This window comes from Bradyrhizobium huanghuaihaiense, from assembly GCF_007830635.1.
In the GTDB taxonomy this organism is placed as follows: Bacteria; Pseudomonadota; Alphaproteobacteria; order Rhizobiales; family Xanthobacteraceae; genus Bradyrhizobium; species Bradyrhizobium huanghuaihaiense.
In genome coordinates this window covers 1-57,171 of sequence record NZ_VLLA01000035.1, presented here as the reverse complement: position 1 = coordinate 57,171, position 57,171 = coordinate 1, and the positions used below count along the sequence as shown (strand labels likewise).

Below are 57,171 nucleotides of genomic sequence, written 5' to 3'. Positions count from 1 at the left end.
GCAAGCTTCACGTCATCCTCGACAACCTCAACACCCATAAAAAGAACGAGGACTGGCTCAAGGCCCACCCCAACGTGCAATTTCATTTCACGCCGACAAGTGCGTCATGGCTCAATCAGGTCGAAGTATGGTTTTCCATCTTGCAGGGGCAGTCGCTCAGCGGCACCTCCTTCACGAGCCTCAAGCAGCTTCAGGAACACATCGATGCCTACGTCAACGCATACAACGACAGAGCCGAGCCCTTCGTCTGGACCAAGAAAAAGGTCCGTCAACGCCGTTTCAAAGGCCGCCGTATCACTCAGCTCTGATTCCGGGTACTAGAAGCGCAACGGCTAGGTTTGCGAGCCTATGGTTCGGACCTCAATCCTGTTGCCGTGCTAATCGGCAAGGCGCTGGTCGAAATTCCCCCGAGATTTGCCGGTTTGCCGCCCGTCAATCCGACGGCGCAGGAAGCACTCAAGCGTGGAGGTAGGTGGAATAGTCAAGGCGCCCAAGGTCTAGCTGAGGACCTCAGATACTATTCTCAATGGGTGCGCGAAGAAGCCGAAAGGCGCATCGGCCATTTGTATCCCAAGGCCCTGCTGCCTGATGGGACCGAAGCAACGGTAGTGGCGTGGATATGGGCACGCACGGTTCGTTCGCCGGATCCAGCCGCAAGGGGCGCAATGGTTCCGCTCGCTGGTTCTTTCATCCTTTCATCAAAGGAAGGAAAGAAGGCTTGGGCCCATCCAGTTCTCGATGACGCAGCCGAAGACGGCTGGCGTTTTGACGTGAGCACTGGGACTTTAGAAAAATCGCAAGAGGCTAAACTCAAACTAGGTACCAAAGCCGCAAAGGGGCAGGCCTTTGTCTGTGTTCTCACGGGAGCAGCAATTGACCGCGAGTACATTCAAACGGAAGGGAAGGCGGATCGGCTCGGTCAGCGATTGATGGCGATCGTAGCGGAAGGGAGCCGTCGACGAGTCTACCTAGCGCCGAACGCAGAACACGAGAACGTCGCAAATTCCGCAAAAGGCTCGTCAATGGTAGAAGAAGCCATGACGACGTTTTTGTCTGTCCCTACGCCAACTCGAGCCATGATAACCGGTGGAGTATGTTCTGCTTATGGTTTGCGAACTTATGGTCATCTTTTTAGCCCTCGACAATTGGTGGCATTGACCTCGTTTGCGGATCTTGTTTGTGAAGCTCGTGAACGAATACTTACGGACGCAGTATTAGCGGGACGATCCGATGATCGGTCGGCGCTCCACCTGGGAGGAAGTGGCGCGACAGCTTACGCTGACGCCGTCGCGACCTATTTGGCGTTTGCCGTGGACAAAAATGCGCAAACACTAAATTCGTTGGTTCGCTGGTTCCCAACAGGAGAGAAAGCACAGCCAGCCTTCGAGGGGCAAAACATGCCGATGCGCTGGGATTATGCAGAGGCGAACGCTCTTGGAGGTTCAACGGGCTCCATTCTCAATTGCACAAAATATGTTGCCTCTACTTTGGAAAAGTGGGGTGGACGAATCCCGGCAGAAATAAACTCGCGAGCTGCTCAGAGTATTTGCGAGGAAGACTGCTTCGTGATCTGCACGGATCCCCCATACTACGACAACATTGGATACGCGGTACTCTCTGACTTTTTCTATATCTGGTTGCGAAAGATGCTTGTTCAAATATGGCCTGAACTATTCCGCCGCCTCGCGGTACCCAAAGATGATGAGTTGGTTGCCACACCGTACCGCCATGGCGGAAAAGATGGTGCGGAGAAATACTTCATGGATGGTATGCAGGTTGCGCTGAGTGCCATGAGAAAGGCTTCTCGGTCAAATTCACCACTGACAATTTTTTATGCGTTCAAGCAGACCGAGATCAGTCAGGAAGGGGTAACCTCCGCGGGGTGGGCTACATTTCTCCAAGCCGTCCTCAATGCAGGACTCTACGTTGATGGTACTTGGCCTGTCCGCACCGAACATACCTCAAAGATGATCAGCCAAGGTGGAGCAAACCTGCTTGCTTCATCGATTGTACTTGTTTGCCGCAAACGCAATGCTGCGGCTGAGGTCATCACTCGCGCGGACTTTATCCGGGCGTTGAAACGAGAAATGCCCAACGCAATCGATGATATCCGCAAGGCCGGCGTTGGTCCGGTAGACATGCAGCAATCGATCATTGGTCCGGGCATGGGAGTCTTCTCACGCTATGCCAAGGTTTTGGAAGACGACGATACTGCTATGCCAGTGAAGACGGCGCTCTCGTTGATTAATCGTGTCTGGGAGGAAATCGAGAACGAACTCGACACCAATTTTGATGCCGAAACGCAGGTCGCCCTTGCCTGGTTCGCTACCTATGGCTTTGACGCGCGCGCCTCGGGCGAATTGATAACCCTCGCCAACGCCAAGAACATTGCATCGAGCGCGTTGTTCGAATCCGGGGTATTCAAAGACTTGAGAGGCAAGACTGCACTGACACCCCGTGCCGAGTTGCCAATTCATTGGACGCCTAAGGTCGATAAGATTGTCACGGTCTGGGAGTGTGTGCAGCACACGGCCCGCGTACTTAATGCTGAGGATGGTGGGGGCGCAGCGGCAGGTCGCCTTGTCGCGGAAATGGGGTCAAGGGCGCCTGAGGCCCGCGCTCTTGCTTACCGCCTTTTTGAAATTGCCACACAAAAAGGATGGACGGCAGAGGCGTTGGTCTACAACGAACTAGCTCAAGAATGGCCGAAGCTAGAGGAACTGGCTTCGAAGGCCGACGTGCGCGCTTCGACAAACGTTGCGCAAGCTGAACTGTTCTGAGTGGATAGGTGGATAGAATGTCAGCGGAAAAAGAAACCGTGCAGCGGGTTCAGGGCGGACTTTACCATCTCCAAAGAGGTCTCACTCCGTTCGTAGAAGCTCGCATGAAGTTGGCTCATGGTGCTAACTGGCTGAATTACGCGAGTCGGGCTTCCGGAGGAACACCGAACGCGCCACTCGATGCATACGGCTTGGTAAAGACGATGATTGATCGCTGGCGCGAGACATTTGACGATGCGTTTGGTCGCAGCGACAAGCACAAGGCGCGCAATTTTGCTTCGATGGCGCTCGAAGCCCGAAACGCTATTTCTCATCTTGCTATCGGTCTTCAAGATGACGAGGCGTTGCGATATATCGATGCGATGCATCAGCTTCTCAAGCTGGTGAAGGCGCCGGCTGCCGAAGTTGCCGAATTAAAGAAGCTGTATGACGCGCAGCGCCAGTCGGGAGTGGTAAGAGCGCCAGCCTCGGAAGCTGCCGCTACGCCTTCTTCGGCATCGAAGCCTGCCCAAGCAACTCTGACTTTGCCTCAATCGTCCTCAGCGGAGGAACATTCGGGCAAGGCCCTCAAACCGTGGATTGAGGTTGCGCTGCCTCATCCAGATGTGATCGCAAACCGATTCAAGGAGGCTGAGTTCGCGGCCGACCTTTTCGCCGTCGACACGGGCCATGCAAGTGACGCCTATGCGACGCCGACAAATTTCTTCGGAATCACTTTCTTAACTGAAGGACTGCGGAGGGTGCTGACCTCAGGGGTTCAGCGCCTGAGCGGCACAGGCGGCGATCCAGTGATCGGTCTTCAAACCTCATTCGGTGGAGGCAAGACCCACACTATGCTCGCGATCTATCATTTGGCACATCATCTGAGTGAAGGTGGCGATGCGAGCCGTTTGGCTGGCGTCGCAGAGATCGTCGAAAAGACCGGTGCGCGCAAACTGCCAAAGCCAAAGATTGCGGTGTTCGTTGGCTCCGCTGACGGGCCCGATGTAAGCCTGAAGATAGACAAGGGCCCCAAGGTTCACACAGTTTGGGGTTACATTGCGTGGCGGCTTGCCGGCGAAAAAGGACTTGCTCTCGTTGCCGAAGCTGAGGCGGCTCGAACGAGCCCGGGGTCTCGGGTGATGGTCGAGGTTTTCAAGCTGGCCGGCCCGAGCGTTATTCTTCTTGACGAGTTGACGATGTTTGCCCGCCAGCTCGATGATGACCGGTTCGAAGCGTTCCTGTCATTCGTTCAGTCGCTGACCGAAGCGGCAAAAATGGTGCCCGGCATCCTGATCATCGGTTCCTTACCAGAAAGCGACGCGGAGGCGGGAGGCGAACGAGGAAAGGCGGCGCTGCGGAGACTTGAGAAGGTCTTTGGCCGTGTGCAGTCACCCTGGCTGCCGGCTTCCGGCGATGAAACATACGAAATCATTCGCCGTCGTCTCTTTCAGGCGCTCGACTCCGATGGAGAAAAGGCGCGGGAAGAGACTGTGAAGGCCTTCCATGATCTGTACAAGAAGAACGCAGCCGAGTTTCCGCCAGAGGCAAAGGAGCAGAGATATCTGGAACTTTTGCGGCTTTCTTACCCAATTCACCCCGAGCTATTCGATCGGTTGTCGAAGGACTGGGCAAGCCTCGAAAAATTCCAGAGAACGAGAGGCGTGCTACGATTCATGGCCAACGTGGTCGGCGTGCTCTGGCATTCGCAAACGCACGATCCAATGATCACGCCAGCTCGCGTCCCCGTTGCCCATGAACGTGTTCGTGCCAGCGTCCTCTATCCCCTCGATCCCCAATTCGGCTCCGTGGTTGACAAGGAGGTCGATGGTGAGGGTTCGTTGCCCAGTCGGATGGAAGCGAATCCGTCACGAAGGATATCGCAGTTACGAGCCGCGACACGCTCCGCCCGTGCAGTCTTCTTGTGCTCAGCGCCGTTGGTCGGGCAGCCAAATGCGGGGCTTACCGGTCAAGGTCTCCGGCTTGCTTGTGCCGAGCCCGGGGACCAGCTTGCCATCTTTGGTGAGGCTCTTCGAGAGCTGACGGAGCGTGCCACCTATCTCTATGAAGAGGCGGGCCGTTATTGGTTTTCGACGCAACCAACGCTCAATCGGCTCGCGGATGATCGAGCGAAGGCATTGGCGGATCACGATGTTGACGACGCGATTGCCGATGTACTCCGCAGGGACGCGGCGACCAAGGGCGGATTTGATCGCGTCTATGCGGCACCAGATGATCCGGTGACGATTGATGAAGCTCAGGCATTGTCACTTGTCATGCTCTCCCCTGCGGCCACCCATGCTGGAAAAGGACCCTCGAAATCTGCTGCGACTGATGCGGCGAGCGATACCTTGATGCGATGTCGATCCTCCCAGCGGCGCTTCCGCAATACCCTCGTTTTTGTGGCGGCTGATGAGGCCGGCCTGGGAACGGCCCGAGATGTCATGCGCAAAGCAATGGCATGGAAGCAAATCGTCGATGACAAGCGTCTGCACGATGCTATGACGACTGCGCAGATTGCGGACGCAGAAGACAAGGCGAGGACAAATCGCGATTCCGCTCAGAAGGCTGTTCGTAGCGCGTGGAGCCACATTCTCTACGGGGTTAAGAGCGATACCGCGGGCAAGCCATTCGAATTAGAGCATAGCCTGATTTCATCGCGCGACCGCGCTGCTATTCCGGCAGTTGTCTACGACAAGGCTAGGGCTGACGGGATCGCTCTGGAGAAGCTGGGCACGGAACGCCTTTGGCACGCTCTGAAGCCGATCTGGCCAGAGGACAGAGAGCACTTGCCTGTATCGGAACTCACCGATTGGTTTTCGTCCTATGTCTATCTACCGAAGCTGCGGGATCGCGTCGTTCTGGAGACCTCGATCAGGGATGCCGTCGCGAAGCTCGACCCTCAGTTCGGTTACGCCGATAGTTATGACGAGACGAGTGGAATATATCGCGGCTTGATCTGGGCAAAAGATCCGCCTCAGCCATTCCCCGCTAATGCGGTGCTCGTCAGCGACGCCGCGGCGAAGCGGCAGCTTGCTGAGAAGGCAATTGCGGGGCCTGCAGTGCCCTCTGGATCGCCTGTGATGCCGGGGGCCCCGCCAAGCACAACCGACGGCAAACCCGCGCCAGCGCAGCCCCGTAAGACCCGTCGGTTCTATGGATCGGTCGATCTCGATATGGTGCGTCCGGTGAAGGCCTTTGACGCGATCCTAAATGCCGTTGTCATGGAGCTTCAGCGAACCCAAGGAGCCAAGGTGAAGCTGACGCTGGAGATCGAGGCGGTGGCTGAGGAGGGCTTTGCTGACAACGACGTGAGCGTGGTGAGGGACAACGCCCGGCAACTTAAGTTCAAGCCGGAATCGACGGGGTTTGAAGACTGAAGCGATCTTGGCGCGACAGAATAAATCGGCGAAATTTTACGCCCTCCATAAAGGGCAATTCTTATTCTCGACAGCCATAGGAAATTCTGATGTCAAATCAATCATTTGGTCCAGAAAATAATTCTATGAAAAATTCCGAAAAATTCCTTTTTGAGCAGATTATCGACTGGCGGAGCGATCCTCTTTGAGCACGAGACGCCGATCTGGTGGTTCAAAGTCCGATAACAGAGATAACCGCCGTAACTAATCAGGGCACGAAGTTATCACGGTTAGTCCAGTTATCGAGGGGCAAGCGGGAGTTTAGATGGAGCCACCAAACATGCCCATCGGCGGGGTATCCACAGCCACGATCGGTCGCATCGCTGCAACTCGGTACCCGCCTGTAGAGCCTGGCCACGCATCTGCAATTTTGTCCGGGAGAGATGCCGAGTTCGTCTGGACTCCTGAAAGGAGAGCCTTCATCCTTGTTGTGGTTCGCTGAGAAGACAACCAGCGGCTGAGAGATGGTTGACGAGGGGGCGCTCTTTGCAGTTCAGCGTGAAAGGTGGAGGGGCCGGGATTGCTGGGCTCGATCGGTATACTCTGTACGCGCGCGTCTTTCCTGTCACCGTTGTATCCTTCCCTCTACTGTTTGCAGTAAGTGCCTGGATTCCGTTTGCACAATGGCCCTTGCGATTGGCCGGAGGTGGCCTCGCCATGGTGATCGCTGCTTTCGCATTGGCACAGCTCGCGAGAGATGCGGGCAAAGCTCTAGAAGCGCCGCTATGGGAGCGTTGGGGCGGCCCACCGACGGCGCGCATGCTGCGCCACGCAGACCCTACGTTCGCACCGAATGTTAAAGCTACCATCCACCGGCAACTGGAGAAGCTATCTGCGTGTGAGCGAATGCCGTCCTCAGCCGAGGAGACCGCTGATCCAGAAGCAGCGGAAGGTACTTACAGGCTTTGCTCAGACTGGCTTCGTCGCAAGGCACTGCAGCTGAAGGGTGTGTCGCCCTTCGACGTAGTTCATCAAGAAAACATCAGCTACGGCTACCACCGAAACATCCTGGGTATCCGGACCACAGGCATCTGGATCGCACTGATCTGTATGGTCGTGATCGCGGCGGCTTTCGGCTTTCAGCGGTTTCCCATCATCGAGCTTGCGCTAGTGTTGGCCATTGCTGCCTACCTGATCTTTGCGGTCAGCGAAAACAGGCTCAAAAGTTGCGCGGACAACTACTCGCATCGATTACTTAGTGCAGTTGACGCGGTTCCAGCAGGCAAGGCCGCCCCGGGCCGAAAACCAAAGGTCGAGAAATAGTGGGCATCTAGCCAAACGTTTGGTACGACGGGAGACACACTTGAACGATTTTTTTGAGATAGATTTTTTAGATGTCGAAGCCAAGAAAAGCGGAGACGCGATTTGCATACGCTATCGCAGGAGCGGCACCACATTTATTCACGTCGTCGACGGTGGATATCAACAGTCCGGCGGCATGGTCGTTGACCACATTCGCAAGTATTTCGACAACCCGCCCCGCATCGACCATGTGATCTCGACACACCAAGATGGTGACCACGCCGGCGGACTCGTCAACGTGCTGGAAGAGTTCGAGGTCGGCAAGCTCTGGATGCTCCGACCTTGGACCTACGCCGAAGAGTTACTTCCAAGGTTCACTCGGTTCACCACCGCGGACGGTTTGCGCAGAGCGCTGCGAGAGTCCTATCCCAATTTGGCGACTTTAGAGGAGGCGGCACTGAGGCAGGACGTCTCAATCGGGGAGCCAACTCAGGGTAGGGCGATCGGCGATTTCATCGTGATGGGGCCGACGAAAGACCGCTATCTGGACCTCGTCGTCTCCTCCGAGAAAACTCCTCAAGCAGTCAAATCAATCGGGGAAGTCATCGCCGATGCGGCAGGTTATCTCACGGAGGCAGTCGAGAAGGCGCTCAGAAAGAGGGTTTGGGGCGTTGAGTTCTTCCCACCGATGGGAACAAGCAACGAGAACGAAATGAGCGTCACGCAATTCGCGTACTTGAACGAGAAGAAGATTTTGCTTACAGCCGACACGGGGCGGGACGGACTACAAGAGATTATCGACTTCGCACCGTATATCGGTTTACAGCTCCCGGGGATTGATCGATTTCAGGCCCCGCACCATGGTGGCAGACACAACGTTACCTCCGAGCTGCTCGACAAGATCCTGGGCCCTAAGCTCGAGGCGAAACCGGAGAAATTTAAGTTTACAGCAGTTGTAAGTGCGTCGGATGAGGATCCAGATCATCCGCGCAAATCGGTTCTGCGAGCACTGTGGCATCGAGGAGCAAAAGTTATAACGACGGAGTACGGCCACAAGACATCGTTTGCCGGTGACGTGCCGGATCGCGGTTGGACTACTGCAGAGGCGGTCACATATCCGGAAGAGCAGGAAGAGTGGGACTGAAGCGGCTCAAGGCTCCAATGTATCGTATTTGCCGCGTCGAACAGAGATCATGCCAAGCTCTGCGCCCGGCTGGCAGCTGTACGATGAGCCGACCATGCTCCTTTGCTTTGTCCGACAGCAGCAATCGCTTCCCGGGTCTACGTTAATCCGAGTAGTGAACGGCGTGGCCGAGCCGGCAGTATCCACTCGCGACCGCATGGGACGACCTGCTCCAAACCTAGCTGACTTTTTTCAGAACTACCTTCAAGTCGTCCGGGACCGACGAATGAGGAGCTAACTCGTGAAGTGAAGGAGGTAGTCAGAACAGCGCTGACAGCTCATCGTGAGCGATTTCAACGAGGCGAGATGGCTGCGGGTGTGCGGGCGTAGCACGCGCCGTTGATGTTCTACATGCGCCCGAAATAGCTGAAGATGTAATGCGCCAGGCAGTGTGGGTAGGAGCCGGGTAGCCAGAGGATGAGGCGTTCAAGTCGGCCCTCGATGTTTCTGTCGACCGTTTAATCAGACGCAAGAAGCTGGCAGGCATCTCGTTCCTCCACATCAAGAGGGCCTTCCCAGATCTATTCGCCGTAGAGTCCAGACCAGAAGGTATCACGATCGAGTACAACACAGCTCTTGAGGGGCAAGCAATCCGCAAAGAAACAACGGAAGATGGAAGTACGCGCTTCATAGTTACCACAAGGGATTACAGCGATGGCGTTATCTCCGATCGAGCTGGGCGCGCTGCTAGATAGGTGGGTGGAAGCTGATCAAGCAAATATCGTTGGGACGGTCACAGCGATTACAGTTTCCAACATCGACGTTCAGCGAGTGCCCATGGGGGCATGCTGACGTCTTTAGCCCTGCTATAGGGTTAGTTGCAATTAGATCAACCTCAACAGCCGATCCTCGTGCACTGTCGGCTGTTCCTGGCGTAGTAGCGCTATATCTTGTCGCCGTTACTTTTTCAGGCTGGCAATACCTTTGGCTCCTCAGAAAAATGAGAGCCCAATGGCGCCAGCGGCTTTATAGATTCGTTCCAGCGGAGATTACGATGCGATGGTCGCCATTCCGGCTACTCAGGCCGAGAAGCCGTATCACTTCATCGGCATCGTTGGACTTGCCATCGCCGCAGCTCTCCTTTGGCTCTCATATCTAGGGTTTATCGCTCCGGGAGCTGTGGTAAATCAGGCAGCAAGTCAGCAAATTCCAGCGTCAGACGTGCCGACCACGCAGAGGCAGGCGGCGCCCGAGCGCAATCGCGGAGATTTAGGTACGAAGTAAGAACTACACGCCGCCTAAAATCCGTTCGCGTAAATGTTAAACCAGCGTTAATGCTTGACGGGGTGCTTGGTACCTAGCCTTCTCGGGCCAATGACCCTCTACAAGCGCTTCAAAAACCATGTTCAAGGAGTTCGCTTCGAAGTGCGTCGTTCGATTGCTAGCCCGTGTTTGCGCCGTCAATCAAAACACCTGGTCCCCGCCATTGCGTCTATGGAATGAGAAATCATCTAGCCTCGCATTTACCGCTCGGCCAAAAATCGTGACACAGCTTTAATAAATCTGAACTTCTCAAATCGATGGTTCCGGTGGCTATCATCCCCAACTCACCATCCCCTTGATCGTAAAAATGAGCTTCCCGGAGTTGAGTAAAGTTTCTAATCTCATCTGGTAGAGCGAACGACATCATGGCTGGATCCAAACCTGTGTCGAGTAACCCCTGCGCCCTATCTTTCAAATTGATCCTAAGCAAATTTACAACGCTCTGCCCGAAGCCATCTAGATGTACGTCAGTTACTACAGAAGACAATCTGATTTCCTTTTGACCAGCAATATACGGACGAAACGAAACAGTCACGGATCCGCCTTGTTGCAAGACCACATTCTTGCTGGTGCGTGTTGTAACCATCCTCGTGGTACAATCCGGAACGTCGGTACATGCTTGACCGCCGCCGCGGAGCTCGCATTGAGGCACGTCCGTACACATCCCTAAAAAGCATTGTTGTCCGGTCCAGCAGACAGTTTCAGGAGGCTTATTGATGCATTCTTGGTGGGAGCCGCAGGTGGTCTGAGGAAGGTCCATAGAAGTGCACAGCCATCTCGCATAGCTCGCATTCGCGGTCATCTCAGCGTTATTGCCGGCAGAGCGAAGCTTAACAGTATTGACTGAGAATCTGTCTCCACACTCTTCATCGATCTTGAACCCACTTTGAGCAATAGCGCCGAAGTTCTTCTGGACGCTGCCCCAGTCGATGAGAAGCTTTGCGGTACCTTTGACCTTTTGATTCGCTTCATCGAGTTCTAGATCAAAGATTCCCGTCACAGGGACGGAAAACGACCGATCAGCGAAGTTGGTAGGGATAACTTGGTAAGCCGTTATCCGCCGAGTAGCCTTGTCGTATTTATACTTGGGAAGTTTGCACTCGGGGCAAGTAAGATTTTGCGTGTAGTCGTCGGTAACTTGGCCGGCGCCGGTGTCTATGCGAAAGAACGTACGTGTCGTGCAGTTACCCGTTTGCGAAAGGTTGAACGCCTTGCCGAGGTCGACGCAAAATTGCGGGTCGTCCCCCCACACCCAGAAATTCGAGCTGGAGTGAGCGTGAGCGTAATAATAGCGCTGGGCAACCTTACCTCGAGTGACATATGCGCACTCGTCTGGCCAGATCTTCCACCATCCTTCAGATGTCCACGCGCCGTTGTCGCTGTAAGCGCTGGCAGTGTAAAGCGGAACAGGGGCTTTGTTACATAAGCGAACACCTGCCTCAGCTGTTTTGCTCCAGACAACTAGCGCGTTTAGAGTGACGCTGAAACTCAATATCAGCGTCACTATGCGTTTGCGGCGCCTGCACGCGAAGCCCAGCCACTTCCACTCCATAGACGCTCCTTATGCTTCATCTCAGCTTGAAACTTAAGCAGCTCTTCTCGCCAACGGAGAATCCAATATCATTATTCGAGCCGAACACGGATTTGATATCGCCACCCCAATCAGCGTTGACATATTTGTCAGAAAACGACAGCTTTGGTCGTCTGTCTCGGTCCTCAAATTCAAGGAGAGCAACTCCAACTCCGTTGAGCTGATACTTCCCCTCGAGGCTGGAAGGAATTTGGATACGTCCCGTAATGTTCAACGCAGGGATTTCTCCTTCTAGCGTGCAGACATCTCCAGCGTTACTTAGAATGCCCTTCGAAATAGCCGTATCGCCTCGAGCACATGGGTCGGACTTGAGAGAGAACATTCCCATCAAGTCTCCTGCCGAAATTGCCTGAGGGTTTTTCAAAAGATACTTGTGGAGTTGACGTAACCCACTGGCTTCAATTCCAGACAACTCTTTTCGAAAACAATAAGGGCTACCGGCTTCACATGCTGCGGTGCAACCCGGATAGTCGTTCGTGAAAGCGGCCGGTGTCATGAGGCGACGAAGGTGATTCAATCTAATAACAGCAAACTTCGAAGCGGGAATAAGTTGCGGAGCAGGCTCAAGTGAAGAACGGTCGACCAGTTTCCCGAACACACTCCACGACGAACGACCGCTAACGAAATTGTCAGTCTTATTCCAACTCTGTGGAGCGAGATTCATCTTTCCAGTAAGAACTGTATAAGAATCTCCGCCAGTATCTGTCTTTGTTAGCTCGCATACCGTCAAGTCGACGCAAGTTGATGCGGAGATGCTCAACGTCGTCATTTTCTTATATACACTTGGTTCGTAGTTGAACCACGCGCCAACTACTCCATTCGAGTATTGGCAGACGCATTGAGCGTACGCCGCATTATTTGCGTTGTTTGAATTGTTGGAATTACCCGAGCCAGTATTGCCGCTCGAAGCGGATGGGCGCTGGTTCGGATCAAAGCAATCGCAAAAAAAGTCTCTTGAGTGAGATGGATTGGGGCAGGGCGACCGACAGGTAATCGGGTTGTCGCAGCCAGCCAAGGCTAGCGCACCGATGAACAAAATCGCTTGCGGACTGAACCTGATGCGCCCCGAATGCATTCGATCGCTTTCTGGTAGTCAAATACAATTAGACAAGTTAACATGAGCATAAGCGCGCCTCAATCTAAACGGGAACGCAAAAATTGCAAGTTCTGCCTGGCTTCGCGATTTCTGGTAGCGTCGGCGATGCTCATCGAAGACGCTGGCTGTTCGTGGCGCCACAGATGCCGGTCGTACTTGCGTTGCTGCTACTAGCCAAGCCAGCATCAGCAAAGCTTTGCGAGCTGAGCTCTGTTTCGTTGCCTGAAAAATCAATTCAGCTGAATGTTGCTGATGTGAAATGGCCGGTAGTGGCAAGTGGTCGACTGGACTTCTCAGCCGAGCAAGATCTTTACGGTGTAACGGAGACTGTGGCCGGGAAGATCAACAATGCTTCGTCCTTAATCTCGCAGATAATATCGAAAGAAGTCTCTGATCTTCCCAACGACAATTGTGGATCAATTGCGATTATTCACAATAGCCAGGTCGCTGCATCGTCAGGGAATCTACAAATCGCAACACCCGTCACGGCGCAGCAGTGGGGATGCCTAATTGGTGTTGCGGCTCTGATTGCTGAGGGTCGGTTGACCTATACGATCACGATCTCCCCTGTCGTACAGGACGGTAAATTGGGCCTTCGTTCGCTTCCGCTGCAGCAGCGCGGCGATTTACAAACAACAGTTCCGGACTTTGACAGCGAGTTGACCAACACTGTTCAGAAGCAGTTGAAGGCAGCTTCCACCCAAATGTCCGATACGGTCCAGTCTGCCGTCGCCAAACTTCAATCGAAACTAAAAGATGGGCTGGCTGAAGTGAAAGACCCCACAGAGCCGTTGCAGCCGCTCTACGCTCCTAAGCTCTCAAATGCTGTCTTTCGACAGCAAGCAGATTCAATCGTACTAATTCAAACGAGACGTGGATTAGTGAGGGAGGGGACGGCCTGCAAGATCCATGAAATAGCTCTACAGAAATGGACAGAGTTTTAACATGAATTGGCGGGCTGCCTGCAATCAACGCCCTCAAGGCGAAGCCCATAGCAAGCGGTGAAACGTGGATGCAGACCCTCGTGCCGACCGCCTCATAGGCTTGATAGCGTTGCCGTCATTTTTGAGCACAGTCGTTGGAGATGTAGACGGCTCGTCTGGACAGGAGGACAGGAAACGGCGCGTAACTTTCTTTCACATGGGAGACCAAGATGAGGGCTCAAGATTGCCGGAATAGCAGCGCTGCTGGGTTCAGCCGAATACAATTGTCGTCCACATCAAAGCTATTCGGGAGGAGATCCAAAAGATTTCTCCTGAGTTTTCAGCCATAAAATCCGAACGCGCACGCGGCTATCGCTGGGTTGATGATCTGCTGTGAACACAAGCAGAAATTGGTTCGCCCGTTTCGAGCAAGGGCCCGACCTACATTCATGAGATAGCGATTTGGCTGGTCAAGGCGCGAACTCTTGGAGCAGCCTGTTACGAGCGATGCAAAACTGCGCGTTCCTCTGTTTCTGGCCGACTGCGTTGAAAAGGTTCATTTCATCCTCGGGACCAATTGGCTAAACCGTCGGTGCGGCTAAGCTTTGGGACGCGGGGCGCCACCCGAATCCGAGCGGAGCCAACTAGCGCCCCTTCTATGCTCATAAGAGGCCAGCCGAGGCCCGAGATCGGTCAGCTGTTGCGAGAAGTTTGCTTGCCTAGAGCAAGCCCATTTCCAAGATTCCATACAGCATTTAGATTGGATCCGTTGCTTCCACATGGACGGTTTGATGGTTTGCGCCAATGAACACTGCTAAATCTGATGAAGCGACATTCGGCCGAATCCCCGTTGTTTTTTTCGGAAATGGCTTAGGCGATAACTTGCTTGCGCTACCTGCAGTACGGGCCCTCTGCGCCGGTTTTGAAGGTCGCGCTAGGCTAGTTTTGCAGAGCGGCCCGCATCAATTTTTGTTCGATGGACTACCCGTAGCAAGCTCAGTGTTTTTGAAGATGTGGACGATAACTCGTAACGGGCTGGAATTTGACACCCGACCCGCTCTGAAAACCTTAGAGGGTTGCGATACCTTTATCTCTTTGGCCGAATGGAAGTCGTCTTCCCTGAACAGACTAAGATCCGCCTGCCAAGCAAAGGTCACCATCGGATTCATGAACGACTCAGATGTCCAATTGCCAAACCTCCATGTCGATCATCAGTTCGACTTTATGTTTTCAATACCACGGCATATTTTCCCGCACCTGACCATTGATCAATTTTCCGGTCCAATACGATTCCCTTGGAACGTTTGTGGTGCTGGAGAAGAAATTGTGCGCTGCTTTGAGAATAAAGTTATTGTCGGACTCCATCCCGAAAGTTCGGAACCGAACAAGTCTTGTGCCCCCGAATTGACCGAAAGACTAGTTCGAGATTTGCTTAAGCTTCGGGCTGATTTAGCCGTTTGCGTTTTTGCGCAGGGGCCGGAATATTCCACACTTAAAGCGATCTCCGAGAGGCTGGTTGTCTTTAATTACTTGCCGTTTGATTTAGCTGCTTACCTCGTCTCTAGAATGAATCTATTCATTGGCGTTGACTCGTGCTTTCTGCACGTTTGCGATCTTTGTCGCGTCCCGGGAGTTGGCCTTTTTGGCCCCACGGAGAGCAAACTTTGGGGGTTTCGCTTTTCAACACACGTCCACATCTGTTCGCGATCACTTGCGCAGATGGAAGCCGGGCATGTAATCGAAGCAGCTTCCGGATTAATCCGGAGATAGCTCAGTTGTTGTTGGCTGGCGCTATTTGGTGAAGTTGGGAAGATCTTGATCCCACAGCGACCGAACAGCACATGCTATCGTATCACCCGTAGTATCGTTCAGCCCGTTTCGGAAGTGAATGTTTCGCGCAAACCTGAAACCAAAGAGATCAGGACTAGTAGGGCCAAATAGGCCTATGCCTGGCACTCTGGAGATGTCGGCTACGTGCAGGAAGCACGAGTCCACACCAATGAATAGGGACATTTGTGAAACGAGATATGCTGCGAGCTTGAGAGGAACTCTATTGAAGACCAACAAGCGGTTCGATAGATGCTCCAATTCTGTATAGCGTTCAGCCAGTCCAAATAGGCAGAGCACAACATTGGAATCGAGTTTCAGGATCGCCTCGATAACATCCTTAACGACTGAATCGGAACAAGACTTGCCAGGCAAACTGCTCTCAGGATGGAAGCCTATAAGCGTTCTTCCGTATAGAGTACCTAGGATCTCCAGCCCGGCGCCGACGACTTCGTGGGAAAATGTCAATGGCTCGGAAAACTGATTAAGATCAAGCTCAGGAAAAATCCGCTTGACTACTTCAAATATCAGATCGAACGAATGTTGTTGAATGTCCAGCGAGTCTAATAGGTTCTCCTCGGCGGAATGATTTGGAAGTGATTGGGACATCGAGTTAAAGATCAGGTTATCAAGTGACGCCGAGCGCCATTCAACAAACGATAAAAACAGATCACACCCGCTCAAGAGTTTTGTAGTTGCTTCCGTTTGGAACTCGGCACCCAGACCGGAGGCACTTTGCCACATGTCTAAAAAAAGAAGCTTACGCGCATTCAACCCCTCAAACAGAAACTTATCCGGGCCATTTTTTAGGACGACATAGGCTCTCCCTTCAAAGCCATAGCAAAGAGCACGAAGAGCGGGTAGGGCGAGCACGCCGTCGCCAATCCCGCTGGAAAAAAAAATTACCGGCTTTCGGCTATCCCGACGCCAGCCCATCTGCGTCACTGCAAGAGCTCGATTTCGCCGCGAATGGTGAAATTCACATCTGCGGTTTTTTCTCCTTCCGAAGAGGCGTCATGTATGAGGTTTTCAGTCGGCGCAATGTAAGCCTCTCCCGGCGATAATCGACAGCGGATCACAGGCACATTTGCGTATCTTTCCATGAAGGTTTGTTCAAAGGACTTCATTGGGCTCTCGTCTAACCCGGCATTTACGATTTGAACTATCTCGGTGAGTAGATACGGCAGAAACAGAAAAAAGCGGTCCGACTCACCAATGTTCAAGCAAAGGCGGTTTGTTGCTCTTCTCCGCGCGCAGAGATCAATACCGTCCCAGCTATCAACGTGAAGACCAACTCGTTTCCCAGTCCGATGATCGGTCGTCAACGTTCTTGCATTGGGGGGACGAATGCCGACTCCAATGACGTGCAGAGGTTCGCCGAAATGGCATAGAGAACTTAGCGGCCTCACAATTTGATCGCGAATTGTCCCTTCGTCGTTCCGAGCGATGAGGTCTCTCTGAGAGTCCAAGATGGGTGGCAACTTGAAAACGTTGATAAAATTGTCACTGAATTGAGGCCTCGTCTTTGAAGCAAGCAATACGTGCTCTTCACGAGTAATGGGCCTCCACGGTTCGAGAGGCAGCCGAGCGTCGGAAGTGTATCCAAGTTCATCTATTTCATCTTGTTCGACCGTCCGAGTGCCCGCACTTAACGCTAGGCGGTCGCAATCATTTCGACAATCGCCGCTGACATGAATTCGAACATTTGGATGCTTGACGAGCGTGTTGTCTAGCCACGCAATCTTTCGCCGGGTCTTTACGATTTTAGCGACCGTAGCCAGGCTTAGCATTAAGCCGATCCTCCGCATGCGGATTGAGAAATCTGCTTAAAAGGCCAGCGCTCTCAAACCTCTTCAGTAACTCTTCGATCGCGAAGCGGACCGGACAGCCAGAATTATCCAGAAGTGCCTCATCCACAGACGAGGCATCTCCAACAAAGAACCCTGGGCACGCTCCATAGTAGGGACACTTCGCGCAATAACGGCCCATACGTTCGTTTGCTTGGTCACACCTGCGTCTTCTGGATTCGGAGGCAAGTAAGGTGGCTAGGCTCTCCTCGAAAAGATTTCCATAAACGAACTCGGGGATGTATGTGTCCCCGGCGCCCCAAACCTGACCATCCAGATTCACCACAAAGACTGATTCATCTGCAAGTCTGTCGTAAAAATAGCGAGACTTCCCTCCTACATAGTCGAGCGAAAAGTCGATGTATTCGTCTAAGGGGTCCCAAGAGAGTGCCTTGGATGACGCAAACCAACAATCGATGATCGTCCTGAGTGAACTTGTCAGCTCGTGGTACGACATGGCATGCCGGTCGATTTGCTGTTTCGAGATAGTCTCTTCTGATGCGCTGAGATAGAACGGGAGAAAACGTACCGCAACGCCCAAATCATCAAAGAACCGACAGATATCAGGAATATGCGGCAGGGTGCTGCGTGCGACGACTACGATCGCCCCAAATGAGATATTCGCGTCGACCAGACGCTGCAGATTCGCCGCAACCCTTGTTTCAGTCTGAGCGCCCTTTTTGTCGACGCGATGATCACCGTAGGGGTCAATCGACACACCAAGTCCAGAGAAAAAGCGTCCCGCTTTTAGATGCTCAAGATGCCCCTCGGTCAGTATTGTCAGGTTGGTCTGCACACCATTTGAGACCTGCATTTCCGTACCAAAAACATCCTTCTGCAATCTGTAGATTTCATCGTAGTAGTTGAATGGCACTAGGAAGGGCTCACCTCCGTGCCAAACAAATTCGATCTCGTCATAGCGATTGGGTATGACGAAGTCTGCGATATTTACAAAGAGAGCGCGGATCTCGTCGAGCGACATCCGATGCTTTTTGTGGAGTTCTGCGAACTCGTAGCAGTATGTGCACCGCAAGTTGCAATATTTTGAGATTTTGACGACGAACTGCGCACTTCGGCCAGCTCCTCGACGTATGCTCATTTAGCTCTCGACCTTAGATGTACACATTAACCAGATGTACTGAACATCTTGCCCACAGCGCACAGATTGCACTGTGCGCGATGAACCACGCCGCGAAGGCTTAAGCGATGGTGAGATCTATTTTTTACTTTGAATGAACTGCGGTCTAAACGAGACGAATTGCTGCGCGATCTTGTCTCCGCGCTCCTTTGCCTCGTCCTGGCGTTCGTTTGCCACGCTCCACTTTGCCATAATTGCCTTGACGGCCGCTTCGGAGGTCTGCCCTCCCGCTCGCAAATCAGTTGGTGGAGCTTGTTTTGCGTCAGCGTCCCGATGTCCCCAAGGGAGAGCCGACAACAGCGTAGATAGTATGCTGCCGACAAGAAGCTTAGCGCGACTGAGTTGGGGCATGGCGATTTCCTCGTTGACTTGAACGTCATGGAAATTACTCACATTGCAACTCTAGGTGAGGCGCTAGGTAGTGTCAAGTTGTCAAGTCAATCTTTCAAGGCGGGTGCGTCACAACACCGGAGAAAAACCCTTCTTTGTCGGGTCGACCGACAAAGCAGCCGCTTCTTCGGCGGGATCGCGCATTGATATCCGGCTGAGGGAATTCATCCTTCTCGTGGTGCGGCATGCAGTTAGCGATACGGAAGGCGAGAAAGTCCTTGCGGAATTAGTTGAGCAACGAATAGCACGCTTACGTGAGGTGCCGGAGCAATTCTTCCAAAATTCCTTCGATTGCAAGTAAATCAGAATCAAAGCGAATGTGGCGCAATTTAAGTACAGGGCGACTGGCCAACGACCGGAGATTCTCGGGCAAGTCGTTCACTGCCGGCATTGCAGCGCCGTCAACTAGCACCGGAATCACCGGAATTCCCCGCCTAAGGGCCAAGACGATTTCCCTTCGAACGTAGTCTTTGTCGCTAAAGAGGCGCGGTCGGCCATCGTGGTCTTTTGTATCGATCCAACGTGGACCGATGATTGCAAGCATCAGACAGCAACGCGAGGCTGTAAGGTCATGTACGGCAACGGCTTCTTCAGACCATGCATCGGAATCGATGAAGAGGTCGCGTTTTGAATATTTCTTCAACAGACGATCAAAAATAAGACCCGCGACGCCAGGACCATCCTCACGACGATAACTGATAAAGATCTTTGTCATTTGTGCAATGCGATGACGCGCGCGTTGTCGTACCTCCTCGCGAGCATACGGCGGCTCGCAGGTGCGGGATAGTCCTCGGTCAATTCAGTAGTTTGCTCGAGGTGAAAAATTGAGCCAGCGGTTCTGATCTGAGTTGAGCGAAAGATCAGGCCAGATGAACTACACGCAGCAATGCGCGATCAATTTGACTCTCTTTCAATAACCTTAGAAAGCCTTAGGCTTTTTCGCAGTATCTGTAGAGTTGTCGTAGGCGACGGATTGCTAGTTCTTGGCGCGATATTTTCATTTAGTTCGGCGAGGGCCTTCGCGTAAAATTCCGGCCGCTTCAATCTTGAGTGGACAATGCGAATTCTTCCGCTAAATGCTTGAGGTACCATGATGCGGGCGTTGAACTCGGGAGGGAGCAGCAGAAAACTTGCTTCACTGTTGTAGACCGCTCTGGTGAAGGAGGGCTGATTGGGCCATGAATGAATTCCAATGGAAGCCCGTTCATTCTTGTAAAAGTTGTCCCATTGAGTGAGTAACTTATCTACTGCGTCATTTCTCTTATAGAGGATTACGCCGCTGTTGAGTTCTGGGAAAGCAGTGGGCACTCCAGTCATTGAGTAAAGGTACCGCACCGGTTCGGCGGCGGCGGCGATATCAAACCGATCTAGTAATTCGAAGAGTTCTTCCAGCGGCTCCATCGCAAACGTATCAGTATCTAAGAAGAGCGTCCTACTGAATGGGCTGCGGCTCAACGCGCTGACCTTGTCGAAGAGCGAGCGCTCGGGATTTTCAAAACTAAGGCCGACGTCGAATGATCCACAGGTCGAAGGCGAATCGGAGACAATTGCAATCGGGATTTCTGGAGATACTCGTTTCACCGACTTCGCGGAATGTTCTGCCTCAGCCAAATGCTTCGAGCCCGTAGCAACATACAGTATCCCGCTCTGTGGCATGTGAATTATCCCTATCAGTATCCAACGTCAGTTCTATCCTTGTTAGTCTCTGCGACTCAAGCGCGCGTTCTCTCCTCGATGTCGACCTATCGAGAAACATCTTCTTGGTGTGCGCGCAAGGACAGCAGTTCGGTAAGAGTCTTACCCGCTCCCTGAAAGCCTTTCGGCCAATCGCTGCAACAGGACGCTGCGAGGCGACTTATCCTCGAGCCCGGGGCGGTCCATAGCTCTCCGATCGGGCGGCCCGCGATCCGCGCTCACGGGGCTGGGCGATCTCGGCGCTTCAGGAGCCGGAGCCATCCGAGAATGCGAGGAGCAAGGCTGGATGCAGGACCGTGCGGATCAGCACGGCCGAGCCACCGACGCCGTTGGCCAGGATCCGCCGGCGACGTCTCTCCAAGGCCAGACGGTCGCCCCCTCTAAGATTCACTTGATCGGGCGATACCTGCCCCGCATGTCCGCCGGAGAGCAGTTAGGTAGCCTCTTGAGCGCGTCTATCGCCGGGATCACACGCGAGCTTTTGACAAGCCACCGCAATGTTCTCTTCCGCCTCCTCCGCACTCTCGGTCGAGGCGCGAGCTTCATGGTCGTTCTTAATCGGATTGTACTGGCTCTCGATCGAATGAATGTAATTGCAGCTGTAAACGATGGCGCGAACAAAGGACCAAGTCTGTCACCTCATTCGGCAACGCTGAGCGAGCCGTGAGAAACAGACCTAAATTCTATGGCAATCTCCTCCCAAGCGTAACCGGAATCCCAGACGACCCGCGACAAGGAAAACGATATCCTGCTATTTTGTTGAGTTGCCTGAATTAGATTTCGGGCCAGGCAAACAAAGCCATTTGATATCGAAGGTGGGCTGCGGCGGATCGCCTACCGCAAAGCGCGTACCTGTCGTAGACCGGAGGACAGTAGCTGCCCCTGCACACTCCTCCTTTGACGAATAGCCCGCGATAGTTGCTATCGCGGGTGCTGTTTGAGAAGAAAGAACCAACACTAGTACCCACGTTTCCATTTTACGTGCTCCAAATGCGCCCATCTATCTCGGATGATTAGTCAGATCATTTCGTTCCTTGTCGCCCCCAACAGATCGCTTCGACGTAGCAACACTAACACTTGCCTCCTTGGCCCAGCGGTCGTAATTGCTCAGCCTGTCCGCCGCCAATTGTAGAGATACGACCACCCGAGACAACCTCGGTGTGAGCTTTCAGGAGGTTGTCCATCCGGTCCTGAACGAGGAAGCTGAAGTTGTCGAGGCTTTAGCCGATCCCCGGAGGACCGAATGGACACCCATAAGAATGCGCCTCTGACGCCGAAAGGTCGAGAGGCCATGGTGCGGAGCGTGATCGAGGGCGGCTTGACGAAGGCCGCAGTGGCACTCCAATTCAATGTTTCAGCCAAGACCGTCGCCAAGTGGGTCAAGCGCTTCCGCGCGGAAGGCGTCAATGGCTTGCGCGATCGCTCCTCCAGACCCATTCATTGCCGAACCAAACCCCGGCAGCCACATGCACGGTCATCGAGACCTTGCGCCGGCAGCGCCATACAGGCAAACAGATCGCCACCGAGGTTGGCATCTCGCCGGCGACCGTCAGTCGTATCTTGCGGCGGGCTGGGATTGAACCGGTTGCGCAACCTGGAACCGGCCGAACCGGTGCGGCGCTACGAGCGCGAACATCCCGGCGAGCTGATCCACATCGACATCAAAAAGCTCGGCAAGTTCAACCGTGTAGGCCATCGCATCACTGGTGACCGGACTGGACAGAGCAGCCTGCGTGCTCGCGGCGAAGGACCCGGCTGGGAAACCGAAGTGGCGCGCTCGCTTCTTCGGGCGACAATGAAAAGTATGCCAGCAAGGACGAAGTTGCGCGCCGCTGGCCGCGCTGGAAGTGGTTAGCTAGCGTAGATTAGTTTGCCCTTGGCTGGGGAAGCGCTTCGCCTGCGCCAGGTGGCGCCGTTCCTACCTAGGCCGGCCGCCGGCGGACGCATTTCGCCCACGAAAGAAGCAAAGCCTCATTGGGCGGGACTACGAAGGAAGCGCGAGCGAGAAAGGGAAGGTATTCTCGCCCGCGCTCGCAGGTCGGATTACGAAAAGTTATTATAGCTATTGTCGTTATCCCGATCCGAAGCGTCCGAATAGCTCGGGAGCGCGTACTGACCCCGCCGCGGCGTGATCAGCTCCCCGGCGTGCTTCATGTTATGCAGCAGCTGCTTTACATTGTTCCTTTCCATCCCTGTGCGATCGGAAATTTCGCTGATCGTCATTGATTGATTCAAATAACTCTCCAACAATCCGATTATTACTTTTCGGGGCTCCGACCTCCGGACATCCTCTCGATCTCCCAGAGCGATCCAACGGCCGGTCTTCCGGTCGAAATCCACTGCGGTGCCGATCTCCTCAACATCGCGGCCACGAGCGTACAGAGATACTCCGTCCTCGTCCGATGCGAGGACCATCGCGGCATCGGCAGCTCCGGTGAAACCCGTCGTACCGGAGATGGTGTCAAATGGGTCTTGCGCGCTCATCTTTCGCGTGTGGTGCAAGATCAGCACCGCAACACCGCGAGAGTCTGCGTAGGCTTTGAGAGGGCCGAGCGCGCGGTAGTCAGCTTCGTAAGGCGACTCCTTGCCGATTGCGGCGGGCCGAACCTTATTGAAGACATCGATGATGATGAGGCGGGGGTTCTCCTGGCTATCAACCCACCGATCAAGTTGCTCGTAAGCGCCCTCGTCAAGCCGAGGACACTCCGTGGCAAAATAGAGGTCGTCGGGTAACTCGTCGTCGCCCAAGACCTGCTTCAGCCGGCTCTGTAACCGGCGCTGCGTGTCTTCCAAGGCCAGATACAGGACGCTTCCCGCCTCCACTTGCAACGACCCGAGAACGACCCCGCCCGCCGCCACCGCGACCGCGATGTTGAGTGCGAGCCACGACTTTCCGATCTTGGGCCGCCCGGCCAGGATCGTGAGGCCCTCGCCGATGTAGCCGGGCACAATGAACTTCGGCTCTGGGAAATCCTTTGCGAGCAGGTCAGGCGCGCTAAAGGGCTGCAGGTCCGTTCCCGACTTCTTCCGCCTCTTCGAGCGCTTGTCCTCATGGGCTTCTTCGTCATACGCAGCCTCATCGTGGACGTCGTAGGGCGGAACTTCATCGTAGGGCGGGACATCGAAGGACTCGAAGTCCTCCGTGCCTTGATACTGGTTTGAGTTGGCCCTCACAGCCTCATCGAACGCTTCACGGAGGGCCGTTTCCCCCGCGTTCATCCTCATAGCGTTTGCATCCATGTGTTTCATTTCGTTGTTCGGTCCCTGAGGTTGGCCACGATCACCTCGAAGCCGCGGTGCTTAAGCAGTTTCTCTAATTGTCTCGACTGGTGTCGTCCGACCTCGTCGGGGTCGGCGACGATCGTGAGGCAGTCGATGTGATCGGGGACGGCGTCAGCGAGTGCGGGCAGCCGATTTGCGGCGCCGGCGGCCCAGGCACCCAGCCCGGTTGCTTCATGCACCGACAACGCATCCTCGATCCCCTCGGTGATCGCTACCCCCAACAGATCGTTCGGCGGAGCGAGCACGATTGGCGAGCCGGCGCTGCTGCCAATCATGATCTTGTCGCTCTGGGTGCCTGCTTTGCCGGTGCCATCATTGCGGATGCGCGTCAGGTGGATCCCGGCGATTTCATCCGAGGCGATTGAAAGCACCCCGGGCTCGTTCTCCCGAGCCACTCCGAAGGCGGCGACCATGGCCCCGGGGTATTGATCCCTCGGCTTCAGGTAGCGCAGCGTCGACGGAAGGTCGCCCGCATAGTGCCGAGCAACCCGCAGGTATGTCTCGGCCGGTGTGCCCGCGATTGAGGCGGCCTGCTTCCAGAGGTGCCGAGCTTTCGACAACTGCCTTGCTGAGCGGTTCTCGGTGGGCACATGCCGTTGTCTTTCAACGCGGCCCCGCACCGAGTTGATCTGTGGCCGGCGGCGGCTGTGCCTAGCAGGACTGAATGCCGGTAAGCCGAGGGCTTGCCGGACATGGTCCTTGCAGGCGATCGGGTCATCACCCGCGAACGAATGGACCAGGAAGCCGTCTGGCGCGTTCGGCTCAAGTCTGACGCTGAGAGACCGATCTTTCGCGGAATGGCCGGGTCCCGGGGCTTGCACCCGGTCGCGGCCTGTTGCCTCGCCCCCGAGAGCGCGAGCCACGGCATGGGCGTCCAACAGTGCCCGTTGGCTTCCAAAGTGACGCCGCTCAGACATTGTACGACACCCTGGCCGACGTGGAGGTTCGTGCGTTGCTGTCGAGCCACTGGTCCACGTCGCTGCGACGGTAAAGGACCCGCCTGCCTGCTTTGAGGTAGGCTGGCCCGCATCCCTCGACGCGCCACCGTTCCAGTGTGCGTTCCGAGACGGCCAGGATCTGGGCCAGTTGCTGTTGGGGAAGTAAGTCTGCTGTCATCTGTGCCTCTTGCAGTGAAATTCTGCGAGGCTTCTCTCACGGGCGAGAACGTGTGTCGGCCGGTAATGGTCGGTAACTAGTTTCCGACCTCCTTCTTGAATCTGTCCAGAAATCGGCGGATGCGTCCCTTCAGCTCCGTGTCACCAGGTTCGGTGTCCCAGTTGTTCTGACACCATTGAGCCATTGCCTTCACCATGTCCGCCTGGGTCTTTGGAATGCCGCTTTCATAGATCCAAGCGGCAGCTGCAGCATAGAAATCAGGCCAATCGTATTTTGCGGGTCGGCCGACATTTGGTCTGACAGCCGCACCGGAGACGGGGCTGTTGAGAGCAGGGAGGGCCGACAAGACCTCCTCGGTCGCGAGCATTACCGGTTGGAAGAAGGCCCGATTTCCCCATGCAAGGAAATCGCCGGAGAAGTTGAGGGTATGAAACAGTTCAGGCGGTAGATCGAAGCCTTCCCTGATCTCTAATGCAGACGCATTCCATCGAATTTCGCCTGTAAACCAGGTCGAGGCTGGCACTTCGAACGGGCCTATCTGGGCAACGGGAGTGGGAGCCAAAGGGTCCTCACCCTCGTAAACCACGCTTATGCGGGCGGTGGCGGTTAGCTCTCCATCGGCAAGTAGCGCGAGGAGACGGCGCAGATTTTCGCTGGATCCAAGCTCATTCTCGTCCAAGCGCGCCTTGGTACCCGCAAACAACCGTTCGGGTACTGGTCTGATTCCCCGCGTGATCCAGAGCGCCACCTGCGCGAGCGAAATCTGATCGGGTAGCTCGGAAGACATATTCACTTCCTTGTATTCGACTCAAGCTGCAAATACTTCTGGCGCTTATCCCGAGCAGCTATTGCGTCCGTGATGCCCTTCCTCATCTCGGTTTCGCCGGCCTTTTCTTGAAGCGGTTGGTCCACAAGCTGCGAGGCGATGATTTGAAGGACGCCCTTTTTGATTGCCGATTCCGCCTCGTGGCGATCGATGGTCCCGTCCTGATTCCGGCGATCGATATCTCGCTCCAGAATCTTTCCGGCGCGTTCCCGGTCGTACAGGTCTTCGACGGCGTCGCTCATCTTCAAGGCCTTGGCTATCATGCCCGCCGGAGGCCAATGCCCGGCGGCGTCCTTGAACCTGCTCGCTGCCTGTACGACCTCACTGCACAACGGGATCAATTCGTGCGGCTTCCCTGCTCCCCGAATGGTTCGAAGTGTTGTTGCAGCCAACGAGCGTAAGATGTCGACAAACTCTTCCTCGGATGGAACTCGATCGCGGTCACTTGGGCCGCCGCCATCTATGATGGTGAAGTCTGGCATGGAGATTCCCTTTTGAGCATACGGTTGGAACTTCTGAGCGTGGGTGTTCGAGTGAGACGTCTCGATCGCGCTTACGGATGCCGGACGCTTTGAGAGCGGCTCAACGTGCCTCTGGCGCCTTGGGGGTTAGAGCGGCCCCCAAGCTATCGGCGATTTGTTGGCCAACGGATCTCAACGGATCGTTTGCGAGGTGGGCATACCGTTGGGTCGTAGCCGGATTCTTATGACCCAGCAGCTTACCGATCATGTAAAGGGATGCGCCGGCGCCTGCCGCGATGCTCGCAAAGGTGTGGCGCATGTCGTGCAACCTTACTCCGTCCAACCCCGCTTTGCGCCTAATGCCGCGCCAGGTGGTCTTTAGTTCTTTGATGGGCTCTCCCTCATTTCGGCCCGGAAGGACGTACGGATTTCCCGCTACCCGAGTTAGTTCCTGAAGCACGGCAATGGCCAAGGCATTCAAGTGAATGGGTTTCCGGCCCGTCTTGCTATCGGGCAAGAACAACATCGACCGTTCAAGATCCACAAAATCCCACCTGAGTGTCAGAATCTCGCCGCGGCGAGCACCCGTGAAGAGTAGGAGCCGGATGGCTGCGATCGTGGATGGCAGGCTCCGACCGTTCTGCTCAGCTTCCTGAAGGGAGTCAGCCAGGCGGTTGATCTCTTCTGTGGTGAGAAATCGTTCGCGAGGATTCTCGCGATACTTCTCAATATGGCGGCAGGGGTTGCTGTCCCTGGGAACCAATTCCCGCGCTTCAGCAAACGAAAACATCTTGGAGATAACCGCGACAGTCCGATTTGCCTGGTACTGAGTCTCATGCAGATCGTGATGAAGGCCGGCAATATCAGCGTTCCTGATGTCTTTCGCGATCCGCTTTCCCAGTTTCGGGAGAACCAACCGGTTCAGGATATCACGGTACAGGCTGGCCGTACTGGCCTTGCGCTTTCTTTGAACGTGTTCGGCCAGGAACAGCTTTGCCAGCTCCGCGACCGTGAGGTCTTTCACCTTGGACCTTCCGTTCGAGGGGTCTCCGCCGCGAGCAATCTCACCCAGCATGCCGACGGCATGACGCCTCGCCGTGTCCGGGGTCCATGGGGCGCCATGCTTGCCGATCGTGAACCATCGCTGCCGCCCGTTCACGCGCGCCTTCAGACCATAGACCTTGTCCCTTCGTTGGCATCGAACAGAGAACCCGGACAGCTCACTGTCCCAGACGATCTCGCCAGGTTTGAGGGAGTCGACGACGCGCTTGGTAATGCGTTTGGCAGCCATGGTGCTGACTGTAATAGCTACCAGTTAGCAACCTAGCAACCAAGAAATAGGTCGTAGATGCGCGACCGTGTGTCGTCACCCTATAGGAAAATTACAGGTAAATCGTAGCCATTCGAGCTTCCGAGTAGTTAGACCCTGAAACTACGAATCTGAGGGTCGGACGTTCGAATCGTTCCGGGCGCGCCATTTTTATCTTGCTTCTGAGCGGTCGGTAGGTCGGCAGCGCTCCCCTCGGATGCGGCGTCCGCTTGCCTTGAGCGAGGACGACCAGTCCGCTGCCTCTCGGTCCCGGACTGTCGTAGCGCTACGCCGGTCGAGTGGATCGAACGGAAAGTCGGTGGGCACCAGATCACCTTGTCGATGAAGGAGGTGGTCGCGTGCCCAGCGGAGCAGAGGTTGCGGGTGTCACTCTGGTGATCAGTGCCCTCGTCCTGAACAGCTTTCAACCGACGGCGCGAGCAATTCCGGGATGATCGAAAAGGCCGCTATCGAAGGTATCCGAACCGCCCCGGGACAGCCGGGAGGACAGCCGGTCGCGGTAGGCGCCTTTGGGTCAAGCCGGCCTTCACCATCGGGACGCGCTCGATGAACTGGGCAAACTTGGTTATCGCGTCAGCCGGCGGGCATGGTTCCCCTGGTGCTGTTTAGGACCTTGGTTCCCTCTGCTGCTGCTTAGGACCTTTAGGGCGCGGCGAGCGTTGAGGCGATAGCGCCGGGGCAGGACCGCGAACCCCGGAGTTCGGATCATGAGCACGATCCCTGCGGACCTTGAAAGAAAGTTCGAACAACGGTGGGCCGCCAGATTGGCGCGGTCCATTCCACCGCCATTTGCGCGCCCCGCCTGTCCGATGTGCAAGGCCCAGATGATGCTCGTCAGCATCGAGCCAGAAAGCCCAAGCGTGGACTTGCACATGTTTCGATGCGCTGTCTGCAATCACATACTTACGACCTTCGCAGCGCATGAAGATCCCAGACATTCCAAGGGCCGCTGGCTGCAAGGCGATTTGCGCCCACCGAAGTAACCCGCGCTCCAAGTCGTGACCGAAGGCGAGACGCCGCGGCTGCCGGAAGGTTTCAGGGTCGAGTTCGACAAGGATGGTTGGCGGACTCGCATGAGGCGGCGATATCCTCAATGCATCCGCCGCTCTGACTGATCTCCACTAATCCGCCGGCCGGCTATGGCATGACCATGTCCGATGACTGGACCAAACGAGCGACGAACATCCTTCGAGAACTTCATGCTGCTGAGACGGAGCTAATCGGCAGGGGTGTTATCCTGACCGACGGTAAGGCGGGGACGATTGATCGCGTCTTCCTTGACGAGGTGCACGGGCTCCGGATCTCGATCGGTGGCCACGACGGCAAGTGGCCGATTTCGACTGTGAAGCTTCTAGACTCCGGTTTTACCAGATAGCGCAGGCTGGCCGCGGCAACGACCGATCGAGGCTGGGGGGCGGTCGCAGATTAGTCGCTGGAGCGAGTAATCGGCCGTCGCACCACAGCGCTACAGCGAAACAATAGTGCCCATCTTCATCGGCCGTGGCGCGCCATTTCCGCTTCTCTTGCGATGCCGCCAACCTATTGTGGCCTTTGCCGCGCTTCCCGTGGTTTACGGGATCCTTGCCACGACGTTGGGCCGGTTCTGCTTGAGCCAGGCGACGGCCTCAGGTCCATCGACGACGCATTCGAAGGTTTCCCAGGTCGGGTCCTCCAGGGATTCCGATTGCAGTCGCTTCGCCGCATACTCGACGAGGTCGTGCAAGCCTTCGTATCCTCGTCGGTGCTCGAGGGACTCTGCAATCGCCTTGCTGGTCCATCCTCGCTGGGCCAAATCGATGATGCTCGGAGCATCAGCCTCGCTGAACCACGGCGTGGCATCGAACTCGATGCAGCGGACATTGTCGGCGGTATGGCAAGTGGCGTGGATCATTGGATTCCTCCGTCCTCATTGCACGTCTCGCATCTCTGCCTCGCACGCCCTCAGGCTTTGACCAGGTCCCCCAGCAGGTTCGCCGCCACCATCAGCTTCGCGAGCGTCAGGCCGCCGGCGGCAATCTCCTCGACCGTACGGCGGATGCGCGTTGCCTCGGGATGAGCTGCAAGCCAGGTTTCCACCGCCTGCTGACCGGATTGGCCGATGGTCAGCATATCCGCGGCCAGGCGTCTTTCGGCAGCCGCGATCAGGTCGACGGCGCGGTCGATGGCGAGGCGCTCGAAATGATCGCTTGCCGGCACGTTGCGTGCAGCGGCGGTGATGCGGTCGAGACGGAAATTGGCCTCGGCGGCAAAGAACGTCGCGGCGGCGTCACCGATGCTGCGGCTGGTGCGCTCGGCGACCGTCACGATGTCGGGCGCCGAGACCAGGGCGTCGAGGTCGGCCAGGTCGCCGGCGAGTCCGGTCGGGACGCCGGCATCGATCAGGTCCTGCCGGCGCTTGCTGCGCGCGGCCTGCAGGTCCGGTGGCAGGGCGTTGTCGAGCGAGGCTGCGACCTCGCGGACGGCAGGGCCAAACCGGGCGATCACTGCACTGAGACCGTCCTTGAAATCGACATTGCGCACGTACCAGACCATGCGGGAGAGCAGGAGATCCTGGATCGCCGCGTAGAGGCCGAGCTGCAACTGTCCATCGATGAGGCTGTCGAGCGCATCGATCCCGTCATTGAGCCGCCTGAGCTCGTAGATCGCGTCCACCGCCACCTGGGCCATGACGATGGTCGAGATATCGGCGTCGGTCTCGTCGGTCAGGCGTACGATGCAGGCCGGCCCCCCGCGGTTGATCACGGCATTGACGAGACTGGTCGCGATGATCTCGCGTCGGAGGCGATGGAGCTCGACCGCGGCCGGGAATTTGTCGGGAACCTCGCGCGGAAAATACAGGGACAGTCTGCGGGCGAGATAAGGATCGTCAGGCACGCCGGTTTCGAGCAGGTCGCTGTAGAGTGTCAGCTTGGCATAGGCGAGCAACACGGCAAGCTCGGGCCGTGTCAGGGCTTGGCCGCGTCGTGTGCGCTCGGCGATCGCGGCGTCGTCAGGCAGGAATTCGACGGCGCGGCTGAGCAGGCTGCGTTGCTCGAGCGACTGCATCAGGCGCGTGAGGAAGCCGGTCTTGGCCATGCCCTTGCGTTCGGCGAGCGAGAGCGCCAGCGTCTGCAGATAGTTGTTGCGCAGCACGAGCGTGCCGACTTCGCCGGTCATCGCGGCAAGCAGGGTGTTGCGGTCGGCCGGGCTGAGGCGCCCCTCGCGCTCGGGGCGCGCCAATGCGATCTTGATGTTGACCTCGACGTCGGACGTATTCACGCCGGCCGAATTGTCGATCGCGTCGGTGTTGAGCTTGACGCCCTTCTGCGCCGCTTCGATGCGCCCGCGCTGGGTGACGCCGAGATTGGCGCCTTCGCCGATCACCCTGGCGCGAACGTCGGTCCCGGTAATGCGGATCGGATCGTTGGCGCGGTCGCCGGCCTGATCGTCGCTTTCCGAGGAGGAGCGGATGTAGGTGCCGATGCCGCCGAACCACAACAGGTCCGCGCGCGCCTTCAGGATCGCCGTCATCACCTCGAAGGGCGTGGCCTGCTCCTTGTCGAGATCGAGCAGGGCGCGCACTTCAGGTGCGAGCGGGATCGCCTTGAGCGAGCGCGAGAACACGCCACCGCCCTGCGATATCAGCGACTTGTTGTAGTCCTGCCAGCTCGATCGCGGCAGGTCGAACAGGCGCTTGCGCTCGGCGAAGCTGGCCGCCGGGTCGGGGGAGGGGTCGATGAAGATGTCGCGGTGATCGAAGGCTGCAACGAGCTTCGTCGCCGGCGAGAGCAGCATGCCGTTGCCGAAGACGTCGCCGGACATGTCGCCGACGCCGACCACGGTGAAAGGCATGGTCTGAATGTCGGTGCCGAGCTCGCGGAAATGGCGCTTGACCGCCTCCCAGGCGCCGCGCGCCGTGATCCCCATCTTCTTGTGGTCGTAGCCCTGGCTGCCGCCGGAGGCGAAGGCATCGCCGAGCCAATGGTTCTTCTCGGCCGAGATCGCGTTGGCGACGTCGGAGAAGGTGGCGGTGCCCTTGTCGGCGGCGACGACCAGATAGGGATCGTCGCCGTCATGCCGCACGGTCAAGTCGGGCGGCACCACGATGTCGCCGTCGAGATTGTCGGTGAGTTCGAGCAGCGAGCGCACGAAGATGCGATAGGCTTCGGTGCCCTCCGCGAGCCACGCCTCGCGATCGGAGGGCGGCGGCAGGCGCTTGGGCACGAAGCCGCCCTTGGCGCCGACCGGCACGATCACGGCGTTCTTGACTTGCTGCGCTTTGACGAGGCCGAGGATCTCGGTGCGGAAATCCTGCGGCCGGTCGGACCAGCGCAAGCCACCGCGCGCAACCTTGCCGAAGCGCAGGTGAATGCCTTCGACACGCGGTGAATAGACGAAAATCTCGTACAGCGGTCGGGGAGGGGGCAGATCCTCGATCTTGCGCGCGTCGAACTTGAAGGAGATCACCGGGCGCGGATGTCCGTCCTCGCCGATCTGCCACAGATTGGTGCGGATGGTCGCCTGCACCAGATTGGTGAAACGGCGCAGGATGCGGTCTTCATCGAGCGAGGCGACGGATTTGAGCTGCTCCTCGATCTCGGCAAGGAGAGTTATCTCGCGCGCCGAACGCTCGCGATCGGTCAGGACGAGGCGCGGATCGCGGCGGGCCTGGAACAGCGCGACGAGGTTGGCTGTGATCGCGGCGTTCTTGCGCAAGGTCTCCCACATATAGTCCTGGGTGAACGGTGCGCGGATCTGGTGCAGATAGCGCGACAGCGCCCGGATGGTCGAGATTTCCCGCCAGCCCAGGGCCGTGCGCAGGATCAAGGCATTGTACCCGTCGGATTCGGCGCGATCGGTGACCACCGCCATGATCGAGGCCTCCAGGCGATGGCTGAAGTCCCGGCTGATCTCGATCGGCTGGCCGTCGCTGGTCTCGATCGTCATATCGTGCAGCCAGACCGGCTCGGGCCTGTTGCCGGGCACGATCTGATAGGTGCGTTCGTTGACCACGCGCAGGCCGTGATTTTCGATCACCGGCACGCGGTACGACAGCGACAGCGGCGCGGCATCCGAAAACACCTTCAGGCCGAAGCGCTTGGGATCATCCTCCTCGAAGCGGTGAACCGAAATCGTCACCGGGCGGGCCGGCGTGAGCTTCTCGACGGTGGCGATATCGGCGACCGCCTGTTCTGCCGTGGCAGCCTCGGTATAGCCGCCGCTGAAGGCCTGAGCGTAGCGATTTGCGAGCATGCGCGCCCGCATGCCGTCGGTCGACGCAGCCAGCGCCGCCTTCAGCTTGTCGGCCCAGGTCGCGGCAATGGCGCTGATCCCGGCTTCCAGCGTGGCGCGCTCGACGGCGGGAGTCTTACCTTCATAGCGTCCGATGATGTAATGGACGCGCGCCAATGCGCCTTCGGGGAAGGACACGTAGGAGGCCGACAGTGCCCCCTTGTAGCTCTGCGACAGGAAGGCGCCGACGCGCATGCGCACGTCGGTGTCGTATTTGTCGCGCGGAATGAAGACGAGGATGGAAACGAAGCGATCGAACTTGTCGACCCGCGCCAGCGCCCGGACGCGGGGGCGCTCATAGAGGATCAGGATCTCCATGACGAAATCGAAGAGGGTGTCGACGTCGATCTGGAAAAGTTCGTCGCGCGGATATTCCTCGAGAATATGCTGGAGAGCCTTGCCGGAATGGCTGTTCGGGTCGAAGCCGGCGCGCTGGAGCACCCGCGATACCTTGTGGCGAACATAGGGGATCTGTCGTGCCGAGCGCGTGTAGGCGCCCGAGGTGAACAGGCCGACGACTCGCAATTCGCCCTCGAGCCGGCCGTCGGGCGTATAGAGCTTGATGCCGACATAATCCATCCGGATGCGGCGATGAACCCGGCTGCTCACATTGGCCTTGATGACGATGAGCAGGGTCGGCTCGCGCATGAACTCGCGAATCTCCGGCGTCATCACCACCATTTCGCTGCCGCGGCGCAGGACCCTCACATCGGGATCGCGGAGGATGCCGAGACCCTCGGCGGTCGTGATGTCGTCCGACGCATCGCGGCCGGGCGAGAAGCGATATTCGCGCACGCCGAGGAAGGTGAAATTATCCGCGCACAGCCATTGCAGGAACTGGTTGGCCTCGGCGACCTCGTCGATCGGCAGCGGCGGCGGATTGGACGAGAACGTCTTGACCGCGTCCTCGACCCGGTCGCGCATGGCGCGCCAGTCCACGACGCAGGCGCGCACGTCGCCGAGCGTCCTGGTGAGGCCGTCAATCAGCCTCTCGCGGTCCGCGTCGGCGTCCAGGCGGGTGATGTGGAGGTGAATCAGGCTCTCTCGCGCGCCCTTTGCCCCTTCCGGCAGTGCCTCGCCGTAGAAGCGCAGGAGCTTGCCCTGGTCATCGCGCTCCACCGCGATGATGGGGTGAGCGACGAGGCTGACTTCGATGCCCTGCTCGGTGAGCTCCGCCATGGTGGAATCGAACAGGAAGGGCATGTTGTCGTTGAGGATCTCGAGCACGGAGATCTCGCGCCCGTCCGGCATCAGCGGATTGACGACGCGGATATCGGCACGCCCCGCCGTGCGCCGCTGCACGTGCTCCCAGGCCTGCTCCGCCAGGAAGGCAAGCGAGGAGGCATCGTGACTGGCGAGATCCTCGACATTGGTGAAGGCGAACAGAAGCTCGGCAAAGCTGCCGGGGGCCTTGCCCGGCTGCACGCTTCCTGCTGCTTCGCGGATCAGAGTTGCCCGGGCCTTGTCGTCACGCCAAGCCATAGCGTCCTCCATCTCCCAGCCGACGAGCCGCAATGACGGTCGGGCATTGTTCTTGGAGTGCGCCTCTTCGAGCGCATCTTCTCGACCGCGTTTCAGTCGCCTCGGCGACATCATCGGTCTTGCGGCCTTCACGATATTAGCATTCTGCGGCCGTCATGGCGCGGGAAGTTGCGAGGCGCGCTTGGGGGCGGAAAATCGATGCCGACGACCATCGCGTCATTGGTGCTCTGCAAAATGACGAGGAATTTCAATTGTATATGAGTTCGTGATTTTGTTCTGAAGGGCGCGCCATTTCAGGCACCGCGGCGAACCGGAGTGCCCATCTTTATCGGCCGTGGCGCGTCACTTAGACTAGGTACTCGCCAGAGACGCCTGGACATGTCGGTGAATATGGAGATGACCCATGAAACTCGCGCATGACGGCATCCAGCTGTCGTTCGACATCGCCGGGGCGGGACCGCTTCAATTCCTGTTCGTCCATGGCCTGGGCGGGGATCGCACCCATTTTGCGCCACAAATGGAATATTTCGCCCGTCAAGGTCGGGCGTTGAATGCCGAGCTGCGGGGACATGGCGAGAGCGACAAGCCGCAACAGGCGTATTCGATCGAAGGCTTCGCCGATGATCTCGTCTTTCTGTGCAACCGACAGCAGATCACGAAGCCGGTCATCGTGGGTCAAAGCATGGGCGGCAACATGGCCCTCGAAATCGCCGCCCGCTATCCGGACTTTCCTGCAGGCCTGGTGCTGCTCGATTCAGGGGTGCTCTTCCCTGCCTCGGCAGGGACCGTGTTCGCCGGATACTGGAGGGCTTGAAGGGTGCGGATTTTGCGGACGAGGTCCGGAAAATCGTGGCGGACTCCTGTCTGCCGACCGACAGATGCCGCGCCCATGTCGAACAGACCTTTCTGGCGACGCCACAGCATGTGCTGGTATCCACGTTTACAAGTCTGTTCCCCTGGGATGTGCATCGGGCGCGTGAGTGCGCGCAGGCGTGCCGGGTCCCGGTGCTCTACATCGAAGCGGCCCATCGGCTCGCGGATCTGGATCGTTTTGCGGCGCTGTGCCCGCAACTGGTCACGGCCAAAGCCGTCGGCTCCGGGCATTTCCTGTCGCTGGAAGTGCCGGAGCAGATCAACCCGATGATCGACCGGTTTATCTCGCTCTACGTGCGAAGACCCGGGTAAGCTTCGTCGCGGCGGGATAGCCGTGCGCGGGTCGGCGAGATTCATCATAGCGCCACGGCGAATCAATAGTGCCCACCTTCATTGGCCGTGGCGCGTCATTTGCGGTAGTAAGTTGTCCCATGCGTACGATCGACCGTCTGATCTCCTGCCTCATTCTGTTCCTTGCCATCGCAGCCGTTCCGGTGCTTCCCGTGCACGCGGCGGAAAGCTGCCCGTTCATCAGCGCCCAGCAGCTCGCCGGTGCGATGCCGGCGCTCAAATGGTCGCTGATTTCAAATCAGGACGGTCGCGGCTGCATCTACCAGGCCGGGCGCGGCGACACGATGATGCTGTCCGTGTTCCGCAATCCCGACAAGGACCGCGCCAGGGAATTGTACGCGACCTTCGTCAAGACGCTTGGCGAGCGCATGCCGCTTAACGCGGTGTCCGGGATCGGTGACGAAGGCCAGGGCGGAACGACCGCCGCCGGCGCAGAGCGCCAGGAGGCCTCGGTCGTCGCCTTGTCCGGCGATTACATTCTGCAGATCACCGTCTATCCGATCGGCCGGCGTGCCGACGATGCGCTGCTCCGACCGCTCACCGAAGCCGCGCGCGTCGCCATCGCCAGCGTGAGCAGGAGCAGCGAGCGGTTCGGCAATTGCGAATGGCTCACGGCCGCCGATGCCGACGGCTTTCTCGACGACAGCACGCTGACGGTGCAGCGGACCGGCGCGGGCAGCTGCATGATGTTCGATCGCGAGGCCAACACCATGACCGTCGCGGTGATCGACATCTCGCGCAACACCGTCATGGGCATGATGAAACGCGCGGGCCCGTGCCAACACGTGGCGATCCCCGAGCTCGGCAGTGAAGCGTTCGGCGAGCATTCCTGCACCAAGGGCAACGGCAACGCCGTCACCATCTATGTCTGGAAGAACGGCAGGCAGGCCTCGATCCTGTTCGCGCCGGTCAAGCCGCATCCGGAGTCCGGCTCGGTCGAGCGCCTGAAGGCGGTCGCCGGGCGCGTCTATGGAAAACTGTAACGGTCTGCGGATCGGAGACGTCAGCGACGCCGTTTTCGATGGCGTCGTAGAGAGCTTGAGTTTGGCTTCCGCTTCGGCCGTACGCTCGCGCAATTCGGCGATATGCGTCGTTCGGCGCTCGGCGCGCTCTTTCCGGCGATGGAGGACGGCCGATAGGATTTGCTCGAGACGCTTGTCGGTCCTCAATGGCGTCGTAAACCCAACTCGGGGACAATAGTCGCATCCATGTAGACCCGGGTCGGGCGATCAGCTATCCGAAGAAGCGTTGTGGAGGTTGATGGATGTCAGGCAGGACCTGGACCAACATCGTTGAAGGCAATGTCCTCTCCTACGGAGAGATCGTTCTGGGTATTGATCCCTATCTTCCGGACGTCCCCGCCGAGTTCGAACCAGACGATGGCGGCAATGATTGGCTGCTGCGCTATCTCGATTTCATCCTTTCAGCCACCATCGGCCGAATCGGTTTCGTCAAATTCCAGTCAGCGTATTTCGAGGCCTACGGCCTTGCCGGATTGAGTGCCCTGTCGTTTGCGATGAAGCGGGCACGTGCGGCCGGCATGGGTGTCATTCTTGATGCCAAGCGGGGAGATATTGGATCGACCGCAGCCGCCTATGCGCGCGCTTATCTCACGCCGGCAGACGCTGGGGGCAGCGGTGATTTTGAGGCTGATTGCTTGACCATCAATCCCATGATGGGTCCCGATACGTTGGAGCCATTCCTCGAATGCGTTCGCAGATTTGGCAAAGGCCTGTTCGTTTTGTGCCGCACGTCCAATCCCGGTGCCGGTTGGCTGCAGGATCGAATGACAGGCAATCGCTTTGTTTCAGATCGGCTCGCCGATTTGATTACGACAATTGGCAGGGATTGCGAGCAGGACTCACGCCTCAGTCCCGTCGGAGCAGTGATCGGAACGACGGCGCCACAGGAAGGAAAGCGGCTCCGCCTGCTGCTGCCAAACGCAATCATACTCGCTCCCGGGCTCGGGCCGCAGGGAGGAGACCCCGCGGCGCTGAACGCACTGCGCGGTTCCCGGCCGGGAGATCTTCTGGTGCCGGTCTCTCGCGGCCTGTTGCGAGCGGAGGACCGTTCTATTTCCCTCGGTGACTATGAAATCCTCATCAACACGCGTCTCGACCAACTGAAGGCGACGATTGCTGCAGTGCCCAGCCTTAGTGCGACCGCTTGACGTCCGTCCGGCCGGCCGTGCGTGCCTCGTCATTCAAAACAGGCTGGCGCTTATGGCATAATATGCCATACCTCATGAATTCAACCGGGGGCGCCGCTCGGCCAACCGCCGCGTGTGACCGTCGTTCCGATCGCGGTTTCGGTCTCCACGTCAACGGCTCGCCAGTACCTCCTTGCACTTGGCCGCAAAGGCGTTGAGGTACGAGCCGATCTCGTTCGCCAGCGCATCGGACCGGTCGACATTCTGCAGGCTCATGTTGAGTGCGTAGACCGGAAGCCCGTCCAGCACGATCGGCGTTGCGACGGCAAGAACGGCGGGTTGCCACGACACCGCGCAATAGCCGTCGCACTCGACGGAGGCGATCGATCTCCTGACGTCGGCAAGCAGCGCCTTCGTGGCGGCAGTGCTGCGCCGTTTGAACAGTTTCAGCAACCGCTCGCGCTCGGTCTCTGCAATGCCGGCGAGGTATGCGCGACCGAGCGACGTCAGCTCCATCGGCACCTGCTGGCCGGCAACCACGTTGCGCAGCGCCGCGCGCGGGCTGTAGCGGATCGACTCCAGGTAAACCATCATGGTTCTATCAGCGGTAGCTAACCCGACGTTCAGCCGGCGCTTGGCCGATTCTGCCCGCATCATCGGGCCGATCGCGTTGAGCACGGGTGATCCCGTCCGCATGGCGTGGCCGATGCTGATGACGGATGCGGCAAGGCGGTAGGCCCGCTCGGCGCGGACTTCGTCGAGCATCCCGGAATTGACCAGCGTCCGTGTCAGCCGGCTGACCGTCGATCGCGGCAAGCCAGTTCGCTCCGCAATCTCGCCGTTGCCCAGCGTGTCGACGCCGGGCCGGAACGCCCGGAGGATTTCGATGCCTCTTTCGAGCGAGCGGTTGCCATCGACCCCGCCCGCATATCTGCGCGCCTGCGCCAAACCAGCCTCCTTACGCATTTCCACTAAGTGGAATTAAGGGGATGTTCGGGCGGGTGCAAGCCGCTATAGGCACCGGAAAGAAGAATGCCTGGCTACGCACGGGCTCGACGAGGAAACGGCAGCGCCTGAAATCGGCATTCGGGAGCCTGCGCGGATTCTTGCGATATCCGCGATGCGTAGCGGTGATCGATCCGACGCCAACCACGGAGCGTGCCATGCCCTATCAGCTCATCGAATTTTCCGTCGAAGCCGGCGTTGCGACCGTCGCATTCAACCGCCCGGAACGGCGCAATGCCATGAGCGACGAGATGCGCGCCGAGTTCGCCGGCGCGCTGGAAGCCGTGTCGCGCGACAAGGCGATCAAGGCCCTGGTGCTGACGGGGCGCGGCAACGCCTTCTGCGCCGGCGGCGACATCAGCGGCATGAAGCGCCGGCTCGAGGCGCCGCAGGGGGAAGTCGCATTCAACGGCTGGAGCCGGCAGCAGGGCGTGCATCACGTGCAATCGCTGCTGCTGGGCCTGCCGAAGCCAACCATCGCCGCCGTCAACGGCGCCGCGGCCGGCCTCGGTGCCGACACGGCGCTCGCCTGCGACTTCGTCATGGGCACGGAACGATCGAAGTTCACCTGGTCCTACATCAAGCGCGGCTTGATCCCCGACGGCGGCGGCCTGTATTTCCTGCCGCGCCGGGTCGGGCTTCCCAGGGCAAAGGAGCTGATCTTCACCGGGCGCGTCGTCGAGGCCGACGAAGCGCTCGCGCTCGGCATCGTCGATCGCAAGGTGGCGGCGGCCGAGCTGCTGCCGGCTGCGCAGGCCTGGGCGGCCGAGCTGGCTCAGGGATCTCCCACCGCGCTGGCGCTAAGCAAGAAGATCCTGAATGAGACCTTCGAGCATTCCGCGCACGATATCTTCAATCTCGGCAGCCAGGCGCAGGCCATCTGCTACACCAGCGCGGAGCATCGCGACGCCGTGACGGCGTTCCTCGCGCAATCCTCGTCGAAGGATTGAGCGATGAACGCGATCGAACGCCTGATCCGGCCACGCAGCATCGCAATCATCGGCGCGTCCGCGGACCCGAGCAAGACGTCGGGGCGGCCGGTGTCCTATCTTAGGAAGCACGGCTTTGCCGGTGCGATCTATCCCGTCAATCCGAAGGTCGCAGAAATCGGCGGTCTCAAATGTTACGCCGACGTTGCTTCGCTGCCTGATGTGCCTGATGTCGGCATTGTCCTGCTCGGCGCGGAGCGGGCGCACATCGCGGTGCGCGAATTGGCAGAGCGCGGCACTGCGGCGGCGATCGTTCTCGCCAGCGGCTTCACCGAAACCGGGGCGGAAGGCGCCGCGCGCCAGCAGCAGCTCATGCAAGCCGCCGGATCGATGCGCCTGCTCGGGCCGAACACGATCGGCCTCGTCAATCTCACCGACAATATCGTGCTGTCGGCCTCAGGCGCGCTGGCGATGGACCGCTTCCCGGCAGGTCCGATCGGGCTGGTCTCGCAAAGCGGCGGCATTCTCGGCGCCGTGCTGTCGCGCGCCGCGGCGCGCGGAGTCGGGCTGTCCAAGCTGGTGTCGACCAGCAACGAAGCCGATCTCGAACTCGCCGACTTCATCGACTTTCTCGCCGACGACGGCGCGACCAGGGTCATTGCGCTCTATATCGAGGCGATCCGCAATCCATCCCGCTTCCGCGAGGCGGTGCTCAAGGCGCGGCGCGCCGGCAAGCCCGTTGTCGCCTTCAAGATCGGGCGATCGGAGGCGGGGGCAAAGGCGGCCGTATCGCACACGGGGGCGCTTGCGGGCTCCGACCGCATGTATGACGCTTTGTTCAGGCAGCTCGGCGTGATCCGCGCGAAGACGTTCGAAGACCTGCTCGACATTCCCGCAGCCCTTTCGGCGGGACGGAAGCTCTCCGGCAGGCGCGTGGCGATCCTCACCTCGACCGGCGGCGCTGGCACGATCGTGTCCGACAGCCTGGGCATGGCAGGCTTCGCAACGCCCGCACCCGATGCGGAGACGGCCGCGCAACTGCGCGCCCTGCAATCGGGATCGCACGCCATGCTCGACCGCAATCCGATCGACGTGACCCTGGCCGGCCTGCAGCCGGATCTGCTGCGCGGCGCTATCCGCATCCTGCTCGCAAGCCCCTCCTACGATGCGCTGGTCGTCATTGCCGGCTCGTCCGCCGTGGGATCGCCGGCTCTGATGGCCGATGCCATCCACGACTGCCTGCCGCTCAGCGACAAGCCCGTCATTGCCTATGTGAGTCCCTACGCGCCCGACGTGGTCTCCGTCCTCACCCGGCAAGGCGTCCCGGCCTATACGTCCGCCGAGAGCTGCGCCGCTGCGCTCGACGGGCTGTTGCAGGCCGCAATGCCGGAACAGGTCCAGACCTCCGTCTCTATCGAGACGACGGTCGACATCAGCGACGTCCCGGCAGGATCGCTGGATGAGGCACAGGCCAAGGCGTTGTTCGCCCGCTTTGGTGTTCCGACCGTGGCGGAGAAGGTGGTCGCAACGGCTGAAGAAGCGGAGCAGGTGGCGCGCGACTTCGGCGGCTCCGTCGTGCTCAAGATTCTCTCGCGCGAGATCGCGCACAAGAGCGACGTCGGCGGCGTCGCGGTCAATCTGACGGCCGAGACGATTGGCGGCCGCTTGGCGGCGATGGCCGACGAGGTCGCGCTCAGGACCGGGAAGCGGCCCGACCAATTCCTGGTTCAGGAGATGATTTCAGGCGGCGTCGAGATCATTCTCGGCATGCATCGGGATCCCCTGGGCGTGGCGATCCTGCTCGGAATGGGTGGTGTCGCCGCCGAGCTGTTCAAGGACACGACGATGCGGCTGCTTCCGCCGCAAGGCGGTCTCAGCCTGGCCGAGGCTCGCGCGATGGCGCGCGATCTCGTCACCTGGCCGTTGCTGGATGGTTTTCGGGGCCGGCCGAAATGCGATGTCGAGGCGCTCGCTGCCGCGGTCGTCGATTTCTCGCGCATGGTTGCGCAGCTCGGCGATCGCCTCGTCGAGGCCGAGATCAATCCGGTCTTCGTGCTGCCGGCGGGCCAGGGTGTGAAGGCGGCCGACGGATTGGTCGTTCTCAATGTCTGAACAAAACCGGATGGAGCTCCAGATGGCCATTGGCGAAATCATCAATCACGACGGCGCTCGCGGGAAGGGTTTTGCCGTGCGGCGCTGGCTGAACCTCGCCATCCTCGCCTGCGCCGTCTTGCCGGTCGTCGCGGGGCTTGGTGTTGCGCCGGCGCGGGCCGAGTATCCCGAAAAGATCATCAAGATCGTGGTGCCGTTCGCAGCCGGTGGCGGGACCGACATCATCGCGCGAACGACGGCGCAGGAAATCCAGACGGATCTCGGCAAATCCGTCATCATCGAGAACAAGCCGGGCGCCGGGACCATCATCGGAACCCAGACGGTGGCCACCAGCGAGCCCGATGGCTATTCGCTGCTGATGGCGACCTTCGCGCACGCTGTCAATCCGAGCCTGTACAACAAGCTGCCGTTCGATCCGCACAAGGATTTTGCGGCGGTCTCGCTGATCGCGCGATCCTTCAACATCGTCGTCGTCAACCCGGCTTCCAAAATCAATTCGATCGCCGATCTGATCACTGAAGCCAGGGCCAACCCGGGCAAGCTGAATTTCGGGACGTTCGGCACCGGCACCTCGGCCCATCTCGCCGGCGAGCTGTTCAACGCCATGGCGAAGGTCAAGATGACGGCGGTGCCCTACAAGGGCGCGGCGCCTGCGATCAGCGATCTCCTGGGCGGGCAGATCGACGTGATGTTCACCACCGTGGCCAGCGCGGCCTCGCTGGTGGCTGCGGGTCAGCTCCGGGCGCTCGCCGTCACGTCCGCCGAACGTTCGGCCGCGTTCCCGCAATTGCCTGCTGTCGCCGAGGCCGGGGTGCCCGGCTACGCCGCCGAGTCCTGGTACGGATTGTACGCGCCGGCCAAGACGCCCGCTCCGGTGATTGCGCGCCTCAATCAGGCGGTCGCAAAGGCCGTCAAGTCCGGTGCCTTCAAGCAGCTTGAGGCCAACGAGGGCCTCATCATGGTCGGCAGCGCGCCGGACGAGCTCGACCGCTATGTCCAGCAGGAGGAGGACCGCTGGCGCAAGCTGGTCAAGGACGCGAACATCGAGGTGCAGTAGCAGGCGGATGCGGCTCAGCCGGGGGCTGACTTGCAATTTCGCAGATTGCGCGCACTTGACCAGAGCCGTTACCCTGCGAGTACTGATTCGGCTTCGCGCCTAGAGGTTGATCAGCCGCGAGTGCGACCGGGAGCCATGTCAACGCCGGCATGGTGTCCTGGCCGATACGTCCGCCGGCTGGTTGAAAACTGATCAACGCGCGGCTGCTATCGTGACGACTGGCATGAGGCCAGTCCCCTGCTTGTGACCCGGCAATGATTGGCGGCCGTCCAGGTGACACAGACCAGGAGGCCATATGGTTGCCATCAATTCCGTCGGCGCGACCGCGCTCACCATCCTGAAAGCTGCCAACGCTCAGACGGTTGCCGAGCCCGAAGCGAGTCCCATCAACGTTATCCCGCATGTTAATGCCGTGTCGTCTCGCTTGGCGCCGGGCGTGTCTGACGCGCTGTTGAAGATCGACGCGCTCGTCAACGGAAAGGCTGCCGCGGCGAAGGGAGGGAGCTCTGCTGGCGGGGCTGTCACTCTCTCTCGCGCGCGCGAAGGCCTTGTCGAATCGCGCATGATGAAGCTCTCCGAGCTTCCGGCGGATCAAGCCCAATACCTGGCGAGGTTCGGCGCAGATGCGGCGGTGCGCGTTGACGGCGTCGAATTGAGCCAGGCGGATTTTGAGCAAACGGTCCTCCAGTTCGGCATGGAGAGCTGGAAGGATCTACCGGGCTTCAACGACGCGCTTGCCAACGGAACGTTGAAGATCCAGCGGGCAAGCGACGTGCCCGAAATCGGCTACGAGTCGTTTGACTACGATATCTATAGCGGCGGAAACCTCCTCGGCGGCGTGGGCTGGGGCGGCATCAACAACAAGAAGCTCTACTTTGAGATCCAGGCGCAAGGCATTCGACAGGCCTTCGGGTCGATCCATGGTCAGGAGTTTTATGTGACCTGGCCTGACGCGAGCTTGGCGAAATCTTCGTAGAACCGGCCAGCCTTGCCGGCACCGCGATCGCCATCGCGGTGCCGGATGGCCGCGCGGCGGCCGGGCCGAATTCCTCCGGCGTCGCGCTGGCGACAAGTGCCTTCAGTCGGGAGATTCTTTTGCCGATAGCGCGGCCAGCGTGCGGACGCCGTCCCTTGCTCGCACGGCGCGGCATGATCATTGATCTGAAACAACGATGGCCTTCGGCGAAAGTGCTAGGGTTGAGTCGCGATTCACGACGCAGGGCCTCCCAAGGGCCTCAAGACAGCGCGTGACGGAATCCGAGGGCTCAATGGGACGACTGCTGAATATCGTGACGCCACTGCATACTGCGACCAAGCGCGACTACATGGGCCGCATGAACGACGACAAGATCGGCTGCTCGCTGAAGGCGCGGGAATACGAGGCCGATTACTGGGATGGCGACCGCCGCTTCGGCTATGGCGGCTACCGCTTCATCGAGGGGCGCTGGGCGCCGGTCGCCAAGGCGCTGATCGAGACCTACGGCCTGAAGGACGGCTCCAGCGTGCTCGACGTCGGCTGCGGCAAGGGTTTCCTGCTCTACGAGATGCAGAAGATCCTGCCGGGGTTGAAGGTCACCGGCTTCGACATCTCGAAGCATGGTCTTGCGCATGCGCACGAGCAGGTGAGGCCGTATCTGTTCAACTATCGTGCCCAGGACGTCTATCCCTATGGCGACGACAGTTTCGACCTCGTCATCTCGCTCGGTACCCTGCACAATCTCAGGCTCTACGAGCTCGATGCTGCGCTCAAGGAGATCGAGCGGGTCGGCAAGAACAAATACGTCATGGTCGAGGGCTACCGGAACGTCGCCGAGCTGCACAACCTCGAATGCTGGGCGCTGACGGCGGAGTCCATCCTGCACACCTCGGAATGGATCTGGCTGTACGAAAAGCTCGGCTACACCGGCGACTACGAATTCATCTATTTCGAGTGACCGGGCGCGCCTCATGGATATCAAGACTGCAAAGGCTGCGATTCTCGTCGAATCGGGCAAGCCGCTGATCGTCGACGAGTTCACCCTGCCGGATACGCTCGAGCACGGCCAGGTGCTCGCACATGTGCACACCTCGAGCATCTGCGGCGCGCAGATCAACGAGATCGACGCCGTCAAGGGCGTCGACAAGTTCCTGCCGCATCTGTTGGGGCATGAAGCGCTCGCGACCATCGTCGAGACCGGGCCCGGCGTCGTCTCCTGCAAGGAGGGCGACACCGTCGTGATGCACTGGCGGCCGGGCAAGGGCATCCAGTCCAACACGCCGGTCTATTCCTGGCGCGGCAAGCGCCTCAATGCGGGCTGGGTCACCACCTTCAACGACTATGCCGTGGTGTCGGAGAATCGCGTCACGCCGGTGCCGGCCTCGATCGACCGCACCAGTGCGCCGCTGCTCGGCTGCGCGGTGACGACCGCGCTCGGCGTCGTCAACAACGATGCGCAGATTGCCATCGGCGAAGCCGTGGTCGTGTTCGGCGTCGGCGGTGTCGGCCTGAACATCGTGCAATTCGCCGCGATGGTCGGCGCTCATCCGGTCATCGCGATCGACCGCCTCGACAACAAGCTGGAGATGGCGAAGCAGTTCGGCGCCACCCATACCGTCAACTCTGATGCGGTGGCGGACGTCGCCGCCGCGGTTCGCGCCATCACGGGGGCTGACGGACCCGACAAGGTCGTCGAGACCACCGGCGTCAGGAGACTGATCGAGCTCGCCTACGAGGTCACCGCCAAGAAAGGCCGCTGCATCCTCGTCGGCGTTCCCCGCGAGAAGGTCGAGATCTACACGCTGCCCCTGCACTTCGAGAAAGTGCTGAAGGGCTCGGAAGGCGGGCAATGCCAGCCGGCGCGCGATATCCCGCGTCTCGTCCGCCTCGACGAGGCCGGCAAAGTCAGTTACCGCGGCATCGTCACGCACGAGTTCGCGCTCGACGACGTCAATGACGCGCTGGATCTGATGCGCAGCGGCGAGTCGGGGCGAATCCTGTTGAACATCAGCTGAGCACTGCGGCATCGGCAATCGTCCCATGCGCAGGCTCCTGCCTGCGCATGGGATTCAGCGCAACCCCTGTTCGTCGATAAGAATGCGGTGGATCTCGATCCGCTCCGGCAGCTCGATCAGGAATTCCGGGTCGCGTGCGAGATGGTGGACCTTGCCCGGCTCTCCCTTGGTGAACGCCGTCATCGCCGCGACGTCCGCCCAGTATGAGATGGTCGTGAACCATGTTTCCTGGGCGCGGTCCTCGCGCAACTGCTGCACGCCCAGGGCTGTCTCCAGCAGCGGCGGAATCCCTTCGGCCTGCAGATAAGCCTGGTAGGCGTCGGCGACATCGCGGCGGGTACGGCCGCGCCAGATGCGCGCAATAGTCGGCTTGGTCGGCATGAGAGGCTCCCTTCGGTGCGCTGGAACGCGAGAGGGCAATCGGCGTGGCGGCGCCGCAGAGGAGTGGACGCAGCGAGACCACGCGCGAGGCGGCCCGCGCCAATCCCATTTTCACGACCACACTCAATGCCTCACTGCGAAAACGGTTCGGTTGCGCCCGGTGCAGTGTTTCGTCGCAGCCTCGAAGGTGCGAGATGGGTCATCGCGTGCCGGCTTGGAAGGAACTTCCATTTTTTCCCGGCGTTGAATGGCGGCTCGCACAAGGGAGCGGGTCCGCACGATGAAGAACCTTTCCAACGTCGCATTTCCTCCCGAGGTGATCGAATTGATGACCGCCGCACTGGAAGCTGCGGTTGCGACCCTGCCGGAGCCCGTGCATTCCGCGCATGTCAATGCACTCGCCGAGTCCATCCTGCGCACGGCGGGTTCGGGTGAACGTGACCCCGCCACCCTGCAGAGGATCGCCCTGATGGAGTTGCAATTGGCGCCGCGCCACTGATGAGGCCGACATGAAGATCACAGCTGCCGTGATCGTTGCACTCTGCGCGGCATCGTCCGTCGCCCGGGCAGAGAGCTGGACCACCTACCGGATCGCGGAATCCGGAACGGCGGTCGACGTTCCAGTTTCGATTTTCAGCGAGCCGGCCGGGAAGCCTGACGGATACGGCGAGCGGTTTCGCACGTCGGACGGCCGCGCCGATCTGACGGTGCAGGCCGTTCCCGATCAAGGCCTCTCGCCGGCCGAGTTCCTGGCCAGGAAGAGTCCACCGCCTGGCATCATCTATAAACGGATCACGCCTGGGTTCTTCGTGGTCTCCAGCGTCAAGCGCGACGCGATCTGGTATGACCGCTGCAGCTTCTCACGGGGCTACGTTCACTGCGTGCTGATCAACTATCCCGCGGCGGAGAAGCGGCAATGGGACCGCATCGTGACGCGCATCAGCCACAGCCTGAGCGGCGGCTGAACCGGCTGGCGACACAAAGGCTGCCCGAGCAAGTCGGGCAGCAGGTCGTGAGGAATAGAGCGTTGCCGCGCGAAGCAAATATCGGCTCGCGAGAGAAACCGGGCGCGCCACATGACGGCGCGACCCGGGGCAGTTGCTCAGGTTTCGGCCGCGATCACCTGCCGACGCTGACCCACTCCTGCGCCTTCTTCCGCCATTCCCCGTCGAAGCGGGCGGGGAGATCTTTGGCTGCGTCCCGTGAGAGAAGTTGGTCGATGGCGGATGTCCTGATCTCGTCGATCTCGGGAATGTCGGTGTATCCGAGGTTGGCGAGCCGCTTGCCGAAAGGCGGATGGGTCGAATCGGGATCATGCTCGCGGCTCAAACCCGCGACGGCAGCGGCGGCCATCGGCTCCGGCGCCCTGATATCCGCGAGCTGCTTGACGATCCGTTCGAAAGGCGGCCGCGGCGCATTGATTGCGCCCAGCACCTCTTTTTCCAGAGGGGCGAACACGAGATCGATGAGACGCGTTCCGCAGGCTTCCGTCAGCACCAGCGCACGCGCGGTTTCGCCGAGGCCAACCTGCTCGGCCGCACCGAGATCGGCGCCCAGCTCGTTCTCCCGCGATAGCGCGCGATACTCCTTCTCGAGCCATTCGAGCATGGAATGGAGCAGCGCCCGAACAATGCGCCCGGTGATGGTCCATTCCGGATCGGCGTAGAGGAAGACATTCTCCGAAGCCGCGATGAAATCCGCGAGGTTGATGCTTCCGAGGTGTGCCGAAGCTGGGCGTGCGCCACCTCATGGGCAACGACGGCGCGAATCGCGCGCTCGTCCAGAACGATGAGCATCGGCAAGCCGACGGTCATCGTGACGTGTTGCCCGAACAGCCCGGCGTACCGGCTCACTTCGCCGATCGAGGCGTTGAACTCAGTGTTGATCAGCAGGGTGCGGCGCGATCGGGCGAAGCTGCGATCGAGCTCCCTCCACATCGCCCAAAGGCCTGGAGCGATCGCCTCGTCGGCCTCAAAATCCCGATGCTTGCGCGAGGGCAGGAGCAGGAGCCCGATCGTGAGCGCCAGCGCGCCCAGGAAAATGGAGAACACGACAGGCGCCGTGACCAGCGCGGTGATCGTGTAGCGGTCCATCGCCACCAGCCAAACGGCCAGGATCACGCAAGCCAGCGCGACGGCCGGAAGCACGGCGTAGCGACCGAGGCGCAGGATGATGTTCAGGATGAAACGTTTCATCCGCGTCTTGAGTCGTCCGGCTCAGGCCTTGCCGCACGAGCCTGTGCTCTGACGCAAGCTGGCGACATCGGCGCGGCCCTGGCTTTCCGTGACCTGGATCAGCGTGATTGCGCCGGGCGTCACGATTCCCATCTGCGGCTGGGCGGAAAGATAGGTGGTGCTGCCGGCGCGCAAATCGAGGCTCAATTTCTCGCTTCCCTGCCCGAACAGATTGCTGCTCAGCGGCAGATTGTTGACGGCGACCTCGTGCCGGCCCGGAGGCAGGTCGCACGACACGAAACCCGCAGCCTGGCTGCCGCCAATCACGCGTCCGTCGACGGCGTAGTTGGGCATGACCGCAAATCCCAGGGCCGACGAGCGATAGACCACCAAGCGTGCCGTATTTGACTTGACGTTGTCAGTCAGAGCCGCGCCACCCAGCTGCCCCGATGCGCACCCCGCAAGCAACATGGCCACGGCAAAGATCCCCACCACCCCACGCATTCCAGCCTCAAATCGATTCCAATTGTCCCCGGGGACATCATTGAACTGGGTGGTGGTTGAAGTCAATCACGACCAAAGGTCGATCAGCATGGCCCGCCTTACCGCCACCCCAGCGCCGGCGCCACATGTTTGAGGATCGCCTCGATCGCATGCGCGCAATAGGCAACGCCGAGCTGGTTCGGAATCGTCAGCAGCAACGTATCCGCTTCCGCAATGGCCTCGTCCTGCCGCAGCTGCTCGATCAGCACATCCGGCTCGGCCGCATAACTCCGTCCGAAGATCGCGCGCGTGCGCGGGTCGATGAAGCCGATCTGGTCCTCGCCGCCGCGCTCGCCGCCGAAATAGGCGCGGTCGCGATCGTCCATCAGCGCGAAGATACTGCGGCTGACGGACACGCGCGGTTCGCGGGTGTGGCCGGCTTCCTTCCATGCGGCGCGATAGCTACGGATCTGCGCGGCCTGCTGCACGTGAAAGGCTTCGCCGGTCTCATCGTTCTTCAGCGTCGAGCTCTGCAGGTTCATGCCGAGCTGCGCCGCCCACACCGCGGTCGCGTTCGAGCCGGCGCCCCACCAGATCCGTTCGCGCAAGCCCGGCGCATGCGGCTCGATGCGCAGGAGCCCCGGCGGATTGGGAAACATCGGCTGCGGATTGGGCTCGGCAAAGCCTTCGCCGCGCAACAGGTCGAGGAAGACCTCGGCATGGCGTCGGCCCATGTCGGCGTCGCTCTGGCCTTCGGCCGGCCGGTAGCCGAAATAGCGCCAGCCGTCGATCACCTGCTCGGGCGAGCCGCGGCTGATGCCGAGCTGCAGCCTGCCGCCGGCGATGAGGTCGGCGCTGCCGGCGTCCTCCACCATGTAGAGCGGGTTCTCGTAGCGCATGTCGATCACGGCCGTGCCGATCTCGATCCTGCTCGTCCTCGCACCGACGGCCGCGAGCAGCGGAAAGGGCGAGGCCAGCTGCCGCGCGAAATGATGGACGCGGAAATAGGCGCCGTCAGCGCCGAGCTGTTCGGCCGCAACCGCAAGCTCGATCGATTGCAGCAGCGTGTCGCTGGCGGAGCGGGTCTGCGATTGCGGCGAGGGCGTCCAGTGCCCGAAGGAGAGAAATCCGATTTTCTTCATGGAGGCAATTTAGGGATGGTCGCGGCGATTTGCGATGGGCCCCTCGGAGGAAACCTGCTCACGAGCTGGCCCGTCGCCTGCGTCGTGGTCCGGTTCGGGGGTGTCCAGGGCGCGCCATTGCCTCGGTGTCATTCCGGTCCAGCGCTTGAAGGCGTGGGTGAACGCGCTGACTTCTCCGTAGCCGAGCAGCCAGGCGGTTTGCGAAATAGGCAGTTGATCGTTCTTCAGATAGCTCTTGGCGAGGTCGATCTTCATCTCGTCGAGGATGCCGCTGAAGGTCAATCCCTCCAGAGCGAGGCGCCGCACCAGCGTGCGATGGCTCATCCCCAGGCGGCGGGCGATCTCTTCGACCCGTGCCTCACGATGCGGGAGCAATGGGGCGATTGCATTCTCGACGCTCGATCTGAGCGGGACTCCGCCGGATTTCCGGTGTGCGAGTGCCTGCTCGCAATACGTCACCAGCAAATCGTTCAGATAGTGATCGGCACTTTCGATCGGCATCGGCCCCACGGATACCGGGAAAGCGATCTCGTCGACATCGGACCCGAACTCGATCTCGCACCCCAGGAACGACCTGACCTCTGTGGGCGTCGTTCGACGGCGATGCACCATTTTGAGTCGGCTCGGGATCAGGCGGCGATTGGTCAGGGTGCGGTTCATGCGAATGATTGAGGTCAGCCAGAATTCGATCTGGTGCTGGTCCGAGCGCCGTTCCACACCGACATATTTCAGCGTGATCGTCATCTCTTTCGCGGCGAAGCGCAGCGAAATCCCCTCGTTGGCGAGACGGCAATAGCGCTCGGCCTTTGCCAAGGCTTCGGCGATCGTCCCGGAGGATGCTGCCACGTAATAGAGCAGGCCAATTTCACGAAGGTCGAAGTCTCGTGCCAGGTGGAAGCCGAGGCTGTCGTCCTGCAACGCCTCGGCCCCAAGTTCCAGAAACCTGATCTGGCTCTCGGCGCTCAGGCGCGCCTTGCGATCCTCGATCTGCTTGAGAGTCAGTCCGGCCCTGGACAGCAGACTGTCCGCCTCGATGCCGGCGTCCTGCAGGCGTGCCCATACCAGGCGGGCGATTCCGCCGGTTGCACTGGGCATTGTTTCAAAATGGGGCGAATGGGCAGCCGGCACACCGAACCCTTTCGTCGTTGCCGCTGCGGGCCTCGCTCCTTGGGCTCGCCTATCGTGATGGCGGCATGAAAAATCAACTTATTGGCTCACGATAACAAGAAACCGGGAGGCGTGTGACTTAAATCGCTTGTCTGCCCCCGAGACTGGTCTTGCGTTCTCGGGGCAGCCCCTTTCCCCGAAAGCTACGATGGCCTTGATGTCCAGCAGTGACGGCGCCGCGCCGCCCATCAACGTGAAGATTTTACGAGGTTACGGAACGTTGCTCGGAATTCCCCATATCGCCCATGGCTCCCGGACGGTTGCGCTCGAGCGGGTCGGGGATTGCGAGATCAGCATGTTCGAAGCGCTTGGGGCGGGCTTGCCCGACAGCCCGTTGTTCTGGATAGAGCTGTTCGACCTCAGCGTTCATGCCTCGCTCGACAGTCGCGGCTGTCACAACATGCGCGATGCGGTCGCAGCGTTCGAGGACTTTGCTTCGCGAGCGAGCCGCTTGGCGGAAGCGCCGCTTTGTGCAGACAGCGAAACGGTAGGCTGACAATCGCCGCGCAGACCGCCAGCTCCCGGCAAAGCCGTGCAGCTGATTTGCCTCAGGCGTAGGCCACCCAGCCGCGGAAGGCGAAGCCGGTGTAGAACAGCGTCGGCTCGGAGAAACCGGCCTCGCGCAAGATCACCTCGTCGTGAGCGGGCGCCAGAATCTGCAGATGGTTGCTGACGGCATCCTGTGCGGCCGCGGCCTGCTCCGGCTCGACACCGGATGCGGCCAGGAACGCTGAGTACCGCGCCAGCCACAGCGGACGTTCCTTCTCTCCATCGGGCGCGCTCAGATGCGCGACCACGAACGGTGCGCGCGGTTTGAGCCGGCGGCGGACCTCCGAGGCGATCCGGCGTCGTTCGGCGACATCCACGAAATGGAGGGTCAAGAGGCAGGTGGCGCCGTCGAACGGTCCCTCCGGGGCATCATCGATGTAGCCTTGGTGAAAGCGCGCACGTGGGGCGAGTTCTCCCAGAGTCTGCCCGGCCAGCGCCAGCATCGGCCCAGAGGGGTCGACGCCGTCGAAGCGCCAACCGGGATGCGCCTGTGCAAAGGCTTTGAGCTCCAGGCCGCCGCCGGCGCCGAGGACGAGCACCTGCCCATCGCTGGGGACGCTTTCGGCCAGCAGAATTGACGCCATGGACTGCATGGCGTCATAGCCCGGCACGAACCGCCGTGGCCCTTCGGTATATCGAGCCACGAATTGCGGATCCGAGAATGCGGCTTGAATGTCGGTCATGATGTTGTCCCGGTGAATGGAGCCGTTCACGCGCCATGCGCGCTGATGTGGTGGATCTTTCGAGACCCGAGCCGCTTGCGCAAATCATCGCCCAGCATCGCCAGCGTCACCTCGCCGAGGCGCGCCAGCAGCAACGCCTCTGCATCGTGAAAAGCCTGGTCGAGCGCGGCATTGACGGCCTGCTCGACGAGACAGCCCGGCGCCTCGGTCCGGTTACCCATCGCCAGCAGTGACGGACTGCCGAGCGCGGCATAGATATCGCGCAGCGTCACCTTCGAAAGATCGCAAGCAAGCCGCCAGCCGCCGCCATGCCCCTTCTCGGAGCGGACGTAACCAAGCTCCCGCAGGCCCGCCATGATGCGGCGGATCACCACCGGGTTGGTGTCCATGGCCTTCGCCAGCGTCTCGGACGTGAACGGCCCAGCCTGCTGCGCCATATGCAGCAGCACGTGGAGGACGCCGGATAGACGGGAGTCTCGCCTCATGTAACTTTATATGTTACATGATGGCGCTGAGGTCAAGCGGTTTGCGCCCTCGCTGATCGTGGAAGAGGCGCGGGTCGAGCGCGGCGTTACGGTGCACGTCCGTGGGGATCGGTTGCGACGTCCAATCGGGTGAGGTCCTGGCGTGTCGGTCGGAGAGGCAGTTCTTTCAAGTCAGAACATTTTTTCGGGACATTCGCCGGTGATTTCGGCAAAGATTGCCGCTTGCGAAGGCCTCGGGATCATCGAGCAGCCGTGGACCATAACCCTGACGACGAGCGGCAAGTCGCGGATGAACGTCGCAGCCTGTTGGGGCTCGCGGCGATGGCTCTCATCGTAGGCGCAGCGACTGGATGTGTCGGGGCGATCTTCCGGCTTTTGCTCGTGCGTGCGGATGGTCTGCGCGATGAGATGATCGCCTGGGCCCATGGCCACGCAATCTGGGGGTTCTTGACCGTCGTCGGCGCTTGCGCCGTCGCAACCCTGGTTGCCGCGTGGATGGTGCGGCAATTCTCGCCACACGCTTCGGGCAGCGGCATTCCGCATGTCGAAGCTGTCCTGCGTGAAGAGATCCCACCGGCTCCGTTTGGTCTGGTGCCGGTGAAGTTCTTCGGCGGAATACTGGCGATCGGCTCCGGACTGGCGCTGGGCCGTGAGGGGCCGACCGTCCAGATGGGCGCCGGTATCGCGGTTTTCGCCGCGCGCCTCTGCCGGCTCTGTTGGGCGGATGCCCGGGTGCTGCTCGCGGCCGGCGCCGGCGCCGGCCTTGCAACGGCCTTCAATGCGCCGATTGCCGGGCTCGTGTTTGTGCTGGAGGAACTGGTGCAGAGGTTCGAGCACCGTGTTGCCGTCGCTGCCCTTGCAGCGCTGGCAACGGCGATCCCGGTCGCACGGCTGCTGCTCGGTGACGCGCCCGACTTCGAGGTCGCACCGCTGAGCTATCCCAGGGCTGAATCCGCCCCGCTGTTCCTGGCTCTGGGAGGCGTCGCGGGTCTGCTGGCCGTCGCCTACAATCGCACCCTGCTCGCGACCATCGCAGTTCGCGACCGATTTGGACGGCTGCCGATCGAGCTCCGCGCCGGATTGATCGGCGCAAGCGTCGGCATATTGGCCTGGTTCGCGCCCGAACTGGTCGGTGGCGGAGATCAGATCACGCAGCGCGCGTTGATCGGCCACGAGAATGCGGGGATCCTGGGATTCGCATTCCTGATCCGATTCGGTCTCGGCGCTCTCTCATACGCGGCCGGCACGCCCGGCGGGCTGTTCGCACCCTTGCTCGTGCTGGGAGCCCAGTCCGGGCTGCTGTTCGGAGAGGCTTGCCGCGTTGCGTTGCCGGCGCTCTCGATCCAGCCGGAAGCATTTGCATTGGTGGGCATGGCCGCTCTCTTCACCGGCGTCGTGCGCGCGCCGGTGACCGGCATCGTTCTCGTCGCCGAAATGACCGGTAACGTGACGATGCTGCTGCCGATGCTGGGCGCCTGCTTCATGGCGATGCTGCTACCCATGCTGCTGGGCAATGCACCGATCTACGATTCCCTGCGCGAGCATACGCTGCGCCTGGAGCGGCAAATCAGACAGAGATGAGATCGGTGTCATCCCCGACTACGCCGATGCGCGCGCAATGGTTCGGGCGTCCGGCTTCTTCAATCGGAAATTCTGTTCGTGAGTCGCGTTTCACGTCCGCATCGCGACAAATTCCACCTGGTGCCTCGATGTCGGCCGTGAGGAGTGAACGGGACGCCACTTTGACCGGAGCGAACGGGCCCGATTGACCCCAGCGGGCCCGATTACGAAGGGTAAAGCTGTCTAAATGCGATCTCGGAGATCGCGACCGCGTTGGTAACGCCGGTAGCTTCAATCTCAATGACTTTGCGGGCGACTATTTCGCAAATCGGATCGTTGCGATCCACCAGGTTAAGCTTGCGTAGCGTCCGGTTGAAGGCGAGTTCAAGAACGTGCCGCTGCTCTGGCGTCAAATTGATATTCGCAGAAATGAGCGGGTTGATTGGCAAGGCGCTGCTCCTTCTCCTAAAGGTGGGGAAGCGCAACTGGCGACCTCATCACCGATAAATGACTCTCCTGGTTGACGGCTCAATCATTGAAACTTCGAGAGACATATGGAGTTTAACCGGCGAGGAGCACACCGACGTATCAGGTGATACGGGTCTCGAACATAATCTGGAGTGCTATGGACCCCCATGAGACACTAATACGGAACTTGAAAGAGCATTCCCGGCTCCGGAGTGACGATATTGCGGAGATCTGCAATTTCTCGTTTGTGACCAAAGAGCTGTCGCCCGATCAGGACTTTATTCGCCAGGGAGACCAGCCGAAGCACGCGGTTCTGGTCGTGTCGGGAATGGTCGGCCGATATCACCTGCTGAAAGGAGGGCGTCGACAATACTTGTCCTTTCACATGTCGGGCGATCTGCCCGATGCACAGGGATTGTTCATCGAAAGAATGGACCATGCGCTTTGCTCAATTGGTCCTGCGCGCGTGGCCTTCATACCGCACAAACAAATATTGGGTGCCTTCGAACGACGCCCCTCGCTGGGTATCGCCATCTGGAGAGAAACTCTGCTGGACGCCGCGATCTTCCGGGAAGCAATCACGAACAACAGCGCGAGATCAAGGCCGACCCGAATGGCGCATTTGTTCTGCGAAGTATTCTATCGGGCACGCCTCTCCCAGCTCAACAAGGGGAACAGGTGCTCGATCCCATTGACGTTGCCCCAGCTTGGGGAGACGCTCGCCATGGCAATCGCGTCGGTCAACCGCGCTCTTCAACAGTTGCGTTCGTCTGGTAGCATGGATTTCCGCGAGGGCGAGTTGATCGTTCTAAACTGGCGCGAGCTCCAACGGCTTGGTGAGTTCAATCCAGATTACTTGCATATGAAGAAGCCGCTAACAGGTTGAACCAGTTGCGGGCCAGCCTCAGCGGAAGTCGCTACTGGGCACACGCGTAGTCCGGCGTCGCTGCTGTTGATCTAAGTCAATTATCACCCATCCTTTGGCTTCACACTACTACGGTCGTCCTCTCCCTCCCGATCCTGCAGAAGGCCTCCTGAAGGTTCGGCGACCAAAGTGAGAGATTGCTCATGATAACGATCCCGGAACTGACGTCCCAGGCGCTCGGTGCGTTCCTGATCTCGGAGACAAGCGGTCGCTTCGGCTCGTCCCACGCCAGCTTGCCGGAATTGCTCCCCTATGCAGCAAAGCTGGCCCTGGAATGTATTGGTAACAGCGATGCGCTCTACCACAACGTCGAGCACACCTTGTTGGTCACGCTGGTGGGGCACGACATCCTGATAGGGCGCTCCCTTCTTAGGCCAACGACGGCTGGCGACTATGCGCACTTCATCCTGGCGTGCCTGCTTCACGACATTGGCTACGTTCGGGGAATAGTTCACGGAGACCAGGACGGTGCCTATGTGGTTGATGGTACCGGCCGAACGGTTGAGTTGCCGATCGGCTCCTCCGATGCAGCGCTTGCGCCCTATCATGTCGACCGCTCAAAATTATTCGCCGTGGAGCGTCTTGACGCAGTTGACGAAATTGACGCTGCTCGCGTTGCCCAAGCGATCGAATACACTCGTTTTCCTTATGCAGACGCATCAGCGAACGAACTCAAGGATGATCTTGACGAAGAGGAAGGTTTGTTGCTTCGCGCCGCCGACCTGATCGGTCAGCTCGGCGATCCGAACTACATGAAGAAATCAAATGCGCTGTTCTACGAGTTCGAGGAGATAGGACTCAACAAATCGCTCGGATACGCCACGCCCGCGGACGTGGTGTACAAATATCCTCAGTTCTACTGGACCAAGGCCGCACCGCACATCCAAACTGCCATCCGCTATTTGAATGTAACCTCGAGCGGAAGGCAGTGGATCAGCAGTCTCTATGGCAATGTCCTTCGCGCTGAGCGAGAGGTCGGACTTTCTGGTCCGGAGCTGTAGGCGAATACTGTGATTTCGGGTTGATCCCGATCAATTCTCCGACGCTCAGAACTGACGATAGCTGACATAGCCGGTGGCTCCAGTCGCGTCCCGGTGTTCGGCGCGTCTGCTCCTGCCCGAATGCGAAGTTCGGGCGACGTCCTCAGTTGTCGGCTTATCGGGGTAGACCGGAAGCAACCGGCCGACCTTCCAGACGGCGCTCATGACCCGAATGTATGGTCCGGCCGTGCGTAGCAAGAGGTTCGTCGATCAGGTGGTGAGTGGTCTTGCATCAATGTATCCGGCCTTTGATTGGAGCATTCTCTCCGGGCCATCATGGATATCAGCGCGCGTGCGTTCTCATTAGCGGACAGGCCTCGATTGGGCCATTTGGGTCACCAGTGTTCGCATGCGCCGGGAAGACCGAACCTCCATCTCGTCTCATCCTCTCGCAGACCTTGGCTGGAACCTGTTGATGGGGTTACGTCATCGCTTGCTCCTCCTACCTCGCAGTTCCTGTGTTCGAGCCGGGGGCCGTTCCTTCGTCCCGGCCCGCAGGACGTGCG

At 59.3% G+C, this 57,171-nt stretch carries 52 protein-coding genes and 1 pseudogene; 27 read left to right on the top strand and 26 right to left on the bottom strand.

The window, feature by feature from the left end:
• The 6 genes from IQ16_RS39340 to IQ16_RS45365 form a co-directional block, all read left to right on the top strand.
• A partial coding sequence (locus tag IQ16_RS39340; RefSeq protein ID WP_208751661.1) for a transposase occupies nt 1-308 on the top strand: 308 nt, incomplete at its 5' end.
• Nucleotides 309-338: 30 nt separating this feature from the next.
• Nucleotides 339-2,780, top strand: a complete 2,442-nt coding sequence (locus tag IQ16_RS39335; RefSeq protein ID WP_145832127.1) for a DUF1156 domain-containing protein — start codon at nt 339-341, stop codon at nt 2,778-2,780.
• A 17-nt stretch (nt 2,781-2,797) separates the two neighbouring features.
• A complete protein-coding gene (locus tag IQ16_RS39330; RefSeq protein ID WP_145832126.1) occupies nt 2,798-6,139 on the top strand; it encodes a DUF499 family protein in 3,342 nt (1,113 codons plus the stop codon).
• A 696-nt stretch (nt 6,140-6,835) separates the two neighbouring features.
• Complete coding sequence (locus tag IQ16_RS39325; RefSeq protein ID WP_145832125.1) at nt 6,836-7,441, top strand: hypothetical protein; 606 nt, start codon at nt 6,836-6,838, stop codon at nt 7,439-7,441.
• Nucleotides 7,442-7,481: 40 nt separating this feature from the next.
• Nucleotides 7,482-8,564, top strand: coding sequence for a ComEC/Rec2 family competence protein (locus IQ16_RS39320; protein WP_208751660.1), 1,083 nt, complete (start codon nt 7,482-7,484; stop codon nt 8,562-8,564).
• A 1,038-nt stretch (nt 8,565-9,602) separates the two neighbouring features.
• Complete coding sequence (locus IQ16_RS45365) at nt 9,603-9,827, top strand: hypothetical protein (protein WP_158646967.1); 225 nt, start codon at nt 9,603-9,605, stop codon at nt 9,825-9,827.
• 223 nt (nt 9,828-10,050) lie between these two features.
• Here the strand turns inward: IQ16_RS45365 and IQ16_RS39315 are convergent, their stop codons facing one another.
• Entirely contained in the window at nt 10,051-11,418 is a 1,368-nt protein-coding gene (locus tag IQ16_RS39315) for a DUF1036 domain-containing protein (protein WP_145832124.1), read from the bottom strand.
• A 16-nt stretch (nt 11,419-11,434) separates the two neighbouring features.
• Nucleotides 11,435-12,217: a hypothetical protein gene (locus tag IQ16_RS39310; RefSeq protein ID WP_145832123.1), complete on the bottom strand. Its 783-nt coding sequence runs from the start codon at nt 12,215-12,217 to the stop codon at nt 11,435-11,437.
• A gap of 398 nt (nt 12,218-12,615) precedes the next feature.
• On the opposite strand from IQ16_RS39310, the gene IQ16_RS39305 reads away from it, so the two are divergent.
• Both IQ16_RS39305 and IQ16_RS39300 read left to right on the top strand, forming a co-directional pair.
• On the top strand, nt 12,616-13,497 hold the full coding sequence (locus tag IQ16_RS39305; protein ID WP_145832122.1) for a hypothetical protein: 882 nt from the start codon (nt 12,616-12,618) through the stop codon (nt 13,495-13,497).
• 783 nt (nt 13,498-14,280) lie between these two features.
• Complete coding sequence (locus tag IQ16_RS39300) at nt 14,281-15,246, top strand: glycosyltransferase family 9 protein (protein ID WP_145832121.1); 966 nt, start codon at nt 14,281-14,283, stop codon at nt 15,244-15,246.
• A gap of 21 nt (nt 15,247-15,267) precedes the next feature.
• Here IQ16_RS39300 and IQ16_RS39295 read toward each other — a convergent pair whose 3' ends face one another.
• From IQ16_RS39295 to IQ16_RS39270, 6 genes are all read right to left on the bottom strand, one after another.
• Complete coding sequence (locus IQ16_RS39295; RefSeq protein WP_244636041.1) at nt 15,268-16,239, bottom strand: glycosyltransferase family 9 protein; 972 nt, start codon at nt 16,237-16,239, stop codon at nt 15,268-15,270.
• A gap of 5 nt (nt 16,240-16,244) precedes the next feature.
• Complete coding sequence (locus tag IQ16_RS39290; RefSeq protein ID WP_145832119.1) at nt 16,245-16,430, bottom strand: hypothetical protein; 186 nt, start codon at nt 16,428-16,430, stop codon at nt 16,245-16,247.
• A gap of 637 nt (nt 16,431-17,067) precedes the next feature.
• Nucleotides 17,068-18,249, bottom strand: a complete 1,182-nt coding sequence (locus tag IQ16_RS39285; protein ID WP_145832118.1) for a radical SAM protein — start codon at nt 18,247-18,249, stop codon at nt 17,068-17,070.
• 117 nt (nt 18,250-18,366) lie between these two features.
• On the bottom strand, nt 18,367-18,681 hold the full coding sequence (locus IQ16_RS39280; RefSeq protein ID WP_145832117.1) for a hypothetical protein: 315 nt from the start codon (nt 18,679-18,681) through the stop codon (nt 18,367-18,369).
• A gap of 247 nt (nt 18,682-18,928) precedes the next feature.
• On the bottom strand, nt 18,929-19,393 hold the full coding sequence (locus IQ16_RS39275; RefSeq protein ID WP_145832116.1) for a TIR domain-containing protein: 465 nt from the start codon (nt 19,391-19,393) through the stop codon (nt 18,929-18,931).
• Nucleotides 19,394-19,572: 179 nt separating this feature from the next.
• A complete protein-coding gene (locus IQ16_RS39270; RefSeq protein ID WP_145832115.1) occupies nt 19,573-20,334 on the bottom strand; it encodes a hypothetical protein in 762 nt (253 codons plus the stop codon).
• A 1,282-nt stretch (nt 20,335-21,616) separates the two neighbouring features.
• Here IQ16_RS39270 and IQ16_RS47410 point away from each other — a divergent pair.
• Both IQ16_RS47410 and IQ16_RS47405 read left to right on the top strand, forming a co-directional pair.
• A pseudogene (locus IQ16_RS47410) lies at nt 21,617-21,823 on the top strand (leucine zipper domain-containing protein); the annotation flags it as partial.
• Complete coding sequence (locus IQ16_RS47405) at nt 21,748-22,083, top strand: helix-turn-helix domain-containing protein (RefSeq protein ID WP_283812205.1); 336 nt, start codon at nt 21,748-21,750, stop codon at nt 22,081-22,083. The pseudogene IQ16_RS47410 and the gene IQ16_RS47405, both read left to right, overlap by 76 nt.
• Before the next feature lie 333 nt (nt 22,084-22,416).
• Here the strand turns inward: IQ16_RS47405 and IQ16_RS39255 are convergent, their stop codons facing one another.
• The 6 genes from IQ16_RS39255 to IQ16_RS39230 all read right to left on the bottom strand — a co-directional run bounded on the left by IQ16_RS39255 (nt 22,417) and on the right by IQ16_RS39230 (nt 27,349).
• Nucleotides 22,417-23,622, bottom strand: coding sequence for an AAA family ATPase (locus tag IQ16_RS39255; protein WP_145832114.1), 1,206 nt, complete (start codon nt 23,620-23,622; stop codon nt 22,417-22,419).
• Entirely contained in the window at nt 23,619-24,245 is a 627-nt protein-coding gene (locus IQ16_RS39250; protein ID WP_158646966.1) for a DUF7146 domain-containing protein, read from the bottom strand. The genes IQ16_RS39255 and IQ16_RS39250 overlap by 4 nt, the downstream gene beginning before the upstream one ends.
• 319 nt (nt 24,246-24,564) lie before the next feature.
• Nucleotides 24,565-24,771 (bottom strand): helix-turn-helix transcriptional regulator, encoded by a 207-nt coding sequence (locus IQ16_RS39245; protein ID WP_145832112.1) that lies wholly within the window; start codon nt 24,769-24,771, stop codon nt 24,565-24,567.
• Between the two features lie 76 nt (nt 24,772-24,847).
• On the bottom strand, nt 24,848-25,558 hold the full coding sequence (locus tag IQ16_RS39240) for a hypothetical protein (RefSeq protein WP_145832111.1): 711 nt from the start codon (nt 25,556-25,558) through the stop codon (nt 24,848-24,850).
• A gap of 2 nt (nt 25,559-25,560) precedes the next feature.
• Nucleotides 25,561-26,079: a hypothetical protein gene (locus tag IQ16_RS39235; RefSeq protein WP_145832110.1), complete on the bottom strand. Its 519-nt coding sequence runs from the start codon at nt 26,077-26,079 to the stop codon at nt 25,561-25,563.
• A gap of 100 nt (nt 26,080-26,179) precedes the next feature.
• Nucleotides 26,180-27,349: a site-specific integrase gene (locus IQ16_RS39230; protein ID WP_145832109.1), complete on the bottom strand. Its 1,170-nt coding sequence runs from the start codon at nt 27,347-27,349 to the stop codon at nt 26,180-26,182.
• 1,183 nt (nt 27,350-28,532) lie between these two features.
• Here IQ16_RS39230 and IQ16_RS46995 point away from each other — a divergent pair.
• Nucleotides 28,533-28,763, top strand: coding sequence for a hypothetical protein (locus tag IQ16_RS46995; protein WP_018646781.1), 231 nt, complete (start codon nt 28,533-28,535; stop codon nt 28,761-28,763).
• Nucleotides 28,764-28,958: 195 nt separating this feature from the next.
• On the opposite strand, the gene IQ16_RS39215 is transcribed toward IQ16_RS46995, so the two are convergent.
• Both IQ16_RS39215 and IQ16_RS39210 read right to left on the bottom strand, forming a co-directional pair.
• Complete coding sequence (locus tag IQ16_RS39215; protein ID WP_018646780.1) at nt 28,959-29,279, bottom strand: hypothetical protein; 321 nt, start codon at nt 29,277-29,279, stop codon at nt 28,959-28,961.
• A gap of 50 nt (nt 29,280-29,329) precedes the next feature.
• Complete coding sequence (locus tag IQ16_RS39210; RefSeq protein ID WP_020608071.1) at nt 29,330-34,153, bottom strand: NAD-glutamate dehydrogenase; 4,824 nt, start codon at nt 34,151-34,153, stop codon at nt 29,330-29,332.
• Between the two features lie 391 nt (nt 34,154-34,544).
• On the opposite strand from IQ16_RS39210, the gene IQ16_RS46990 reads away from it, so the two are divergent.
• From IQ16_RS46990 to pyrF, 4 genes are all read left to right on the top strand, one after another.
• Nucleotides 34,545-34,955, top strand: coding sequence for an alpha/beta fold hydrolase (locus tag IQ16_RS46990; RefSeq protein ID WP_244636039.1), 411 nt, complete (start codon nt 34,545-34,547; stop codon nt 34,953-34,955).
• Entirely contained in the window at nt 34,952-35,326 is a 375-nt protein-coding gene (locus IQ16_RS46985) for an alpha/beta fold hydrolase (protein ID WP_244636038.1), read from the top strand. Before IQ16_RS46990 ends, IQ16_RS46985 begins: the two co-directional genes overlap by 4 nt.
• A gap of 119 nt (nt 35,327-35,445) precedes the next feature.
• A complete protein-coding gene (locus tag IQ16_RS39200; RefSeq protein WP_026312580.1) occupies nt 35,446-36,348 on the top strand; it encodes a hypothetical protein in 903 nt (300 codons plus the stop codon).
• Between the two features lie 281 nt (nt 36,349-36,629).
• A complete protein-coding gene (pyrF, locus tag IQ16_RS39195) occupies nt 36,630-37,535 on the top strand; it encodes an orotidine-5'-phosphate decarboxylase (RefSeq protein WP_018646776.1) in 906 nt (301 codons plus the stop codon).
• A 150-nt stretch (nt 37,536-37,685) separates the two neighbouring features.
• Here pyrF and IQ16_RS39190 read toward each other — a convergent pair whose 3' ends face one another.
• Nucleotides 37,686-38,462, bottom strand: coding sequence for an IclR family transcriptional regulator (locus IQ16_RS39190; RefSeq protein ID WP_018646775.1), 777 nt, complete (start codon nt 38,460-38,462; stop codon nt 37,686-37,688).
• A 215-nt stretch (nt 38,463-38,677) separates the two neighbouring features.
• Between IQ16_RS39190 and IQ16_RS39185 the strand changes: the two genes are divergently transcribed.
• The 6 genes from IQ16_RS39185 to IQ16_RS39160 all read left to right on the top strand — a co-directional run bounded on the left by IQ16_RS39185 (nt 38,678) and on the right by IQ16_RS39160 (nt 45,608).
• Nucleotides 38,678-39,469, top strand: coding sequence for an enoyl-CoA hydratase/isomerase family protein (locus IQ16_RS39185; RefSeq protein ID WP_026312579.1), 792 nt, complete (start codon nt 38,678-38,680; stop codon nt 39,467-39,469).
• A 3-nt stretch (nt 39,470-39,472) separates the two neighbouring features.
• Nucleotides 39,473-41,560, top strand: a complete 2,088-nt coding sequence (locus tag IQ16_RS39180) for an acetate--CoA ligase family protein (RefSeq protein ID WP_018646773.1) — start codon at nt 39,473-39,475, stop codon at nt 41,558-41,560.
• Nucleotides 41,561-41,582: 22 nt separating this feature from the next.
• Nucleotides 41,583-42,617 carry a tripartite tricarboxylate transporter substrate binding protein gene (locus tag IQ16_RS39175; protein WP_035667696.1) on the top strand — a complete coding sequence of 345 codons (1,035 nt, stop codon included), beginning with the start codon at nt 41,583-41,585 and terminating at the stop codon, nt 42,615-42,617.
• A 295-nt stretch (nt 42,618-42,912) separates the two neighbouring features.
• Entirely contained in the window at nt 42,913-43,593 is a 681-nt protein-coding gene (locus IQ16_RS39170) for a hypothetical protein (RefSeq protein ID WP_018646771.1), read from the top strand.
• 292 nt (nt 43,594-43,885) lie between these two features.
• Entirely contained in the window at nt 43,886-44,551 is a 666-nt protein-coding gene (locus IQ16_RS39165) for a class I SAM-dependent methyltransferase (protein ID WP_026312578.1), read from the top strand.
• A 13-nt stretch (nt 44,552-44,564) separates the two neighbouring features.
• Nucleotides 44,565-45,608 carry a zinc-binding dehydrogenase gene (locus IQ16_RS39160; RefSeq protein ID WP_018646769.1) on the top strand — a complete coding sequence of 348 codons (1,044 nt, stop codon included), beginning with the start codon at nt 44,565-44,567 and terminating at the stop codon, nt 45,606-45,608.
• 54 nt (nt 45,609-45,662) lie between these two features.
• Here IQ16_RS39160 and IQ16_RS39155 read toward each other — a convergent pair whose 3' ends face one another.
• Complete coding sequence (locus IQ16_RS39155) at nt 45,663-45,989, bottom strand: hypothetical protein (RefSeq protein ID WP_018646768.1); 327 nt, start codon at nt 45,987-45,989, stop codon at nt 45,663-45,665.
• Between the two features lie 280 nt (nt 45,990-46,269).
• On the opposite strand from IQ16_RS39155, the gene IQ16_RS39150 reads away from it, so the two are divergent.
• On the top strand, nt 46,270-46,488 hold the full coding sequence (locus tag IQ16_RS39150; protein ID WP_020608070.1) for a hypothetical protein: 219 nt from the start codon (nt 46,270-46,272) through the stop codon (nt 46,486-46,488).
• Nucleotides 46,489-46,498: 10 nt separating this feature from the next.
• Nucleotides 46,499-46,954: a hypothetical protein gene (locus IQ16_RS39145; protein WP_018646766.1), complete on the top strand. Its 456-nt coding sequence runs from the start codon at nt 46,499-46,501 to the stop codon at nt 46,952-46,954.
• A 154-nt stretch (nt 46,955-47,108) separates the two neighbouring features.
• Here IQ16_RS39145 and IQ16_RS46980 read toward each other — a convergent pair whose 3' ends face one another.
• The 5 genes from IQ16_RS46980 to IQ16_RS39125 form a co-directional block, all read right to left on the bottom strand.
• A complete protein-coding gene (locus IQ16_RS46980; protein WP_244636037.1) occupies nt 47,109-47,486 on the bottom strand; it encodes a hypothetical protein in 378 nt (125 codons plus the stop codon).
• Nucleotides 47,480-48,184 carry a M48 family metallopeptidase gene (locus IQ16_RS39140; RefSeq protein ID WP_244636035.1) on the bottom strand — a complete coding sequence of 235 codons (705 nt, stop codon included), beginning with the start codon at nt 48,182-48,184 and terminating at the stop codon, nt 47,480-47,482. The genes IQ16_RS46980 and IQ16_RS39140 overlap by 7 nt, the downstream gene beginning before the upstream one ends.
• Before the next feature lie 21 nt (nt 48,185-48,205).
• A complete protein-coding gene (locus IQ16_RS39135; RefSeq protein ID WP_026312577.1) occupies nt 48,206-48,667 on the bottom strand; it encodes a DUF2846 domain-containing protein in 462 nt (153 codons plus the stop codon).
• A 98-nt stretch (nt 48,668-48,765) separates the two neighbouring features.
• The gene (locus IQ16_RS39130) at nt 48,766-49,788 is read right to left on the bottom strand and encodes an LLM class flavin-dependent oxidoreductase (RefSeq protein ID WP_018646763.1); all 1,023 of its coding nucleotides are present in this window, start codon (nt 49,786-49,788) and stop codon (nt 48,766-48,768) included.
• A gap of 9 nt (nt 49,789-49,797) precedes the next feature.
• Complete coding sequence (locus IQ16_RS39125) at nt 49,798-50,883, bottom strand: AraC family transcriptional regulator (RefSeq protein ID WP_018646762.1); 1,086 nt, start codon at nt 50,881-50,883, stop codon at nt 49,798-49,800.
• 229 nt (nt 50,884-51,112) lie between these two features.
• Between IQ16_RS39125 and IQ16_RS39120 the strand changes: the two genes are divergently transcribed.
• Nucleotides 51,113-51,451 (top strand): hypothetical protein, encoded by a 339-nt coding sequence (locus IQ16_RS39120; RefSeq protein WP_244636033.1) that lies wholly within the window; start codon nt 51,113-51,115, stop codon nt 51,449-51,451.
• Between the two features lie 52 nt (nt 51,452-51,503).
• Here the strand turns inward: IQ16_RS39120 and IQ16_RS39115 are convergent, their stop codons facing one another.
• Both IQ16_RS39115 and IQ16_RS39110 read right to left on the bottom strand, forming a co-directional pair.
• Nucleotides 51,504-52,187: a class I SAM-dependent methyltransferase gene (locus IQ16_RS39115; RefSeq protein ID WP_026312576.1), complete on the bottom strand. Its 684-nt coding sequence runs from the start codon at nt 52,185-52,187 to the stop codon at nt 51,504-51,506.
• 26 nt (nt 52,188-52,213) lie between these two features.
• A complete protein-coding gene (locus IQ16_RS39110) occupies nt 52,214-52,672 on the bottom strand; it encodes an Rrf2 family transcriptional regulator (RefSeq protein WP_018646759.1) in 459 nt (152 codons plus the stop codon).
• Nucleotides 52,673-52,801: 129 nt separating this feature from the next.
• Between IQ16_RS39110 and clcA the strand changes: the two genes are divergently transcribed.
• Complete coding sequence (clcA, locus tag IQ16_RS39105) at nt 52,802-54,253, top strand: H(+)/Cl(-) exchange transporter ClcA (protein WP_244636030.1); 1,452 nt, start codon at nt 52,802-52,804, stop codon at nt 54,251-54,253.
• A 203-nt stretch (nt 54,254-54,456) separates the two neighbouring features.
• On the opposite strand, the gene IQ16_RS39100 is transcribed toward clcA, so the two are convergent.
• Nucleotides 54,457-54,681: a hypothetical protein gene (locus tag IQ16_RS39100; protein ID WP_035667676.1), complete on the bottom strand. Its 225-nt coding sequence runs from the start codon at nt 54,679-54,681 to the stop codon at nt 54,457-54,459.
• Nucleotides 54,682-54,857: 176 nt separating this feature from the next.
• On the opposite strand from IQ16_RS39100, the gene IQ16_RS39095 reads away from it, so the two are divergent.
• Both IQ16_RS39095 and IQ16_RS39090 read left to right on the top strand, forming a co-directional pair.
• Complete coding sequence (locus IQ16_RS39095) at nt 54,858-55,586, top strand: Crp/Fnr family transcriptional regulator (protein ID WP_018646755.1); 729 nt, start codon at nt 54,858-54,860, stop codon at nt 55,584-55,586.
• 182 nt (nt 55,587-55,768) lie between these two features.
• A complete protein-coding gene (locus IQ16_RS39090; protein ID WP_018646754.1) occupies nt 55,769-56,626 on the top strand; it encodes an HD domain-containing protein in 858 nt (285 codons plus the stop codon).
• Nucleotides 56,627-57,171: the final 545 nt, after the last annotated feature.

Coding starts and splice junctions, on each gene's coding strand:
- IQ16_RS39330 (WP_145832126.1), top strand. CDS start 2,798: ATGTCAGCGGAAAAAGAAACCGTGCAGCGGGTTCAGGGCGGACTTTAC.
- IQ16_RS39325 (WP_145832125.1), top strand. CDS start 6,836: ATGGTGATCGCTGCTTTCGCATTGGCACAGCTCGCGAGAGATGCGGGC.
- IQ16_RS45365 (WP_158646967.1), top strand. CDS start 9,603: ATGGTCGCCATTCCGGCTACTCAGGCCGAGAAGCCGTATCACTTCATC.
- IQ16_RS39315 (WP_145832124.1), bottom strand. CDS start 11,418: ATGGAGTGGAAGTGGCTGGGCTTCGCGTGCAGGCGCCGCAAACGCATA.
- IQ16_RS39300 (WP_145832121.1), top strand. CDS start 14,281: ATGAACACTGCTAAATCTGATGAAGCGACATTCGGCCGAATCCCCGTT.
- IQ16_RS39295 (WP_244636041.1), bottom strand. CDS start 16,239: ATGGGCTGGCGTCGGGATAGCCGAAAGCCGGTAATTTTTTTTTCCAGC.
- IQ16_RS39290 (WP_145832119.1), bottom strand. CDS start 16,430: ATGAAGTCCTTTGAACAAACCTTCATGGAAAGATACGCAAATGTGCCT.
- IQ16_RS39285 (WP_145832118.1), bottom strand. CDS start 18,249: ATGAGCATACGTCGAGGAGCTGGCCGAAGTGCGCAGTTCGTCGTCAAA.
- IQ16_RS39275 (WP_145832116.1), bottom strand. CDS start 19,393: ATGACAAAGATCTTTATCAGTTATCGTCGTGAGGATGGTCCTGGCGTC.
- IQ16_RS39270 (WP_145832115.1), bottom strand. CDS start 20,334: ATGCCACAGAGCGGGATACTGTATGTTGCTACGGGCTCGAAGCATTTG.
- IQ16_RS39255 (WP_145832114.1), bottom strand. CDS start 23,622: ATGAAACACATGGATGCAAACGCTATGAGGATGAACGCGGGGGAAACG.
- IQ16_RS39245 (WP_145832112.1), bottom strand. CDS start 24,771: ATGACAGCAGACTTACTTCCCCAACAGCAACTGGCCCAGATCCTGGCC.
- IQ16_RS39240 (WP_145832111.1), bottom strand. CDS start 25,558: ATGTCTTCCGAGCTACCCGATCAGATTTCGCTCGCGCAGGTGGCGCTC.
- IQ16_RS39235 (WP_145832110.1), bottom strand. CDS start 26,079: ATGCCAGACTTCACCATCATAGATGGCGGCGGCCCAAGTGACCGCGAT.
- IQ16_RS39230 (WP_145832109.1), bottom strand. CDS start 27,349: ATGGCTGCCAAACGCATTACCAAGCGCGTCGTCGACTCCCTCAAACCT.
- IQ16_RS46995 (WP_018646781.1), top strand. CDS start 28,533: ATGACCATGTCCGATGACTGGACCAAACGAGCGACGAACATCCTTCGA.
- IQ16_RS39215 (WP_018646780.1), bottom strand. CDS start 29,279: ATGATCCACGCCACTTGCCATACCGCCGACAATGTCCGCTGCATCGAG.
- IQ16_RS39210 (WP_020608071.1), bottom strand. CDS start 34,153: ATGGAGGACGCTATGGCTTGGCGTGACGACAAGGCCCGGGCAACTCTG.
- IQ16_RS46990 (WP_244636039.1), top strand. CDS start 34,545: ATGAAACTCGCGCATGACGGCATCCAGCTGTCGTTCGACATCGCCGGG.
- IQ16_RS39200 (WP_026312580.1), top strand. CDS start 35,446: ATGCGTACGATCGACCGTCTGATCTCCTGCCTCATTCTGTTCCTTGCC.
- pyrF (WP_018646776.1), top strand. CDS start 36,630: ATGTCAGGCAGGACCTGGACCAACATCGTTGAAGGCAATGTCCTCTCC.
- IQ16_RS39185 (WP_026312579.1), top strand. CDS start 38,678: ATGCCCTATCAGCTCATCGAATTTTCCGTCGAAGCCGGCGTTGCGACC.
- IQ16_RS39180 (WP_018646773.1), top strand. CDS start 39,473: ATGAACGCGATCGAACGCCTGATCCGGCCACGCAGCATCGCAATCATC.
- IQ16_RS39175 (WP_035667696.1), top strand. CDS start 41,583: ATGGCCATTGGCGAAATCATCAATCACGACGGCGCTCGCGGGAAGGGT.
- IQ16_RS39170 (WP_018646771.1), top strand. CDS start 42,913: ATGGTTGCCATCAATTCCGTCGGCGCGACCGCGCTCACCATCCTGAAA.
- IQ16_RS39165 (WP_026312578.1), top strand. CDS start 43,886: ATGGGACGACTGCTGAATATCGTGACGCCACTGCATACTGCGACCAAG.
- IQ16_RS39160 (WP_018646769.1), top strand. CDS start 44,565: ATGGATATCAAGACTGCAAAGGCTGCGATTCTCGTCGAATCGGGCAAG.
- IQ16_RS39155 (WP_018646768.1), bottom strand. CDS start 45,989: ATGCCGACCAAGCCGACTATTGCGCGCATCTGGCGCGGCCGTACCCGC.
- IQ16_RS39150 (WP_020608070.1), top strand. CDS start 46,270: ATGAAGAACCTTTCCAACGTCGCATTTCCTCCCGAGGTGATCGAATTG.
- IQ16_RS39145 (WP_018646766.1), top strand. CDS start 46,499: ATGAAGATCACAGCTGCCGTGATCGTTGCACTCTGCGCGGCATCGTCC.
- IQ16_RS39140 (WP_244636035.1), bottom strand. CDS start 48,184: ATGAAACGTTTCATCCTGAACATCATCCTGCGCCTCGGTCGCTACGCC.
- IQ16_RS39135 (WP_026312577.1), bottom strand. CDS start 48,667: ATGCGTGGGGTGGTGGGGATCTTTGCCGTGGCCATGTTGCTTGCGGGG.
- IQ16_RS39130 (WP_018646763.1), bottom strand. CDS start 49,788: ATGAAGAAAATCGGATTTCTCTCCTTCGGGCACTGGACGCCCTCGCCG.
- IQ16_RS39125 (WP_018646762.1), bottom strand. CDS start 50,883: ATGCCCAGTGCAACCGGCGGAATCGCCCGCCTGGTATGGGCACGCCTG.
- IQ16_RS39120 (WP_244636033.1), top strand. CDS start 51,113: ATGTCCAGCAGTGACGGCGCCGCGCCGCCCATCAACGTGAAGATTTTA.
- IQ16_RS39115 (WP_026312576.1), bottom strand. CDS start 52,187: ATGACCGACATTCAAGCCGCATTCTCGGATCCGCAATTCGTGGCTCGA.
- IQ16_RS39110 (WP_018646759.1), bottom strand. CDS start 52,672: ATGAGGCGAGACTCCCGTCTATCCGGCGTCCTCCACGTGCTGCTGCAT.
- IQ16_RS39095 (WP_018646755.1), top strand. CDS start 54,858: ATGGACCCCCATGAGACACTAATACGGAACTTGAAAGAGCATTCCCGG.
- IQ16_RS39090 (WP_018646754.1), top strand. CDS start 55,769: ATGATAACGATCCCGGAACTGACGTCCCAGGCGCTCGGTGCGTTCCTG.